The sequence below is a fragment of the Methylobacterium sp. 190mf genome, from assembly GCF_900107945.1.
In the GTDB taxonomy this organism is placed as follows: domain Bacteria; phylum Pseudomonadota; class Alphaproteobacteria; order Rhizobiales; family Beijerinckiaceae; genus Methylobacterium.
Window position 1 is genome coordinate 111263 of sequence record NZ_FNVI01000013.1, and the last position, 55819, is coordinate 167081.

General features: G+C 66.2%; 55 protein-coding genes, 1 tRNA gene and 1 pseudogene (2 of these 57 cut by a window edge). 31 read left to right on the forward strand and 26 right to left on the reverse strand.

Annotated features, from left to right (window positions below; all coding sequences use genetic code 11):
* The 3 genes from glyS to C4T42_RS17055 all read right to left on the reverse strand — a co-directional run.
* Nucleotides 1–1109 carry the 5' portion of a glycine--tRNA ligase subunit beta gene (gene glyS, locus C4T42_RS17045; RefSeq protein WP_103985502.1) on the reverse strand. Its footprint begins 991 nt before the window's first position, so only the first 1109 of its 2100 coding nucleotides appear in the window; its start codon is at nt 1107–1109; its stop codon lies beyond the left edge, outside the window.
* 52 nt (nt 1110–1161) lie between these two features.
* Entirely contained in the window at nt 1162–1605 is a 444-nt protein-coding gene (locus C4T42_RS17050; RefSeq protein WP_042671538.1) for a DUF3828 domain-containing protein, read from the reverse strand.
* A gap of 254 nt (nt 1606–1859) precedes the next feature.
* Nucleotides 1860–2768 carry a glycine--tRNA ligase subunit alpha gene (locus C4T42_RS17055; protein WP_103985503.1) on the reverse strand — a complete coding sequence of 303 codons (909 nt, stop codon included), beginning with the start codon at nt 2766–2768 and terminating at the stop codon, nt 1860–1862.
* Between the two features lie 176 nt (nt 2769–2944).
* Here C4T42_RS17055 and C4T42_RS17060 point away from each other — a divergent pair, with 176 nt between their 5' ends.
* Together C4T42_RS17060 and C4T42_RS17065 are read left to right on the forward strand one after the other, a co-directional pair.
* The gene (locus C4T42_RS17060) at nt 2945–3394 is read left to right on the forward strand and encodes a GNAT family N-acetyltransferase (RefSeq protein ID WP_103985504.1); all 450 of its coding nucleotides are present in this window, start codon (nt 2945–2947) and stop codon (nt 3392–3394) included.
* Between the two features lie 149 nt (nt 3395–3543).
* On the forward strand, nt 3544–3822 hold the full coding sequence (locus tag C4T42_RS17065; protein ID WP_103985505.1) for a hypothetical protein: 279 nt from the start codon (nt 3544–3546) through the stop codon (nt 3820–3822).
* Nucleotides 3823–3837: 15 nt separating this feature from the next.
* Here the strand turns inward: C4T42_RS17065 and C4T42_RS17070 are convergent, their stop codons facing one another.
* The 4 genes from C4T42_RS17070 to C4T42_RS17085 form a co-directional block, all read right to left on the reverse strand.
* A complete protein-coding gene (locus tag C4T42_RS17070) occupies nt 3838–5442 on the reverse strand; it encodes a Na+/H+ antiporter (RefSeq protein ID WP_103985506.1) in 1605 nt (534 codons plus the stop codon).
* 118 nt (nt 5443–5560) lie between these two features.
* Complete coding sequence (locus C4T42_RS17075) at nt 5561–6073, reverse strand: MmcB family DNA repair protein (RefSeq protein ID WP_020092473.1); 513 nt, start codon at nt 6071–6073, stop codon at nt 5561–5563.
* Nucleotides 6074–6188: 115 nt separating this feature from the next.
* Nucleotides 6189–6965: a cobalamin-binding protein gene (locus C4T42_RS17080; protein ID WP_103985507.1), complete on the reverse strand. Its 777-nt coding sequence runs from the start codon at nt 6963–6965 to the stop codon at nt 6189–6191.
* Nucleotides 6966–6981: 16 nt separating this feature from the next.
* A complete protein-coding gene (locus C4T42_RS17085; RefSeq protein WP_103985508.1) occupies nt 6982–7503 on the reverse strand; it encodes a DedA family protein in 522 nt (173 codons plus the stop codon).
* 136 nt (nt 7504–7639) lie between these two features.
* On the opposite strand from C4T42_RS17085, the gene pdxY reads away from it, so the two are divergent.
* From pdxY to C4T42_RS31500, 11 genes are all read left to right on the forward strand, one after another.
* Nucleotides 7640–8488 (forward strand): pyridoxal kinase PdxY, encoded by an 849-nt coding sequence (gene pdxY, locus C4T42_RS17090; protein ID WP_012318146.1) that lies wholly within the window; start codon nt 7640–7642, stop codon nt 8486–8488.
* Nucleotides 8489–8545: 57 nt separating this feature from the next.
* Nucleotides 8546–9430 carry a PhzF family phenazine biosynthesis protein gene (locus C4T42_RS17095; protein ID WP_103985509.1) on the forward strand — a complete coding sequence of 295 codons (885 nt, stop codon included), beginning with the start codon at nt 8546–8548 and terminating at the stop codon, nt 9428–9430.
* Entirely contained in the window at nt 9423–10157 is a 735-nt protein-coding gene (locus C4T42_RS17100; RefSeq protein ID WP_103985510.1) for an NUDIX hydrolase, read from the forward strand. The genes C4T42_RS17095 and C4T42_RS17100 overlap by 8 nt, the downstream gene beginning before the upstream one ends.
* A 179-nt stretch (nt 10158–10336) precedes the next feature.
* Nucleotides 10337–11335, forward strand: a complete 999-nt coding sequence (locus C4T42_RS17105) for an ABC transporter substrate-binding protein (RefSeq protein ID WP_103985511.1) — start codon at nt 10337–10339, stop codon at nt 11333–11335.
* Between the two features lie 124 nt (nt 11336–11459).
* A complete protein-coding gene (gene glgX / locus C4T42_RS17110) occupies nt 11460–13730 on the forward strand; it encodes a glycogen debranching protein GlgX (RefSeq protein ID WP_042671550.1) in 2271 nt (756 codons plus the stop codon).
* A 154-nt stretch (nt 13731–13884) separates the two neighbouring features.
* Nucleotides 13885–13974 (forward strand) — tRNA-Ser (locus tag C4T42_RS17115).
* A gap of 150 nt (nt 13975–14124) precedes the next feature.
* Nucleotides 14125–14298, forward strand: coding sequence for a hypothetical protein (locus C4T42_RS17120; RefSeq protein WP_244435205.1), 174 nt, complete (start codon nt 14125–14127; stop codon nt 14296–14298).
* The gene (locus C4T42_RS17125; protein WP_083916129.1) at nt 14298–14483 is read left to right on the forward strand and encodes a hypothetical protein; all 186 of its coding nucleotides are present in this window, start codon (nt 14298–14300) and stop codon (nt 14481–14483) included. The genes C4T42_RS17120 and C4T42_RS17125 overlap by 1 nt, the downstream gene beginning before the upstream one ends.
* Before the next feature lie 413 nt (nt 14484–14896).
* Nucleotides 14897–15103: a hypothetical protein gene (locus C4T42_RS17135; protein ID WP_042671553.1), complete on the forward strand. Its 207-nt coding sequence runs from the start codon at nt 14897–14899 to the stop codon at nt 15101–15103.
* A gap of 4 nt (nt 15104–15107) precedes the next feature.
* Nucleotides 15108–15242 (forward strand): hypothetical protein, encoded by a 135-nt coding sequence (locus C4T42_RS32745; RefSeq protein WP_272481331.1) that lies wholly within the window; start codon nt 15108–15110, stop codon nt 15240–15242.
* Between the two features lie 229 nt (nt 15243–15471).
* A complete protein-coding gene (locus C4T42_RS31500) occupies nt 15472–15696 on the forward strand; it encodes a hypothetical protein (RefSeq protein WP_146074004.1) in 225 nt (74 codons plus the stop codon).
* Nucleotides 15697–16336: 640 nt separating this feature from the next.
* Here the strand turns inward: C4T42_RS31500 and C4T42_RS17145 are convergent.
* Both C4T42_RS17145 and C4T42_RS17150 read right to left on the reverse strand, forming a co-directional pair.
* Nucleotides 16337–16612, reverse strand: a complete 276-nt coding sequence (locus tag C4T42_RS17145) for a DUF1508 domain-containing protein (protein ID WP_244435207.1) — start codon at nt 16610–16612, stop codon at nt 16337–16339.
* Nucleotides 16613–16990: 378 nt separating this feature from the next.
* Nucleotides 16991–17737, reverse strand: coding sequence for an FkbM family methyltransferase (locus C4T42_RS17150; protein WP_181049180.1), 747 nt, complete (start codon nt 17735–17737; stop codon nt 16991–16993).
* Nucleotides 17738–18153: 416 nt separating this feature from the next.
* Here C4T42_RS17150 and cysC point away from each other — a divergent pair, with 416 nt between their 5' ends.
* From cysC to C4T42_RS17160, 3 genes are all read left to right on the forward strand, one after another.
* A complete protein-coding gene (gene cysC / locus C4T42_RS17155) occupies nt 18154–18921 on the forward strand; it encodes an adenylyl-sulfate kinase (protein WP_145980133.1) in 768 nt (255 codons plus the stop codon).
* A 25-nt stretch (nt 18922–18946) separates the two neighbouring features.
* Nucleotides 18947–19912 (forward strand): hypothetical protein, encoded by a 966-nt coding sequence (locus tag C4T42_RS31505; RefSeq protein WP_128083297.1) that lies wholly within the window; start codon nt 18947–18949, stop codon nt 19910–19912.
* A gap of 798 nt (nt 19913–20710) precedes the next feature.
* The gene (locus C4T42_RS17160) at nt 20711–21037 is read left to right on the forward strand and encodes a hypothetical protein (protein WP_091782875.1); all 327 of its coding nucleotides are present in this window, start codon (nt 20711–20713) and stop codon (nt 21035–21037) included.
* Between the two features lie 612 nt (nt 21038–21649).
* Here the strand turns inward: C4T42_RS17160 and C4T42_RS31510 are convergent.
* Both C4T42_RS31510 and C4T42_RS17165 read right to left on the reverse strand, forming a co-directional pair.
* Nucleotides 21650–21970 carry a hypothetical protein gene (locus tag C4T42_RS31510; protein ID WP_128083298.1) on the reverse strand — a complete coding sequence of 107 codons (321 nt, stop codon included), beginning with the start codon at nt 21968–21970 and terminating at the stop codon, nt 21650–21652.
* A 140-nt stretch (nt 21971–22110) separates the two neighbouring features.
* Nucleotides 22111–22338, reverse strand: a complete 228-nt coding sequence (locus C4T42_RS17165; protein ID WP_103985512.1) for a hypothetical protein — start codon at nt 22336–22338, stop codon at nt 22111–22113.
* A gap of 551 nt (nt 22339–22889) precedes the next feature.
* On the opposite strand from C4T42_RS17165, the gene C4T42_RS17170 reads away from it, so the two are divergent.
* Complete coding sequence (locus tag C4T42_RS17170) at nt 22890–23255, forward strand: cytochrome c family protein (RefSeq protein WP_042671557.1); 366 nt, start codon at nt 22890–22892, stop codon at nt 23253–23255.
* A 257-nt stretch (nt 23256–23512) separates the two neighbouring features.
* Here C4T42_RS17170 and C4T42_RS17175 read toward each other — a convergent pair whose 3' ends face one another.
* The 3 genes from C4T42_RS17175 to C4T42_RS17180 all read right to left on the reverse strand — a co-directional run bounded on the left by C4T42_RS17175 (nt 23513) and on the right by C4T42_RS17180 (nt 24464).
* Nucleotides 23513–23866 carry a hypothetical protein gene (locus tag C4T42_RS17175; protein WP_244435208.1) on the reverse strand — a complete coding sequence of 118 codons (354 nt, stop codon included), beginning with the start codon at nt 23864–23866 and terminating at the stop codon, nt 23513–23515.
* Nucleotides 23867–23993: 127 nt separating this feature from the next.
* Nucleotides 23994–24128 (reverse strand): hypothetical protein, encoded by a 135-nt coding sequence (locus C4T42_RS32750; protein ID WP_272481332.1) that lies wholly within the window; start codon nt 24126–24128, stop codon nt 23994–23996.
* 69 nt (nt 24129–24197) lie between these two features.
* Entirely contained in the window at nt 24198–24464 is a 267-nt protein-coding gene (locus C4T42_RS17180; protein ID WP_042671559.1) for a hypothetical protein, read from the reverse strand.
* A 218-nt stretch (nt 24465–24682) separates the two neighbouring features.
* Between C4T42_RS17180 and C4T42_RS17185 the strand changes: the two genes are divergently transcribed.
* From C4T42_RS17185 to argC, 5 genes are all read left to right on the forward strand, one after another.
* The gene (locus tag C4T42_RS17185; protein WP_244603217.1) at nt 24683–25954 is read left to right on the forward strand and encodes a nucleotide sugar dehydrogenase; all 1272 of its coding nucleotides are present in this window, start codon (nt 24683–24685) and stop codon (nt 25952–25954) included.
* A gap of 115 nt (nt 25955–26069) precedes the next feature.
* Complete coding sequence (locus C4T42_RS17190) at nt 26070–26687, forward strand: CoA-binding protein (RefSeq protein ID WP_042671561.1); 618 nt, start codon at nt 26070–26072, stop codon at nt 26685–26687.
* A gap of 210 nt (nt 26688–26897) precedes the next feature.
* The gene (gene rplM, locus C4T42_RS17195; RefSeq protein ID WP_012318175.1) at nt 26898–27359 is read left to right on the forward strand and encodes a 50S ribosomal protein L13; all 462 of its coding nucleotides are present in this window, start codon (nt 26898–26900) and stop codon (nt 27357–27359) included.
* 2 nt (nt 27360–27361) lie between these two features.
* The gene (gene rpsI / locus C4T42_RS17200; RefSeq protein ID WP_042671562.1) at nt 27362–27847 is read left to right on the forward strand and encodes a 30S ribosomal protein S9; all 486 of its coding nucleotides are present in this window, start codon (nt 27362–27364) and stop codon (nt 27845–27847) included.
* A 169-nt stretch (nt 27848–28016) separates the two neighbouring features.
* Nucleotides 28017–28967 (forward strand): N-acetyl-gamma-glutamyl-phosphate reductase, encoded by a 951-nt coding sequence (gene argC / locus C4T42_RS17205; RefSeq protein ID WP_103985514.1) that lies wholly within the window; start codon nt 28017–28019, stop codon nt 28965–28967.
* A 740-nt stretch (nt 28968–29707) separates the two neighbouring features.
* Here the strand turns inward: argC and C4T42_RS17210 are convergent.
* Nucleotides 29708–30307 carry an acyltransferase gene (locus tag C4T42_RS17210; RefSeq protein ID WP_103985515.1) on the reverse strand — a complete coding sequence of 200 codons (600 nt, stop codon included), beginning with the start codon at nt 30305–30307 and terminating at the stop codon, nt 29708–29710.
* A gap of 355 nt (nt 30308–30662) precedes the next feature.
* Here C4T42_RS17210 and C4T42_RS17215 point away from each other — a divergent pair, with 355 nt between their 5' ends.
* Entirely contained in the window at nt 30663–32048 is a 1386-nt protein-coding gene (locus tag C4T42_RS17215) for a coagulation factor 5 8 type domain-containing protein (protein WP_103985516.1), read from the forward strand.
* 82 nt (nt 32049–32130) lie between these two features.
* On the opposite strand, the gene C4T42_RS17220 is transcribed toward C4T42_RS17215, so the two are convergent.
* Nucleotides 32131–34110: a hypothetical protein gene (locus C4T42_RS17220; RefSeq protein WP_146074005.1), complete on the reverse strand. Its 1980-nt coding sequence runs from the start codon at nt 34108–34110 to the stop codon at nt 32131–32133.
* Between the two features lie 370 nt (nt 34111–34480).
* Here C4T42_RS17220 and C4T42_RS17225 point away from each other — a divergent pair, with 370 nt between their 5' ends.
* The 7 genes from C4T42_RS17225 (at nt 34481) to C4T42_RS17255 (ending at nt 40546) form a co-directional block, all read left to right on the forward strand.
* On the forward strand, nt 34481–35209 hold the full coding sequence (locus C4T42_RS17225; protein ID WP_244603220.1) for a glycosyltransferase family 2 protein: 729 nt from the start codon (nt 34481–34483) through the stop codon (nt 35207–35209).
* The gene (locus C4T42_RS17230; RefSeq protein ID WP_103985519.1) at nt 35206–35814 is read left to right on the forward strand and encodes a phosphodiesterase; all 609 of its coding nucleotides are present in this window, start codon (nt 35206–35208) and stop codon (nt 35812–35814) included. Before C4T42_RS17225 ends, C4T42_RS17230 begins: the two co-directional genes overlap by 4 nt.
* The gene (locus C4T42_RS17235) at nt 35811–36440 is read left to right on the forward strand and encodes an HAD family phosphatase (RefSeq protein ID WP_103985520.1); all 630 of its coding nucleotides are present in this window, start codon (nt 35811–35813) and stop codon (nt 36438–36440) included. Before C4T42_RS17230 ends, C4T42_RS17235 begins: the two co-directional genes overlap by 4 nt.
* Nucleotides 36437–37168 (forward strand): glycosyltransferase family 2 protein, encoded by a 732-nt coding sequence (locus C4T42_RS17240; protein ID WP_103985521.1) that lies wholly within the window; start codon nt 36437–36439, stop codon nt 37166–37168. Before C4T42_RS17235 ends, C4T42_RS17240 begins: the two co-directional genes overlap by 4 nt.
* Nucleotides 37165–37485 carry a hypothetical protein gene (locus C4T42_RS17245; RefSeq protein ID WP_103985522.1) on the forward strand — a complete coding sequence of 107 codons (321 nt, stop codon included), beginning with the start codon at nt 37165–37167 and terminating at the stop codon, nt 37483–37485. Before C4T42_RS17240 ends, C4T42_RS17245 begins: the two co-directional genes overlap by 4 nt.
* Before the next feature lie 145 nt (nt 37486–37630).
* Entirely contained in the window at nt 37631–38881 is a 1251-nt protein-coding gene (locus C4T42_RS17250; protein WP_244603218.1) for a hypothetical protein, read from the forward strand.
* A 12-nt stretch (nt 38882–38893) separates the two neighbouring features.
* Nucleotides 38894–40546, forward strand: coding sequence for a GDSL-type esterase/lipase family protein (locus tag C4T42_RS17255; protein WP_103985523.1), 1653 nt, complete (start codon nt 38894–38896; stop codon nt 40544–40546).
* Between the two features lie 659 nt (nt 40547–41205).
* On the opposite strand, the pseudogene C4T42_RS32430 reads toward C4T42_RS17255, so the two are convergent.
* From C4T42_RS32430 to C4T42_RS17295, 8 genes and pseudogenes are all read right to left on the reverse strand, one after another.
* Nucleotides 41206–41841: pseudogene (locus tag C4T42_RS32430) on the reverse strand (DedA family protein); the annotation flags it as partial.
* 150 nt (nt 41842–41991) lie between these two features.
* The gene (locus C4T42_RS17265) at nt 41992–42996 is read right to left on the reverse strand and encodes an NAD-dependent epimerase/dehydratase family protein (protein ID WP_103985525.1); all 1005 of its coding nucleotides are present in this window, start codon (nt 42994–42996) and stop codon (nt 41992–41994) included.
* Nucleotides 42993–43742: a hypothetical protein gene (locus tag C4T42_RS17270; protein ID WP_103985526.1), complete on the reverse strand. Its 750-nt coding sequence runs from the start codon at nt 43740–43742 to the stop codon at nt 42993–42995. Before C4T42_RS17270 ends, C4T42_RS17265 begins: the two co-directional genes overlap by 4 nt.
* A 227-nt stretch (nt 43743–43969) precedes the next feature.
* On the reverse strand, nt 43970–46366 hold the full coding sequence (locus tag C4T42_RS17275) for a glycosyltransferase (RefSeq protein WP_103985527.1): 2397 nt from the start codon (nt 46364–46366) through the stop codon (nt 43970–43972).
* 94 nt (nt 46367–46460) lie between these two features.
* Entirely contained in the window at nt 46461–46877 is a 417-nt protein-coding gene (locus C4T42_RS17280) for a hypothetical protein (protein WP_103985528.1), read from the reverse strand.
* Between the two features lie 196 nt (nt 46878–47073).
* Nucleotides 47074–49461 (reverse strand): glycosyltransferase, encoded by a 2388-nt coding sequence (locus tag C4T42_RS17285; protein WP_103985529.1) that lies wholly within the window; start codon nt 49459–49461, stop codon nt 47074–47076.
* 177 nt (nt 49462–49638) lie between these two features.
* Nucleotides 49639–51435: a glycosyltransferase family 61 protein gene (locus C4T42_RS17290; RefSeq protein ID WP_103985530.1), complete on the reverse strand. Its 1797-nt coding sequence runs from the start codon at nt 51433–51435 to the stop codon at nt 49639–49641.
* Between the two features lie 56 nt (nt 51436–51491).
* Nucleotides 51492–52601 (reverse strand): DegT/DnrJ/EryC1/StrS family aminotransferase, encoded by a 1110-nt coding sequence (locus C4T42_RS17295; RefSeq protein WP_103985531.1) that lies wholly within the window; start codon nt 52599–52601, stop codon nt 51492–51494.
* Between the two features lie 340 nt (nt 52602–52941).
* Between C4T42_RS17295 and C4T42_RS17300 the strand changes: the two genes are divergently transcribed.
* A complete protein-coding gene (locus C4T42_RS17300; RefSeq protein WP_103985532.1) occupies nt 52942–54720 on the forward strand; it encodes a glycosyltransferase family 61 protein in 1779 nt (592 codons plus the stop codon).
* 179 nt (nt 54721–54899) lie between these two features.
* Here C4T42_RS17300 and C4T42_RS17305 read toward each other — a convergent pair whose 3' ends face one another.
* Nucleotides 54900–55559 carry an acetyltransferase gene (locus C4T42_RS17305; protein WP_103985533.1) on the reverse strand — a complete coding sequence of 220 codons (660 nt, stop codon included), beginning with the start codon at nt 55557–55559 and terminating at the stop codon, nt 54900–54902.
* A protein-coding gene (locus C4T42_RS17310; protein ID WP_103985534.1) for an ATP-grasp domain-containing protein crosses the window boundary here: on the reverse strand, nt 55556–55819 show its final stretch. 1008 nt of this gene lie beyond the right edge of the window; the window shows 264 of its 1272 coding nt (coding positions 1009–1272); its start codon lies beyond the right edge, outside the window — the gene reads right to left on this strand; it ends in the stop codon at nt 55556–55558. The genes C4T42_RS17305 and C4T42_RS17310 overlap by 4 nt, the downstream gene beginning before the upstream one ends.

Here is a 55819-nt window from a genome sequence, read left to right on the forward strand (position 1 = left end):
GCGATGCGCTCGCCCTGCGTCCCGAGCTTCTCGTGGAAGACGATGGCGTCGAGCTTGGTCAGCCGGTCCTCCAGGCGGATCGCCTTGTCGGTCTCCCAGAAGAACTTCGCGTCGGACAGGCGCGCCCGGACCACCCGCTCGTTGCCGGCGGTGATCGCTTGGCCACCGTCGGTGGCGACGAGGTTCGAGACCAGGATGAAGGCCGGCGCCAGGTGCTCGGAGCCGCCCTTGCGCAGCACGAAGCACTTCTGGTTCGCTCGGATGGTCGCGCGGATCGCCTCGGCGGGGATGTCCAGGAAGGACTCGTCGAACGAGCCCATCAGCACGACCGGCCACTCCACGAGGCCCGACACCTCCTCCAGCAGGCCCTCGTCCTCCACGAGGTCGAGGCCGCGGGCGAAGGCGAGGTCGCGGGCGTCGTGCAGGATCACGTCCTTGCGCCGGTCGGCGTCGAGGATGACCTTCGCGCGCTCCAGCGCCTGGATGTAGTCGTCGAACCGGCGCACCTCGATCGCCTCGGGGGCGAGGAAGCGGTGGCCGTAGGTCACGGTGCCGGCCGCGATCCCGGCGACCGAGACGGGGACCACCTCCGGCGTCTCGGTCTCGGGCCCGAAGGTCGCGACGATCGACTGCAGCGGGCGCACCCAGCGCAGCGAGCCCGGCTCGGCCGAGGCCGCGCCCCAGCGCATGGATTTCGGCCAGGGGAAGCTCTTGACGATCTCGGGCAGGAGTTCGGCCAGGACGTCCAGCGTCTCGCGGCCGGGCCGCTCGATCACCGCGAGGTAGAACTCGCCCTTCTTCGGGTCGGTGACGGTCGTGGCCTGATCGAGGCTCGTCAGGCCCGCGCCCTTCAGAAAGCCCTGGACGGCCGCCTCGGGCGCGCCGACCCGCGGGCCGCGGCGCTCCTCGCGCACGGCCTCGCCCCGGGCGGGCAGGCCGGCGATGTGGAGCGCCAAGCGGCGCGGCGTCGAGAACGCCCGGGCGCCCTCGTACAGTAAGCCGCGCGCCACCAGGGCGTCGGTGACGAGCTTCTTCAGATCCTCCGCCGCGCGCCGCTGCATGCGGGCGGGGATCTCTTCCGAGCGGAGTTCGAGCAGGAGGTCGGGCATGGGGCGGCCATATCGCCGCGCCGCACCCCTGTCGAGGGTCGGCGCGCGGGGCTCAGCGCGACTCGCCCTTGAGGATGGTCGAGAGCTGCCACTTCCGGTCGCCGATCGCGTGGGCGTCGGAGACCTTCCAGCCGCCATCCTCGCGCACGAGGTCGTACACGATGACGTTGGCGCCGTTGCCGCCCTTGCGCTCGACCGTGACCTTCGCCTGGTCCTTACCCTCGGTGGCTTCCTTGAAGGTCAGGTTCTTCACCGTGTCGGGCTTCAGGGGCTCGCCGTTCAGGCGGTAGTCGAAATCGAGGTTGCCGGTGGCGCCGTTGGCCTGCTTCGCGTCGGCGTCGAACAGGCCCTGCAGGCGCTTCGAGTACACGGAGGAGTGATTCGGGTGCGGCTCGGCGTAGAGCTTTTTGACCGTGGCCTCGGGCCCGGGATCGGCCGCCAGCGCGGGGGCGAGGCCGAATCCGAGGAGGCTGAGGGCGAGGATCGTCTTCTTCATTGGGCATGTCCCGCGTCTGCGGACGCGCCGAGGCGCGCCGGTTGGCGGGGGTTGCAACGCGCGAGGGCTCAAGGGGCTCCGCGATGGGGCTACCCTCCGTCATCGCGAGCGCAGCGAAGCGACCCAGGGCAGCGGGAGGTCTGGCAGCGAGGCGCGACCCTGGATTGCTTCGCTGCGCTCGCAAGGACGGCGGCGCATCTGGGCACTCCGGACTGCGTCGTCCGCAGCCATCTGGCCGAGCGCCAGCGCCGACCTCACGCCCCCCCGGCCGCCGTCTTCAGCCACGCCGCGCCGCAGGCCTTCGCCAGTTCGCGCACGCGCAGGATGTAGCTCTGGCGCTCCGTCACCGAGATCACGCCGCGCGCGTCGAGCAGGTTGAACACGTGGCTCGCCTTGATGCACTGGTCGTAGGCCGGCTGCGCCATGCGGTGGCGCGCGCCCTCCGCGTCCGGCGCGCCCGCCGCGAGGTAGGACCGGCAGGCGGCCTCCGCGTCGGTGAACTGGCGGAACAGCATCGCGGTGTCGGCCGCCTCGAAGTTGTGGCGGGAGTACTCCTGCTCGGCCTGCAGGAACACGTCCCCGTAGGTGATCCGGTCGGCGCCCTCGGCGCCGTTGAAGTCGAGGTCGTAGACGTTCTCGACGCCCTGGACGTACATGGCGAGCCGCTCCAGCCCGTAGGTCAGCTCGCCCGCCACCGGCGCGCACTCGAAGCCCGCCACCTGCTGGAAATAGGTGAACTGGCTGACCTCCATCCCGTCGCACCAGCACTCCCAGCCGAGGCCCCAGGCGCCCAGAGTCGGGCTCTCCCAGTCGTCCTCGACGAAGCGGATGTCGTGGAGCTTCAGGTCGACGCCGATGGCGGCGAGCGAGGCGAGGTAGAGCTCCTGCAGGTTCGGCGGGTTCGGCTTCAGGATCACCTGGAACTGGTAATAGTGCTGGAGCCGGTTGGGGTTCTCGCCGTAGCGGCCGTCCTTGGGCCGGCGCGAGGGCTGGACGTAGGCTGCCTTCCAGGGCTTCGGGCCGAGCGCCCGCAGGGTCGTGGCCGGATGGAACGTGCCGGCACCGACCTCCATGTCGTAGGGCTGGAGGATCACGCAGCCCTGCGCCGCCCAGAATTCCTGAAGCGTCAGGATCAGACCCTGGAAGGATTTTTTTTCGGACATCGGTCTCGGCGGCTCGGGATCGCGCGGCGGCTGGGGGCGCCGGCGGGCCGGTTTAGGTGCGGGCGGCGAGGGGTGCAAGGCGAAGGGTGTCGACCGAGGGGGCGCGGCGCCGGCAGCCCGGGTTGCCTGTGCGGTCCCGATGATGGTCCGCTGGCTGCGCATCCACGGAGAGAATCATGGATCCTGACCTCGCGATCCGCCCGATCGGCCCCGGCGACCGGGACGCCTGGCTGCCGCTCTGGCGGGGCTACCAGTCCTTCTACAAGGTCGACCTGTCGGACGCCGTCACCGACACGACCTGGCAGCGCCTCAACGATCCGGCCGAGCCGGTGGACGGGGCCCTGGCGTGGCGCGGCGCCGAGGCTGTCGGCCTCGTCCACCACATCCGCCACCGCTCGGCCTGGACGGTCGGCGACTACTGCTACCTGCAGGACCTGTTCGTGGCGGACGGCACCCGCGGGCTCGGGATCGGCCGTCGGCTGATCGAGCACGTCTACGCGGCCGCGCAGGCCGCTGGCTGCTCCCGCGTCCACTGGCTGACGCACGAGACCAACGCGGACGCGATGCAGCTCTACGATCGGATCGCCGAGAAGTCGGGCTTCGTGCAGTACCGCAGGATCTTCTGAGCGCCGGCGCCCCACGTGCGCCGGGACACTCAAGCGTGGCGGTTTTTGGGCAATAAACCGGAACCGCCGAGCTGACGGCCAAGTTATCAGCGCAACAGGGGATCTCGGCACCTCAGCGCTGCCGAATATTAAACGTCGGACGACCCGTCATGTTCAATGCTCGCACCCGCACCAGCTTCGGCCGTAAGAACATCGCCGTCTTCGCCGCGCTCGCCATCTCGTCGCTGGCCGCCACGCCCTTCGTGATGAGCGCCACCCGCGCGCTCGCCACTTCCGAAGACCAGCCGGTGGCCGCGACCCTGCGGGTCGAGCCTGTGGAGGTCGCCCCCGTGACGGCCGCGCCGAAGGCTGAGGGAAGCTGCCTGCGCAAGGTCCGGGTGGTCTACAGCGGCTACGGCCAATCGGCGGACGGCTGCGCGGCCCACTGACGGGCGCGCCCCGGCTCAGCCGTGGGCCTGTCCGGTCCCGGCCAGACGCTTGAGATGGAGCTCCTCCAGGTCGATCTCCGTCTCCAGTTGCCGCAGCACCGAGCTGTGGATCCGGTTCTGCCGGTGCAGGTCGATCAGGGCCGACCGGCCTGAGCGCACGGCGAGCAGGGCGGCGGCGAAGTGCTCGGTCTTCTCGGCCTCCAGCGCCGCCCGCTCGTCGCGGTCCCGCGAGGCCGCCCGCACCCGGCGGCGGTACTCCTCCACGAGGCGCGGGTGCTTCAGCGCCCCGGTCTCGGGGAACACCAGGCCCTGCAGGGCGGCGAGCCCGGCCTCGTTCACGACGACGCGGGCCATCGGCGCGTCGAGGTGGCCCTCGGGGAGGTGCGCCGCGGGGTCGAGGCGGAGGCTGCGGATCAGCGGCCCCAGGGTCGTGCCCTGCACGAGCACGGTGAACAGGATCACCGCGAAGGCCGCGACCAGGATCGCGTCGCGGTCGGGGAAATCCACCGGCAGCGCCAGGGCGGCCGCCAGGGTCACGACCCCGCGCATGCCGGCCCACCCGACGATCAGCGGCACGGCCGGGTTCGGGGCGGGCTCCTGCGCGCGGACCCGCGGCGACAGGAGCCGCCGCAGGTAGACGGCCGGAAACACCCAGAGCAGGCGGGCGACGACGCAGGTCGCCGTGACGGCGAGCGCCAGCGGCAATTCCGCCGCGAGCGTGCCGATCTGGCCGCCGGTCCGGGCGAGCACGCCGCGGAGCGCCAAGCCGATCAGCACGAAGACCAGGGCCTCCAGCACGAACACCACGAATTCCCACACCGCCACGGAATGGCGGCGGGCATGCGCGTCGAAGGTCTCGTGCTCCCGGCCGCCCATCATCAGGCCGCAGGCGACCACGGCCAGGACGCCGGAGGCGTGGATCTCCTCAGCCGCGAGGTAGGCGACGTAGGCGGCGAGGAAGCTCAGCACCGTGATGGCGTTCGCGTCGTGCATCCGGCGCATCACCAGGGTCACCGCCACCCCGCATGCGATCCCGACCGCGACACCCGCCACCGCGAGCCACGCGAAGCTGCCGGCCGCCGCCCAGGCGCTGAAGGTGCCGGTGAGCGCCGCCGCCACCGCGAAGCGGTAGAGCACGAGGCCCGAGGCGTCGTTCACGAGGCTCTCGCCCTCCAGCACCGTGATCATCCGGCGGGGCAGCGCGACGCGGGCCAGCACCGCCTTGGCGGCCACCGCGTCCGGCGGCGAAACGATGGCGCCGAGGGCGAAGCAGGCGGCCCAGGGCAGGGACGGCACCACCGCGTGGGCGACGAGCCCGACCACGAGGGTCGTGAACAGGACCGCGCCGAGGGACAGGGACAGGATCGGGCCGAGGCTCGCCCGGAAGTCGCGCCAGACGGTGAAGTAGGCGGATTCCAGCAGGAGCGGCGGCAGGAACAGGACCATGATCAGGTCCGGGTCGAGATCGAAGGCCGGCAGGCCCGGCACCACCGCCAGCGCCATGCCGCCGACGACGAGGGCGGCGGCCGGCGGGAAGCCCAGGCGCCCGGCCGCCAGCGACAGCAGCAGGGCCGCGCCGAGGAGACCGAGGATCAACTCGAACAGGGCGACGGATGTCATCGGTGGATCGGGCCCGGCGCCGGAGTTCCGGCAAGCGCGGCCGTTCTAGGACGTTTCCCGGTCGGATGAATACCGCGTCGGCTGTGGGTCCGCCGAGGGCCCCGGTACGGTCAGCGACCTACAGCGCCCCTTCCCGCACGGCGCCCGGATCGGCCAGCGCGTGCAGGATGCGCGCGGCGCTGTGGGCGAAGCGCAGCGTCACGGCCTTGCGGCGGGCGCCGCTCAGCGGGTGCTCCGGCGGCTCGCGCAGGATCCCGGCCCCGTAGGCGTCGGCGACGATCAGGCCGCACTCCTCGGGGATCAGCGTCTCGGGCACGTCCTCGGGGATAGCGAAGAAGAACCGGTCGCAGAAATCGCGGTAATCCGGCCATTTCCGGTCGGCGCGGAAATCGGCCACGCTCGACTTGATCTCCACGATGGTGAGCTTGCCGGCGCCGCAGAGCGCGATCACGTCGGCGCGGCGTCCGTTGACGAGGGAGAATTCCGGCAGGGTGACGCAGCCCATCTCAGAGAACAGCCGGCGGACGCCGCGCTGGATGCGCAGGGCCGTGGGCGATTGCCGTCGGTCGGGCGGCAGCAGCGCCTCGACGGCCGGGGGCGCGGAATCGGGAAGGCCGAGAGAAGCGGACATCGAACTCGGGGGATGCGTCTGCGGGTGCGTCTGTACCGAATCGGGACATCCTGCCAAGTCGCGCCCGGTCCGTCACCTGCGGCGCGGCATCGCCCCACGCATCACCCCGGGGCGATCACCCGAGGCAGGCCCGGATCGCGTCGAACCCGTCGGTGAGGGCGGCCGGGCCGGGCTGCAGGATCAGCGGTGACTTGATCTCGTGGATGCGCCCGTTGCGCACCGCCGGGATCGCCGCCCAGCCGGGCCGGGACCGGATGCGCTCGACATTGACCCGCTTGCCGCACCACGAGGCGAGGATGACGTCGGGCGCGGCCGCGATCACCTGCTCGGCGGTGACGATCCGGTCCTTCGCGGCCGGCTGGCGGCTCAGCTCCGGGAAAACGTCCCGGCCGCCGGCGAGGCCGATCAGGTCCGAGACCCAGCCGATGCCGGAGATCATCGGCGCGTCCCACTCCTCGAAGTAGACGCGCGGCGGCGGCCGGTCCCGCACCTCCGCGGCGGCCGCGGCCAGCCGCACCTCGAAGCCCGCCGCCAGGGTCTCGGCCCGCTCCGGCAGGCCCACGAGGGCGCCGAGCGTGCGCACCATCGCGAGGCAGCCCGCCACGTCGCGCTGGTTGAACAGGTGCACCGCCACGCCCGCGCGGGCGAGGTCGGCGACGATGCCGGCCTGGAGGTCCGAGAAAGCCAGGACGAGGTCCGGCGCCAGCGCCAGGATCTTCGGGATGTCCGCGCTGGTGAAGGCGGAGACGCGCGGCTTCTCCCGGCGGACCCGGGGCGGACGCACCGCGTAGCCGGAGACGCCGACGATCCTGTCCTCCGCGCCCAGGAGGTACAGGGTCTCGACCGTCTCCTCGGTGAGGCAGACGATCCGCTCGGGCGGGAAGCGGCGCATCAGCGGTCGAGCCGGATCACCGGTCGAGCCACGTGAGCAGCCCGGCCCCGGGGGCCAGCAGGACGAAGGCCCAGACCAGCGCGGAGGCGACGTTGGCCAGCTGGAACGGCAGCCGCGACAGGCCGAGGATCCCGGCGAAGAGCGGGACCAAAGCGCGGGCCGGCCCGAAGAAGCGCCCCAGGGCCACCGCGGCGATGCCCCACCGGCCGATGAAGGCCTCGGCCTTGGCCATCAGCTCGGGATAGCGCCGCAGGGGCCACTTGGTCTTCGCCCCCGGCCCGAGCCAGCGCCCGGCCTCGTACGAGATCCAGTCGCCCAGGGCGGCCCCGACCGCGGCGGCGATCACCACCGGCCAGAACGGGATGTCGGCGCCGCCGACGAGCGCCCCGATGCCGACCAGGATCACGGTCGCCGGGACGAACAGCGACAGGATCGCGATCGATTCGCAGAAGGCGAGGCCGCCCGCGATGACCGGCGTCCAGGCCTTGTGCGCCTCCACGAAGGCGAGGGTCGAGGTGCGCAGGGCTTCGATGTCCATGGGGCTCCGAACGGGGCTCTGGGGATGGGAGGAGGGTCGGTCCCATCTGAGGCGCGCGGGGGAGGGCGGCAAGGGACAGGGGTGCGGCCGGCGCGGGAACCGGCTAACCGTAGCGGGACAACGAGCGAGTCCCGCGTTGAACGTCCTGTCGATCCAGTCCCACGTCGCCTACGGCCATGTCGGCAACGCCTCGGCGGTGTTCCCGATGCAGCGGCTCGGGGTCGAGGTCTGGCCGGTCCACACCGTGCAGTTCTCCAATCACACCGGCTACGGCGCGTGGCGCGGCCCGGTCTTCGATGCGGCGATGATCCGCGAGGTGGTGCGCGGCATCGGCGAGCGCGGGGTCCTGGGCGGCTGCGACGCGGTCCTGTCGGGCTACATGGGCTCGGCCGAGATCGGCGCCGCGATCCTGGAGGCGGTGGACGCCGTGCGCGCGGCGAACCCGCGGGCGCTCTACTGCTGCGACCCGGTGATCGGCGACGTCGAGGAGGGCGTCTACGTGCGCCCCGGCATCGAGGCGTTCCTGCGCGAGCGCGCGGTCCCGGCCGCCGATATCCTCACGCCCAACCAGTTCGAGCTCGGCCTCCTCACCGGCCTGCCGAGCGGCACCCTGGCGGAGGCCGGGGCCGCGATCGCGGCGCTCCGGGCGCGTGGGCCGCGGGTGGTCCTGGTCACCTCGGCGCTCTGCGCCGACACGCCCGCCGACAGCATCGACCTGCTCGCGGGCGCGGAGGGGCGGGTGTTCCGGGTCCGGACGCCCCGGCTCGCCATCGCGGTGAACGGGGCCGGCGACTGCATCGCGGCGCTGTTCCTGGTGCACTATGCCCGCACCGGCTCGGCCGAGGCGGCGCTCGGCGCCGCGGCGGCCTCGATCTACGGGCTGCTCAAGCGCACCGCCGAGGCGGGGTCGCGGGAGATCCTGACGGTGGCCGCGCAGGAGGAGTACGTGAACCCGAGCGCGCGGTTTCCGGTCGAGGCGGTCTGAGGCGCCCCCGGCAAACCGCTCCGTCCAAATCCGCAGAGAGCAGCAAGGACCGACCCGATGGCGCGCCGCTTCGTCACCCTCGACGTGTTCACCGAGCGGAGGCTCGCCGGCAATCCCCTCGCCGTGGTGCTCGACGCGGAGGGGCTCGACACCGCCGCCATGCAGACCATCGCGCGGGAGTTCAACCTGTCGGAGACGGTCTTCGTCCTCCCGCCCCGGGAGGCCCGGCACCGGGCGTCGCTGCGCATCTTCACCCCCGCCCGGGAGCTGCCCTTCGCCGGGCACCCGACGGTCGGCACCGCCGTGCTGCTGGCGCTGCAGGACCCGACCCGGGGCGACGCCCGGGCCTTCGGCCTGGAGGAGGGGATCGGGATTGTCCCCTGCGTGGTCGAGACCCTGGCGGACGGGACCGGCGGACGGGCCCGGTTCCGGCTCCCGGTCCTGCCGGACTACCTCGGGCTCGGTCCCGATCCCGCGGTGCTGGCGCCGCTGCTGGGCCTTCAGCCCGGCGACATCGGCACCGGCCGGCACGCCCCGAGCCGCCACGGCGTGGGGCCGACCTTCACCTGCGTGCCGGTGGCGTCGGTGGCCGCCCTCGACGCCGCCCGGACGGCCCAGGCGCCCGATCCGGCCGACGGGCTCTACCTCTACACCCCGGATCCCGAGGGGACCGGCCAGCGCTGGCGCGTCCGCATGTTCGCGCCGAATGTCGGCGTGCCGGAGGATCCCGCCACCGGCTCGGCGGCCTCCGCCTTCGCGGGGGTGCTGATGCAGTTCGAGGCGCTGGGCGACGGCACCCACGACGTGGCGATCCGCCAGGGCGAGGCGATGGGGCGGCCGAGCGACATCGCGCTCCAGCTCACGATCGCGGCCGGCGCCCTGCAGGGCGTCGAGATCGGCGGCGCCGCCGTGATCCTGTCGGACGGCAGCCTGCATGTCTGAAGGCTCCTCCGACGGCGTCTCCGACGGCTTCCGGATCACCCGCGTCGCGGAGGTGGCGGCGCGGTTCGTAGACCACGACTGGGCCTTCCCGCGCGTGCACGAAGCCGCCATCGCGGCCCACTGGCAGACCCGGCTGCGCCGCAGCCCCGGCATGTTCGACGGGACCGTCCTGCTGTGCTGCGACCACGCGGTCGCCGACGGGGTCGCCCGGCTCGACCTGTTCGCGACGCGCTACGCGACCTTCACCTATTACCGGGACAGGCCCCACGCAGAGGCCCGCATCGCCAACGCCTTCGCGGCGATCGTACCCTGGACGGCGGACGGCGCCGTCCTGCTCGGCGAGATGGGCGCCCACACGGCCAATGCCGGCCAGCTCTACTTCCCCTGTGGCACCCCGGATCCGGACGACGTGCGCGGCGCGCGGGTCGATCTCACCGGCAGCGCCGCCCGGGAACTCGCCGAGGAGACCGGCCTCGCGCTGCCCGCCGGGGCCGAGACGGAATGGGTTCTGCTGAAGGGGGAGGGCCAGCTCGCCTTCCTGCGGCCGGTGCGCTTCCCCGAACCCGCCGCCCGGCTCGTGGCGCGCATCGCCGACCATCTCGGCGCCGAGGACGAGCCGGAACTCGCCGGGATGCACGTGGTGCGAGGCCGCGAGGACATCGATCCCGCGCGGATGCCGGGCTTCGTGCGGGCCTACCTAGCGGACGCGTTCCCGCCCGCCTGCTGACCGGCGCGGCGCGCGGGGAAAGACATTCGTCTCCCCACGGAGGTCGGCCGGATGTCGTCTCGTTTGCCGACCGCGGGCAATACAGATTTCGTTTCATTGACCGCCCTCGCGGCAAGCATAAACTTGGCCTTCCACCGAACGGGCCCGCACAATGTGGGCAGCGTATCCCGGCAGGCCCCATGTTCATCCGATCTCACTTGCGGCCCGGTGGCCGCCGGCTCGCCGGGGCGCGGCTCGCGACCGCACTGACTCTGGCCACGATGACGCTGGCCACCGTGACGCTGGCCGCGGTGGCCACCCGCGCGGAGGAGGTCGTCCTGCGGGTCGGCGACCAGAAGGGTGGGAACCGGTCGCTCCTCGAGATCGCCGGCTACGCGAAGGATTTGCCCTACCGGATCGCGTGGTCGGAATTCCCCGCCGCCGCGCCGATCCTGGAGGCGCTCAACGCCGGCGCCCTCGATGTCGGCTACACCGGCGACCTCTCCTTCCTCACGGTCGTCGCGGCCGGGGCACCGATCAAGGCGATCGGCGGCACCAAGTCCGATCCCCGGACGCAGGCGATCCTGGTCCGCGCGGATTCGCCGATCCGCTCGGCCGCGGACCTGAAGGGAAAGCGGCTCGCCGGCACCCGCGGCGGCTGGGGCCAGTTCCTGATCAGCGCGACGCTGGAGAAGGCCGGGATCGCGCCGTCCGAGGCCACCTTCGCGCCGCTCAACCCGGTCGACGCGAAGGTCGCGCTGATGGCCGGCTCGGTGGATGCCTGGGCGGTCTGGGAGCCCTACGTCGCGTTCGCGACGCTCAAGGACAAGGCCCGGCCGATCGCGGACGGCGCGGGCCTCACGCCGACCATCACCTTCATCGTCGCCTCAGACAGCGCCATCGCCACCAAGCGGGCGGTGCTGCAGGACTTCCTGAGCCGCCTGAACCGGGCGCGGCTCTGGTCGCTGGACCATCTGGAGGCCTACGCCCGGAACACGGCCGCGCTGACCAAGATGCCGGAGGACGTCCTGCGCGCGGCCTACACGGCGCAGCGGACGCGCCCGATCGCGCTCGACGAGGGCGTCGTGAAGGAGATGCAAGACGCCTCGGACCGGGCGACGCGGTACGGCATCCTGTCGAAGACGCTCGACGTCGGCCGGGCCTTGGACCGGAGCTTCACGGAAGCGGCCTCGAACTGAGCGGGGCACGGTCGTCACGCCCCGCGATTTTTGCGGCACTGCGGGAGCTTCGCTGTTTCCGGCACGTTCACCAGGGGCTCCCCGCAGCGGCACGTGGCCGGGCGGGTCGCGTTCCGGAGTGTCCATGTCCGATTCCCGTCGTCCCGCATCGCAGGCCCGCGCGACCCGCTCGCGCATTCAGGAAGGCCAACCCTATCCCCTCGGCGCCACCTGGGACGGGCTCGGGGTCAATTTCGCGCTGTTCTCGGCTCACGCCACCAAGGTCGAGCTCTGCCTGTTCGACGACCAGGGCGAGCAGGAGATCGAGCGCATCGAGCTGCCCGAGTACACGGACGAGATCTGGCACGGCTACCTGCCCGACGCGCGCCCCGGCACGATCTACGGCTACCGCGTCCACGGCCCCTACGAGCCGAAGGCCGGGCACCGGTTCAACCCCAACAAGCTGCTGATCGACCCCTATGCCAAGGGGCTCGTCGGCTCGATCACCTGGAACCCGGCCCTGTTCGGCTACCAGATGGAGACGGGCGACGATCTGACCTTCGACGAGCGCGACAGTGCCCCCTACACGCGCCGCTCCCGCGTCATCGACCCGGCTTTCACCTGGGGACGGCACCGCAAGCCGCTGATCCCCTGGGAGAAGACCATCGTCTACGAGGCCCACGTCAAGGGCATGACCAAGCTCGACCCGCGGGTGCCGGAGAAGCTGCGCGGCACCTATGCCGGCCTCGGCACCCGGGACGTGCTCGACTATATCAAGAGCCTCGGCGTCACCTCGGTGGAGCTGCTGCCGGTCCACTCTTTCGTGCAGGACGACTACCTGCAGCAGAAGGACCTGGTGAATTACTGGGGCTACAACACGATCTCGTTCTTCACCCCCGCGCGGCGCTACGCGGCGGTGCCGGACTTCGCCTTCTCCGAGTTCAAGGAGATGGTCTCGCGCTTCCACGGCGCCGGCCTCGAGGTGATCCTCGACGTGGTCTACAACCACACCGCCGAGGGCAACGAGAAGGGCCCGACCCTGTCGTTCAAGGGCGTCGACAACGCCTCCTACTACCGGTTGCTGCCGAACGAGCCGCGCTACTACATCAACGACACCGGCACCGGGAACACCTTCAACCTGTCGCACCCGCGGGTGCTGCAGCTCGTGACCGATTCCCTGCGCTACTGGGCGCAGGAGATGCAGGTCGACGGGTTCCGCTTCGACCTCGCGACGATCCTCGGCCGCGAGCCCTACGGCTTCGACGAGGGCGGTGGCTTCCTCGACACCTGCCGGCAGGACCCGGTGCTCAACAACGTCAAGCTGATCGCCGAGCCGTGGGATTGCGGCCCGGGCGGCTACCAGGTCGGCGGCTTCCCGCCGGGCTGGGCCGAGTGGAACGACCGGTTCCGCGACGACGTTCGCGCCTACTGGAAGGGCGACGGCGGGCTGCTGCCGGACCTGGCGGCGCGCGTCTCGGGCTCGGCCGACAAGTTCAACAAGCGCGGGCGCAAGCCCTGGGCTTCGGTGAACTTCCTCACCGCCCATGACGGCTTCACCCTGCACGACACGGTCTCGTACAACGACAAGCACAACGAGGCGAACGGCGAGGGCAACCGCGACGGCCACTCGCACAACCTCTCGTACAATTACGGGGTGGAGGGCCCGACGGACGATCCCGAGATCCGGGCGGTGCGCCTGCGCCAGATGCGCAACATGCTGGCGACCCTGTTCCTGTCCCGCGGCACGCCGATGCTGCTCGCCGGCGACGAGTTCGCCCGGACCCAGAAGGGCAACAACAACGCCTACTGCCAGGACAACGAGGTCTCGTGGCTCGACTGGGGGGCGATCGGCGACGAGGAGAGGGATCTCGCCGAGTTCACCCAGCGCCTGATCATCCTGCGCAACGCCCTGCCGATCCTGAGCCGCGGGCGGTTCCTCACCGGCCAGTACGACGAGGAGTTCGGCGTCAAGGACGTGACGTGGCTGCGGCCGGACGGCAGCGAGATGGCGGGTGAGAACTGGTCGGACGGCGAGGCCCGGGCCTTCGCGGTCCAGCTCGACGGGCGCGCCCAGGCCACCGGCCTGCACCGCCGCGGCGGCGACGCGACCCTGCTGATCATGTTCAACGCCTATCACGACCTCGTGACGTTCACGCTGCCGGAATCGGTCGGCGGCGTGGCCTGGACGCGGCTCCTCGACACCAACCTGCCCGACAGCCAGGACGTGGAGAGCTTCAAGTTCGGCTCCGGCTACGACGTGACCGGGCGCTCGCTCCTGATGTTCGTGCTGAAGCCCGAGGACAGCCCCGGCGTCGAGGACAACGCCATGGAGCGCTCCTACCAGCACGTGATGCAGGCCTTCGAGCGGGCGAACGTGGAGCATGTCCGCTTCCACCTCGACGACGCCGAGGGGTAAGGCGAGGGAGTGAGAAACGCGGCCGGGCGGATTTCGCATCGCCCGGCCGTCTGCGCCTTGCGCCGGACGGCGCACCCAGCTAACAGCACGGCACCGCGCGGCCCTGGCCGCGCCCGGCACGCCGCGTGCGCGTCCGGGTGCCCGGTTCGCGGACGGAGGGGTGGCCGAGTGGTTGAAGGCGCACGCCTGGAAAGTGTGTATACCGGAAACGGTATCGCGGGTTCGAATCCCGCTCCCTCCGCCAAGCTGCTTTGATTCCGTTGCTGAATTTCTGAGGCGGACGCCTCAAACCCATCATCTACCCTTCCACCAAACGGGATATGATGGCCAAGGCCCCCGCGACCGTCTCCGAGCTGCGCAAGGCCCTGAGGTCACCGATCAGGAGGTCGACGCCGTGCTCGCAGATTTGGCGACTGAGGCCTACCTGCTGGCGAAGGGCTGGACCCTCGACCTCGTCGAGACGATCCACACGAACACCCGCGCGGCCGAGGCGCTCACTACCGACACGCCGGCCTGGAAGCACAATATCGTCCGGACCGCGATCCTGCTGGCGCACCCGGTGAAATGATGAGCGAACGCGGCCGCGTCATGGAAGCCGTCGAGGCCCTGATCGCCGCCGGCCATTCGGTCGAGCCTCTGGGCGACGACTTCGCGTTCTGGATCGTGGACGGTAAGGGCTTGAGCGACGGCGAGCTGCTCGACCTCGCCGACAGCCTCGGTCTGATGAGCCCGACGACGGAGAAGCTGTTTTAGGTCGTCGTCATGGCAGCTGAGCCTGGTACACTGCCGCCGATGGACCCGGTCGAAGCGCTCAAGCAAATCCGAGCGCTCGTCGAGGGCTCGTGCGAGATAACCTACGGGACGCTGGCCGAGCCGATCATCCAGATGATCCGCAGTGTCCTTGATAAGGCGCTGCGGCCCGCGTTAAAGCGTCGGCCCAAGAGACGGTAGCGTCACATGACTCCGCAGACGCTCATGGGCTGGATCCTGTTCGCCGTACTATGGGTCTCCGCGCCCATCGTCGGTTATGCAGCGTCGGACCTGATTGTTACCCTGAGGGCGCGTGAACCTGCCAAGAGACACCATGCGCTCGCGTTCGGTGTCTTCGGGATGTTGGCGCTCGCTTCTTTGTCGGTCCTAATCGCCGTGGGAGGCCTTTAGCGATCATGTCGGACGACGCGGAAGCTGCACACAAACAAGCCGCGATCCAGCGCATGATGCGGCGCCTGGACGGGTTCGCGCGCGGGCTCGGCCTGGACGAGGCAGCCACGCGGGAGATTGTCATGAGGATCGCTGCGGACATGCCGGAGCGATCCGATGAGGATCGGTTGGAGAGCGCCCGCAGATGCCTGCTGACTGCAGCGTCGGCGTAGCGGCATGGACGACGGGTCCGACCCGGCCATGGAAGCGGAGACGGCGCTGCGGGCGGCCGATATCGCCGTGTGGCCGATCGGCGATGAGCTCGAACACTGGCAAATTGCCAATCTGGTCTATACCGACGCCGACGTGTAGCGCCTCGCCGCGAGCCGCGGGCTGGTGGAGGGCGACGACTCGCGGAAGCCCGGCGCCGCCATATCAACCGAACCGCCCGCGCCGGGCCGCGGCCGCCAGTTCGCTGCCCTCAGCACCTGCCTGCTCCACCCGCGGACAGTGCAGCAAAGTTGCAGACGAATAATCAATGCCCTTATTTCGAAGAGTTGCCATAATGTTTAATATTTTGGCCAAGTTTAGGAATCAATTAATGCAGATCATGCATTTTGACGGAATTATCTTAATTGAAATTATCGGCAGCCTCCGTGAGGATGTCGCAAAATTACAAAATGAGTCAATTCTATCGCAGCAAAATATCGATGATTTGAAGCAACAAGTGGAAGCCCTAACAGAAGAGCTGAGTGCGTTGCGCGCAGAATATCGTAAGACTGCGACAGAAAGAGCGATAGGGCTTCGTTCAGCCACTGATTTATGAGTGCATCCGGCCTCGCGGTCAGCGAGCTGCGCCGAAACGTCACCTGGTAGCGCACCGCGGAGGCAGTTCCGGCTTCCGCACGATCCGGGCAGGATCTCGAAGGGTAACCTCGTTAGTCGGCCATTCCACGCAAGCAGCCTCCAACGCAGCGATCGCCACGGCCAGCGGGTAGATCTTGGCGAGGTGAAGCTCCAGCTTGCCGCCGTTCGTGTCGCAGACCTCGATCGTGTAGAAGATTCCCGGCGGCACCGTTGGGATCTTCTTGGCGGGCAGCGGCAGCGTGATCGCAGCGAGACAGAGGTGCTCGTACTTTCGTGCGGGGGGGGGCGATCCAGCAGACCTTGCTGTTATCGGACTTGCTGAAGACGATGGTGGTGGGGCCGATGGCGCAGCCCTTCATCGTCACCTCGCCGCCGCAGCTGCGGTTCTTGGCCGTGGAGAAGTTGCCGGTCTAGCCGCCGCCCACGGCCTTCACCGTGACGCCCTGCTCGTATCCGTTTTCCTAATGTTTGAAGGTCCCCACGACCTGCGAGCCCGGTTCGGCCGCCTGGGCCGCGGTGGAGACGAGCAGCGCCAGCATCGCCATGAATGATGAAGGCAGCGGACGGCTTATCCCGACGCGGTGACGGCAGCGCATGCCTCATGCCTTCGGCGGCGAGAAGCCAAACGGGGTCGTGGGCGGAACGGGAGGACTGGGTCTCTCTCGGACGCCGGAGTGGCTCGCTTGCTTCACGACCTCGATGCCCTGGAGGCAGTCGTCCTTATCCTGGTATCCCTCGCCGCTGTCAGCGATCTTCCGACCGTTCGACGCGTACAGCGTCCAGCGCCACTCGTCCTTGTGGTCGCGATAGATCTCGAAGTGCATGGGAACTCCGGGGACGACGCGTTCTACGACTACCTGTTCGAGTACCAGCATGATGGCGGCACGTGGTGCCTCAAGGTCAAGCCCCGAAGATGCGAACGAGCGGCTGAAGGCACGCGCCTGGAGACGCTACAAGGGCAAGGTTGGCGCCATGATCCTCGTGCCGTCGTTCCTCGAACGGCTCGCCGCCCTGCTGTTCGGTCGCCGCCACCCTCGACGCAACGGGCGAGACGCCCGAAACCACAACCGTCGCGAGCGCTGTACGCCCGACCCTGAGAAGGCCCGCCATCGCGCGGGCCTTACGCGTTTCAGGACGCTCCCGAAAATGCCGATGCCTACCATGCGCCGGCTCATATCGCGGTTGCTCGCGATATCCTCGCCGTCCACGGAGGGAAGCAGAAGCCGCAGGGACAGGAAGCGGAGTTCAGTGCTTCATCCCCAAAGGTGTCGGTTCCGCAATAGGACATCCCTCTGAAAAACTTCAACAATATCGAAATTTGGCAGCAGGTCCAAGATACCTTGCAACCCTATGGAATTTTCGTAAATCTCTCGGTCAGAAAATTCAGTATAAAAATACCGTGTCGTTCCCAAAGCCTGCAATCCGCCCCTTATCAAGTCCTCTTCGGCCCCCTGAACATCAGCCCATATGAAATCGATGTACTTGATATTCTGATCTGCGCACCACGCATCAAGCGTTGTTACTTCGACCTCAATCTTATTCTCGAACGATATCCAGGGAAACAATTCGAGGTGGTCCTTCGGCGCCCTCAACGACCCAGACTGATCCCATTCTTCAATAAGCCCAGTCTCCCTATCTATTACTCCAGCACCGAGATCTCTCCCGGCACTCTGGTGGAAGGTCGCCGTCCCAACGCTCTGCCCTAGAGCTTTCTCGAATAGATGTATTCGGGTGCTCAGATTCCGGGCCCGCATTTTTTTGATCGCGCGAGGATCTGGTTCGAAAGAAAAAATCTGAGCGTAGGGAAACCATTTTGAAAAATTGTCGCTCATATCTCCATTATTTGTTCCAATATCAAGAATTGTCGCATTCGAACGCTCAACAAGCCGCTTGATGTCGACTTCTTCCAATCCTTCACGTGGCATGTACGCACACCCTATTCTGCGCTGCCGCGCCTGACGCACGGCGAGATCAATACGAAGACCCTTGTTGAGCATCATTCGCTTGAATGCACAATGGTACGAAGGATGTTCCTGTTCTCGCAGCTGCCTAATTACCGAGCATACTGAAGGCCTCGCGTGCCAATCAATTGATCGATCGAGCTGAATCAGCTCAGAGAGCGCGAGCTCCCGATAGGGCCTCTCCAGGTCTGCCCAGGCTTCATCCGATAGCCAAAGCATCGGTCGAACATGATTCGACCCGGCTCCGCACCGACGACCCGACCGTCGGTGACCATCAGCGCGCCGGCACACCCTCAAGGTAAATGACTGCCCGGAGCCGGATCTACGAGCCAGACTGATGTGGCTTGAACGGGAGCTATGACAGTCCAACCTTCATCGTGCCTTATCGAGTTCGGCGGGCCTGATTTGTGCTGCGTCCCAGTCGGTCGCGACAGCCATCGGGTCGCCGACGAGGTATGCGGCCGCTCAACGTGACGTTGCAGCAACACAACCAATCACGATTTCGTGTCATCGTACGTCCGCACATGACCGGAGGGCGAGACTTGAGACGACAAGCGAACCAAGTCGCAGATCGCAATCTGACTTGGCAGCAGCTACAACCGCGCGAGCATCGTTGGCGGGTACTTGGCCAACGGCCCGTCATCGCGTGGCTGACTGGCCTATCCGGAGCGGGAAAATCCACCATCGCGAGCCAAGTCGACCGTGCGTTGACGCGGGCCGGCCGCGCTACGATGGTGTTGGACGGGGACAACCTGCGCCACGGCCTCAACAGCGATCTACATTTCACCGAGAGTGACAGAGCCGAGAATGTCCGCCGTGCTGCTGAAACCGGCAAGCTCATGGCAGACGCCGGTCTTATTACGATCGTATCTTTAATCTCACCATCCCGTGCGGAGCGGGAAGCGGCTCGAATCATCGCAGGTGACATCGCATTTCTTGAGGTCTTCGTGGACACTCCTCTTAGGATCTGTGAGGCGCGCGATCCCAAAGGCCTTTACGGTCGCGCGCGGTCAGGCGCCATCCCAAATTTTACCGGCATCTCGGCTCCATACGAAGCCCCGCTCAAGCCGGATCTGACACTCGCGACCGCCGGAGAAACGATCGCGACCTCAGCACAGCCCCTGATCGACATGCTGATGCGCCTCAGCGTCCCGAGCTCTCGACGGGCCGGGTCGTCATCCCCCAAGCCGCTCAGGAGTGCAATATCTGACCTGCATTGCTAAAGCTATTTGAGATTAATATATTATCATGGCAATGATTGACAGACTAGTGATTCACATTGGCCCGCACAAAACTGGAACAACATCCATTCAGAAGATGTTGTACAATGCGTCGAGGTCTGAAAATGCCAAATTTATTTATCCATTCACAAATTCGATTGAAATCGGGCAACATACGTTTGCGCAAAGGGCAGGCGAACCGCATAATCCCATCTTCAAAGAAATGCTCTTGGAGCTGAAAAAGGCGAATAAGACGTGCGTACTGTCGAGCGAGGAGCTTTGTTATCTGAGTGATGAGGCGCTGGCGAGCATTCGAGAGGCTTTCCCCCAAGCCGACGTCTCAATTGTTTTTTACCAAAGAAATATCCTGACGTTGATGCATCCGTGGTGGCAGGAGAAGCTAAAACATGGAAGCGTGCAGCCCTTTTTGGAATTCGCTCTCGACTGCTTGATAATGCCGCATCACTTACATTTACTGGTTCCGAATGTGCTTCTTGAAGGCTGGTCTAAACACTTTGGGCGAGATGCAATCCAGATTTTTTTATTTGATCAGATCCCCGACGTGGCGTCGCAATTTGCATCTGATGTATTAGCGCTGGATTTCTCTCAAGATGGCGCAAGCGTTAGCAATCAATCCTATGGATATGCGGATTGCGAGCTGATAAGATTCTGGAATCTTCACGGGTTTTGGGGTGCTGGCGCTATTCAATCGCCAGAAGTTCATCAAATACGCTCGGAGTTCACCGAAATATCGACCCATTTCCTAGGTGAGTTTCAACTCAGCTTTGATATTCCGGCATTCGCTCATATCGAGCAGCATTTGCTCTCTTGTTGGAGAGATCGCATCAAAGGTGTCAACGGAGACCACCTGTTTACGTTGAGGCATAAATTTTTTCCTTACATTAAAACCGATATTTGGGTTGCCCACCAAGAATTCGCAGAGCGCGTCCGCATGTTTGCCGACCAAAGGCCGGAATACAGCTCTTGGAGATAACATCTCTAAGCTTCTATGAGTTCGATCGGCTGACTAGTGGCTGGCTAAGATAATGCAATCAACGCTGAGAGAGCTTGCTAAGCGAATGGCGCGTGGCAGCGGACTGTGGCTACAAACCTCCGGATCAGGTTGACCGGTTCTTGACCTTATCGGTTTAGGTAGTCGAGGGCTCCGCTGAACATCACGAGTATGCTATGCTTGCGTTATAGGCCACAGATCAGCTCCTCGGCGCCGCCCCGATCTGCTCACAGGACGTGGGAGCGTCTGATCTCACCAGCGAGCGAGCCGAGCCGATACGCGACGCTGCTTCGGGAAGGAAGGGAAGCGGTCGCCGGCGCAGGTCGGCTGCGGCTCAGACAGTGAGCATAAGTACAAAGACGGATTGTCACCGAGGTCGCGTGAGCCATCTTTGTCGTCAGGCACCCACGTGGAGGCACGCTGTGTCGCTCAGACATTATGTGTTCGCGAACGAAGCCGAAGCCATGAAATGCGCTGCGGAGTATGCCGGAAAGGCTAAGGTCGTCTATCGTGGCGACTACCGCCGGGACTGGCTCGTTTCAGTCGAAGAATAGCCCAAACTGCAACGTTGAGCCGCAGCCTCATGATGCGTCGGTCAGTCGAAAAAGCCCCACGCGGCGGTCCCAGCGGGGCTGATTGAGCCCTGGGGAGAAGTGTCGGACCGTCGCAGGCCGCGGGCCAGCGCGAGCGCAGAAGAACCCACGCAAGCGGAGCGGTCAGCGCTTGCAACACGGCTCAGAATGATGGATCGAGCGGGCGTCTCAGGCTCGGGGATCTATCATGAAGTTGCGTATGCTGAGGCCGTTCAGGCGCCCTCCATCGTTCGTCAAGGTCCGGTTGCCGGGCTTCGATCCGGTCTACTATCTGAACGCCTACCCGGACGTGCAGGTGGCTGGGCTAAACCCGCTCGACCACTATTTGCGACATGGTTGGAAGGAAGGCCGGGATCCGAGCGCGGGCTTCAGCACGGACGGCTATCTGGCGGCTAACCCCGATGTGGCTGCCTCCGGTCACAATCCGCTGGTGCACTTCGTGAACACCGGGTTGGCTGAGGGTCGGAGCGGCTTCTTCAAGGACCCGAAGTCGCCGGCTCCGAAGCCGCGCTGACGGACGGGCACGAAAAAGCCTGCACTGGCGGGCCGGGCGGGCTTCTCAGGCTCAGCACCCCGGGGGAGAAAACCGAGCTTGATCCCAGGGACATCCTGGCAGTTGCGAAAGAGAAGCCCCGCGCGTCGATGCCGGCGGAGCTGAAGTCGCGGCGGCCGGCCAAACTGCCGATGTCAGGATAATAGTCGATCAACGCAAACGAGAACACCTGCGTCCGCGGGCCGGGAGAAAGCGTCTGATCTCACCCGCGTGTGAGCTGTGCCTAAACGGAGTTGGCGTGGCACTCACTCGAATCAAATGTGGGCCGCGCATGGGTCGGACCATCAATTTGCTCCGGCGTGAGTGCGAATTCTCCGGTTTTGCGAGATCCTGACGCTGTACCGCGCTCGTCTTCTGACCTCGCCGCATGTCCGAGTCCACTAGTCCTGGCTGATCCTCTCAATTGGCCCGGTCTAAAGCCAGCCAGTCAGGTCAGCTCCGTGTGAACGCTCAGTGGCCAAGCTCGGAATTACGGACAATTCTTGGATTGTCGCATGAGAAAAGTCCCAGCGCTCCGAAGCCCTTCCGACGAAGAGGGGGTTGAAAGCTCAGTTCTCCCTTAAAGCGACGCGATCAGCCCGCCCGTCGACCCGTCTCATCGCGCTGATCGCGCCCACCCGTGAACGCGCCCAACCGTTCGCCGGTAATGCGGGCGGAGTTCGCTCGCGCCCATCGACCGCCATCCGGCTCGGCACTGCCCATGGCGGCCGCTCCAGGTGAAATGAGGGACCTCCCATAGTTCGGGCTTTTGCCCGACACGACTTCCTCTAGGCGCTCGGCATCCTCGGTGGACAGCGAAAGGCCCTGCGTGCTCACCAGTGCGTCCTCTGGCTCCGCGCGGGCACGTGCAAGCCACCCAGACAGATCGCTTCTGATTTCGTCGATGAAGGACATCGGCTGTTCCCGAGATAATCAACATCAACGCCGAAGTCAGCCACGGGTTCTATCACGAGCGGTCCTGAGCGGCGAACGAACGCGGCGTGCGCAGTCCTTCACGGCCATGCATCACCGCTCCGCCTCATCGACTGGAGATCTCAGCCGGCATCTGACTCGTCCGAACCAGCCGTGCTCGCCGGGATCGCCTCGTCAGCCTGCTCGCGCAGCGCCTTCACGATGCCTTCAAAAAGGACATATGCCGCGTCCGGCCTGAAGCTGAACGCGAGTGACCGACCCATGGTGACGAGGCTGACCACGAGTTCGTCCCCGTCCCGGCGCACCCAGTTCACATGCTCAATCGGTACCTTCTGCGGGTCATTAGACATTTGGCTCGCCGGGGTCCTATTTCGACATCAGAGTCGTCATCGGCCATGCTGCCCTGGAAGCCAAGCCTAGCGCGACTTCGACGTCTGCGCGCATCGCCGCAGACCCACAGCCGAACGAAGCAGCATTACTGCGCGCGCCGATCCTGCGCGGTCCCCAGCAGCACCACCTCAGGCCTTCCCTAGCACCGAGTACGGCGCACTGCGGCGGGGTCTTTTCCATGCGCATCGACCCCGGCTTCGATAGCGTGACGGATTTTCCAGCACGGAATGGATTAACGCGCCTCGGCGCACGTCAACATCCCGACATGCGAAATTTGGAAGAATTCTCAGGTTCGCCGGCTCCGACTGCTCCGCGCCCCTCCGTGGACGCGACGGGCCGTACGCGGGCGTCGACTCGCCACCGGAGATCTACCATCGCGGCCGGCATGGGCTACGAGATGATATAAGCTAGCGCACAATATAATCTGCACGCGCACTCAGATTTTTTCGCTTGCATCGCGCGTTTTTTCTGCCAGAAACGCGAAGCTTATCTTCTGGATTGGGGTTAATACATGCGTATGCTCGCAATCGGCGCAGTTCTCGCCGTTGTCATGCCTTTCGCCGCGCAGGCCCAGGACGCCGGCGATGCCGCGGCCGGCGAGAAGGCGTTCGCCCCCTGCAAGGCGTGCCACAACTTCCAGAAGAACGGCGTGGGTCCCGACCTGAAGGGCGTCGTCGGCCGCAAGGCGGGCACCTACGAGGGCTACAACTACTCCGCCGCCCTCAAGAACTCCGGCATCACCTGGGACGAGGCCAACCTGCACGAGTGGCTGAAGAACCCGAAGACGAAGGTGCCCGGCAACAAGATGATCTTCCAGGGCATCGCTGACGACAAGAAGATCAACGACCTCATCGCCTATCTGAAGACCCAGTCTTAAGTCGGACGGGTCCCGGGCCAAGGATCCGCGCGGCCTCTCGCCATGCATCCGTTGCGATCGACCCCGCCCGGCCTAGCCGAGCGGGGGATTTCTCGTTGTTTTGAGGGAAATCGGCAAAAATAGTCTTGGTTTCTCTTCGCGAGAACTTCCCATCGCGCAGAATGATGCTACTCTAGGCGCAGTCGCTCGGCGTAACGCACCGGGCGTCCTCAACCTTCAGCCCCGCCGGCACCCGCCGCGCGGGGCTTTTTCGTGACTCAGCGCCCGCTACCGGAGGACAGGCTCGACCCGACGCTCCCGGAGAGCTGGCTTGGCGTTCCGAGCTGAGTGCCGTTCGGGTTGGTGTCCAGGCTGAGATCAGGGGACACGAGGCCGCCCGGCGCGGGGTTGGTCGACTGGGCTGGCTCGAAGGCCTGCCGGCCGCCGGCCAGCGGCGTGATGACCCGGTCCTGCCGGATCGTGGTCTCGCATAGACCCTGGCAGATCGGGACCGTGAGGTCGGTCTCCTGGCAGATCGCCTTCATCTCGCCCCGGATGCAGGTGCAGCGGCACAGCGCCGAGGCGGGAGCGGGCAGCGCCAGCAGGGCGGCGGCGAGCATGAACAGGCGCATGATGATCGACCTCATTGCCCGCGACTGGGCGATCGGGGTTCGGCGGACCTCATAGCACGGCGCGCCCCGGAGCCCGAACGCGCCGGCGCTCCGCGAGGCCGCCCCGCGGGTTGAAAAGGCCCGTTGCTCAGCCGGCCGTGACGCGGCGGTAGCTCGCCGCGAAGGCCTCGGCGGCCTCGCGCGTCAGATCGGTCACCACCAGCCCGGCGGTGTAGACGGTCCACCATCCGTTCTGGTCTTCCGTGATGCAGATTTCGGCCATCGGGCGCCTCCACTCCACGCCACAACAAAGCCGAGCGAACCTGACGAGTTCCTGAACCGCGCCGGACGATCAGGCCTCCGGCGCGCCGTCCTCCCGGAGGATGCGGATGGGCTGGAAGGCGCGCGCGGACACGGCGGCCTCGACCCAGGCGCGGGCCGCCGAGGCCGCGGGGTGATCGGCGAAGGCGGCCGGGCGCGGCGGCCATTCCGACCCGGATTGGACGACGTAGCCCCGCGTGCCCGCGGCGCAGGGGCCGACGTAGCCGAAGACCTTTCCGGTCCTGTCGACGAGGTCGGTGCAGTGGACCGGCCCCTCGGTCCAGCGGAGATCGGGCATCCTCACCCCCACGGTCTCGCCCCGTGCTCACCCCGTCAGCGGTCCGGGGACGTGCTCCGCGCAGGACGGGGCGAGTCGACGCCGGCGCGGACCGCCCCTATACGCGCCCGGCGGCCGGATCGTCATCGGCGCCTTCCGAGCCCGCAGAGGGATCCGGCGTGGCTGACGGGGCGGCAGATAGCTCAGCGGGCAAATTGCGGGACCGCCAGGCGGACAGCGTGGCGATCGTCGGTCTGGGCTATGTCGGGCTCCCGCTCGCCCTGGCGTTCGGCCGGGGGCGGGTCACGATCGGCTACGAGCGCGCCGCCGACAAGGTGGCGGTCTACCGGGCCGGGCACGACCCGGCCGGGGAGATCGACGCGGAGGCGTTCCGGGCCGCCGCGCAGCTCACGATCACCGACGACCCGACCACGCTGGGCGCGGCGGACGTGATCGTCGTTACGGTCCCGACCCCGGTGGACGCGGCCCAGTGCCCCGATTTCGACCTGCTGGTCCGGGCCTCGGACCTCGTCGGCCGGCATATGCGGCCGGGCGCGACCGTGGTCTTCGAGTCGACCGTCTATCCCGGCGCCACCGAGGAGATCTGCATCCCGGTCCTGGAGCGGGCCTCGGGCCTGCGCTGGAAGACGGGTTTCTTCGTCGGCTACTCACCCGAGCGGATCAACCCGGGCGACCGGGAGCACAGCCTCACCCAGGTGGTGAAGATCGTCGCCGGCGACACCCCCGAGACCCTGGAGCGGCTCAAGGCCCTCTACGGGTCGATCATCGAGGCGGGGCTCCACGCCGCCTCGTCCATCCGGGTGGCCGAGGCCGCCAAGGTCATCGAGAACACCCAGCGCGACCTGAACATCGCGCTCATGAACGAGCTGTCGCTGATCTTCGACAAGCTCGATCTCGACACGCAGGAGGTCCTCGCGGCGGCGGGGACCAAGTGGAACTTCCTGCCGTTCCGCCCCGGGCTGGTCGGCGGCCACTGCATCGGCGTCGACCCCTATTACCTGACCCACAAGGCCGCGATGATCGGCTATCACCCGCAGGTGATCCTGGCCGGGCGGCGGATCAACGACAGCATGGCGGCCCACGTCGCCCGCGGCACGGTGAAGCGGATCGTCCGGCGCGGCGGGACCGGGCGGGCGCGGGTCATCGTCCTCGGCCTGACCTTCAAGGAAAACTGCGCGGACCTGCGCAACTCGAAGGTCGCCGACCTCGTGCGGGAACTCGAGGAATTCGGCTGCGCCGTGTCGGTCCACGATCCCCGCGCCTCCGAGGCGGAGGCCCAGGCCGAGTACGGCATCGACCTCGTCGACTGGGCCGACCTGCCCGCCAGCGCGGACGCCGCCGTGCTTGCGGTCCCGCACCGCGAGTACGCCAGGCTCGGCCCGGAGGCGATCGCCGCCCGGGTGAAGCCCGGCGGCCTGATCGTGGACGTGAAGGCGCTCTTCGAGAAGGCGCCGTTCGCGCGGCTGGGCTACGAAGTCTGGCGGCTGTGACGGCGGCCGCGCCGAGGCCGCGACAGCGGCGCGACACGCGGCCAGATACGCGGCAAAGAACGCGGCGAGAAGCGCGACACGACCCGCGATCATCCGGACGACGAGGGAAAACGCCATGGACGAAACGGGCCACGAGAACCGCCCGCCCGCGCCCAGCGACGCGGCGGCACCCGCGGAGCGGCACGCCCGCTACCCGGACGCGCAGATCCGCACCATCCTGAACGGCACGCGCACGATCGCACTGGTGGGTGCCTCGGCGAACCCGGCGCGCCCGAGCTGGATCGTCCTGAAATACCTGCTCGACCGGGGCTACGCGGTGACGCCGGTCAATCCCGGCCTCGCCGGCCAGGACCTGCTCGGGCGCCGGGTGGCCGCTTCTCTCGCCGAGGTCCAGGCCGGGCTGGGCGACCAGCCGATCGATATGGTCGAGATCTTCCGCAATTCCGCCGCCGCCGGGCCGCTGGTCGACGAGGCGCTGGCGCTGACGCCGCTGCCGAAGATGATCTGGATGCAGCTCGGCGTGCGCGACGACGCGGCCGCCGCCCGGGCCGAGGCGCGCGGCCTGACGGTGATCATGAACCGCTGCCCCAAGATCGAGTACGGCCGGCTCTCCGGCGAGATCGGTTGGACCGGCGTGAATTCCCGGATCCTCAGTGCCCGGAAACCGGTGCTGGCGGCCAAGGGCGTCCAGAAGCTGACCATCGCGGAGCGTGGCCGGCGCTCCGATGGCTAGCGGTATTCTGATACCTCAACCATCAAACCACTGATCGGAATAGATTTTTCGGGATCGCGCACTTCTCTGTTGACCCGGCATCCGGGGCGGTCTATGCACCCGGCACCGCCGCCGCGTGTGCTCCACGCGGCGGCTCGTTTTTCGGCACCCCGATGTCCGCGGATCCCGACGCGTCGGGGTCCGGTCCGTCGGAACCCCTGGGATTTGGCTATGAAGACCACCTCGCTGAAGCCCGCCGAGGTCGACAAGAAGTGGATCGTGATCGACGCGGAGGGCCTCGTCGTCGGCCGCCTCGCGTCGATCGTGGCGATGCGCCTGCGCGGCAAGCACAAGGCCGCCTACACGCCCCACGTCGATTGCGGCGACAACGTCATCGTCATCAACGCCGAGAAGGTGAAGTTCACCGGGCGTAAGTACAATCAGAAGAGCTATTTCTACCACACCGGCTATCCGGGCGGCATCAAGGAGCGGACTGCCAAGTTCATCCTCGAGGGCCGGTTCCCCGAGCGTGTGGTGGAGAAGGCCGTGGAGCGCATGCTGCCGCGCGGCCCGCTCTTCCGCCAGATCCTCGGCAATCTCCGCGTCTACAAGGGCACCGAGCACCCGCATGAGGCCCAGCAGCCGCAGGCGCTCGACGTCGGCGCCCTCAACCGCAAGAACGTGAGCGCTTGATCATGGCGACCCTGCAGTCCCTCGCCGACCTCAACCGGTCGAACACCGGCGCGGTCGACCCCGCCAACGAGGCCCCCGTCCACGTCCAGAAGCTGGACGCGCAGGGCCGCGCCTACGCCACCGGCAAGCGCAAGGACGCGGTCGCCCGCGTCTGGATCAAGCCCGGCAGCGGCACGGTGACGATCAACAAGCGCCCGGTGGAGACCTACTTTGCCCGCCCGGTGCTGCGCATGATCCTGCGCCAGCCGCTGGAGATCGCCGGACGCGTCGACCAGTACGACATCACCGTCACGGTGGCGGGCGGCGGCCTCTCCGGCCAGGCCGGCGCGGTGCGCCACGGCCTGTCGAAGGCCCTGACCTACTACGAGCCGGAGCTGCGCGCCCCGCTGAAGCGAGAGGGCTTCCTCACCCGCGACGCCCGCGTGGTCGAGCGCAAGAAGTACGGCCGCAAGAAGGCCCGCCGCAGCTTCCAGTTCTCGAAGCGCTGATACCCGGTCACACCGGTGTCACGGAGAGGGCGGTTCCTGCGGGAGCCGCCCTTTCGCGTTTTCAGGCCGCGGCACGGCCGTTGACAGGCTGTCGCACCGCGCGCACCTGATCCCCGGCCGCGGTGCCCGACTCGGGCGGCGAGGCACATTCGAGAGAGCGAGACGAGCGATGTCTGGCGCAGGCGCGACGAAGCCCACCGTGTTCATCGACGGCGAGGCCGGCACCACCGGTCTCGGCATCCGCGAGCGCCTGGAGCGCGACGGGCGGGTCGCCCTGCGCAGCATCGCGCCGGAGCACCGCAAGGATCCGGCGGCGAAGCGCGCGCTGCTCGCCGAGGTCGACCTCGTTGTGCTTTGCCTGCCGGACGAGGCCGCCAAGGAGACCGTGGCGCTGGCCGACAGCCTGACCGGCGGCGGCCCCCGCGTCCTCGACGCCAGCACGGCCCACCGGGTCGCGGAGGGCTGGACCTACGGCTTCCCGGAGCTGACCCAGGAGCAGGGGGCGGCGGTGGCGCGCGCCCGGCGGGTCGCCAATCCCGGCTGCTACCCGACCGGCGGCGTCGCGCTCCTGCGGCCGCTGGTGGAGGGCGGCCTGATCCCGGCCGACCACCCGATCAGCGTCAACGCGGTCAGCGGCTACAGCGGCGGCGGCAAGAGCATGATCGAGGCCTACGAGCAGGGCACGGCCCCGCCGTTCCAGCTCTACGGTCTCGGCTTCGCCCACAAGCACCTGCCGGAATTGCAGCGCTACAGCGGCCTCACCCGGCGGCCGATCTTCGTGCCGTCGGTGGGCAACTTCCGGCAGGGCATGCTGGTGAGCGTGCCGCTCCACCTCGAGACGCTGCCGGGCCGGCCCACGGCCTCCGACCTCGAGGCGGCCCTGCGCGACTGGTACGCCGGGCAGAGGCTGGTGGAGGTGGTGCCGGGCGCCGGAACCGGTGCGCACCGCGAGAAGATCGAGCCGGAGGATCTCAACGACACCGACCGGCTGGAGCTGCGCGTGTTCGGCTCGTCCGAGCACGGGCAGGCAGTGCTGGTCGCGCGCCTCGATAATCTCGGCAAGGGCGCCTCAGGGGCGGCCGTGCAGAATCTGGGGCTGATGCTCGGGCTCGACGGCTGAACTGTAGCACGCAAAGCCGTTCTCGGGCCTGCAATATGGTTGGCTTCATTGATCTCAAAATCGGTGCAGGCTTCGAGCCTGCACCATAGGCGTCTCACGCGCCGTCGGAATAAAAGTAGCGGACCGGCGGCCGAAACAATGAGCAGTCGGACACGACCGCCTGACACAGGACGAGTTCATTAAGCGCCCATTATCGCAATAAGATTTTTCATCCGACGCAAGTATTTTGAACGCGTTTTTCATAAAGCCTGACATCCTCGTCATGAGGTGAAGCGATCGCGCTGCGCTATAATACCTTAAAGTGCGCTTCTTGGCGCCTTTGCATGACAAGGCAAGCCTCGTGTTTAAGGTTGCCTTGTTCCTAACGCCCTAAGATGCGGCTAAACCCGGCGCTGAACTTCGAATCCATTTGCCAGACGATCCCAGAGCTCGTCTGGTATGGAGTCTGCCTTCCAATGTGCCAATTGGCCTTTAGCGTCTAGATAATAAATCGTCCGATCCGCGACGTTTACCGCGAGTCCCCGAGGACGCATCTTACCTGGGTCGGGCGCAGATCCAGGTTCAGTTCCGCGAAAAAGACGAATGAGCGTCATGACGGCTTCCAAGAGCTCTCTATTCACATTCGACTACTGAGCAGATCTATCGTTTCCATATAGATCTGATCACACGGCGGGAACGCTTGCCATTATCCGCCATAATTACTACAAACAGCACCATCTACATCTCATGCTCCCAGATCCTTAAATCAGATCAGTGCGCCACGTGACACCGGTACGGATAATTTTAGCCGGCACGCCACCAGCCATTACATTGGGCGGGAAGCTGCCGCGCACCAGCGAATGCGCGCCGATGAAGGATCCATCGCCAATTGTCGTGCCCTTCAGCACAGTCGAGCGAGCGCCGATCCAGACACGGTGACCAATCATGATTGGCCGCGCAGGATTGATTCGCGCGCCAGTTTCTAGATCGATGACCGAATGCATGTCACTTACCGAGACGGTCACTTCATCGGCAATGAGGCAATTGTGCCCGAAAGTGATCTCAGCCGCCTCGTGCGCCGAAATCTGCGCGTTCCCGACAAACGATGTGAATTCTGCCACGATCAGCTTGGTGGGCGCCACGATGTGCATCCTGGCCTTGGCCAGCCGTACGTGATCTCCGACATGGACCGTCGCGTCGGACCCGCAGTGAAGATAAATATCGTCACTGTTCGAATTTTTTCCGATGATGATGTGATTGTTGCTGCGCTCGAAGAAGATGGTTCCATTCTGCGTCTCGAGGAACCCGTCCGCCGCATCGATCTGATTGTTCTGGCCGAAGTCGACGATCTTGATGGGCATGCCTGTTCGATCTCAGCTTCCTGGGCTGGCTGTAAGCCGCATTGACGACGATCGCGCATATACGGACGACGGTGAAACGGCGTTACATATCGCATCGACAGACGCAGCCTGTCCATGCGGAGCGATCGGATGCGCAACGCAGGTTCCCACTGAAGCTAGCCCTCGACCTCCACGCCGGCCTCTATTAGAGACGGCGCGCGGGTGCGGGAAACGTCGGCGTGCGCGGCGTGGACTTGTCACCCTCCATCGACCCGCACGATCAGAGGCTGCCGGACGGCAGGCGATGTAGCGGGTCGGGACTCGGTCTCGGTCAGCCCGACGAGGGATGTCAGGCGGGACATACGGAACGGGGTCGATGGCAAACGAACAAGCTTCTCATCGCGATCTTGTCGCGCTCACTCCGAACGGTGTGTGGACGGTCGTCGATCCGCACATCGCCCCGCCATCGTTAGCCGCCGAGGCCGGCGCTTGGCGGCAGATCGACCTGGGCCTCCGCTTCCCCGTCCACTCTATCGAGATCGCGCAGCCCGCTGTAGCGGACACACCCGAGGTTCGGATCGCCTTCTCGGACGATGGCGAGACCTGGGCGTCCCCCGAAATCGTCCCGCGGGCCGACGATGCGGCCGCGACCGCACCGATTTTGATCGCTCCAGCGGAGACGAGCTGGACCCGCTATATCCGCGTCTCCACCACCGCCTTAGCTGCCGATGACGCCGGCAATCCGCGCGTGTGGACCGAGCGAGCCGCCTTCGATTTGATCGTTTGGCGCAATCTCATGAACGCGGATTTTGACTTGGTGTCCGAGCGGCCGGGCATCGATCTCTACCGGGGGTATCGCTTGCTCGGCCATCCGGAGCAGCGGAGCTTGTCGATCGTCGGCATCGACCTCTACGAGAACGGTGCCTTCGGAAATTTCATCATCCAATGTCTGCTAGCGATCGGCATCTGCGTCGCGCTAAAGCTGAAATACATCAAGCTTCCAGCCCGAGACAGAAGCGAAGTCCTCAATTACGCCGAACCGCGCGAGATCGGCGGCATTACTTTCATCCCGGCCTCACATTCGCTCCCGACCGATGGATATTTTTTGTCGGGAATGTTCTTCGACGTCCAAATTCAGAAGCTGGCCGGGGATCTGGAGCAAGAGCGCTCGCGCCATATCATCACGAACTACATCCGCCCCCTATTCAACCGGCTTCCGACTCGGTTTCCTACGAAGCCCGACGATCAGCTCCTGATCCACATCCGGTCGGGCGACATCTTCAGCACGTGGGTCGCGCCGCATTATCCGCAGCCGCCGTTGGCGTTCTACAAGCTCGTGATCGAGCGCCTGATTGCGGAGAAGGGCATCGCCTCCATCAAACTGGTGTTCGAGAATCGGCTCAACCCCGTGATCTCCGAACTCGAGGCGTATATCGTAGGGCTCGGCATTCCGCTGGAGACGCAAAGCGGGACGCTGGCTGACGACGTCGCCGCTCTGGTGAACGGCCGCTACTTGGTGTTCGGCCTCGGCACGTTCGGGCCCGGGGTCTGCCATCTCTCCGAACGCGTCGAGGAGGTGTACTACTTCGCGTCCGGATGGCCTCAGCACTTCAGGGGCATCCCCACTATAGGCAAAATCGTCGAAGTCGTGGACCGTGCGGGCGCGTACACCAAAGTCGGGGAGTGGGACAACTCGCCGGAGCGCCGCCAGATGATGATCGACTACCCGATCGAGCAGCTCGCTTTCGACGATCGGATGTGATTGCCACTTGACTGAGGACCGGAGCCGGCCCGCGGTCATACGGCGCAGGCGCTGCACCTTAGGCCGCGCTCGGACGGCGGGACTACAGACGCGCCGTGAACGCCTCCTTGAGGGTGCCATCGGCCATATGGGCTACGTCGACCCGCAGCTCCGCCAGGACGGTATCAGGGTTGACGGCGCCGCGAAACAGGTTCCAGCCGACGGTTCGGCGTGACACCGTCCGGATGTCGATGCTAGCCTCGAACATCAGCGACCGCAGCATCTGGTGCGGCTCCAGGCGCTTCCGGCGCAGGGCACTTTCAGGGTCTACGCCATCGAAGATCCGCTGCGTATACGACCCGATCCCGACGATCTCATCCGCGGCCAACCTGTCCGCCAAGATGAAGCGGTCTCCGACGCCCTCTACGACCTGCGCGTAGGCATCCTCGTCCACCACGGCCCAGTTCGACCGACCCCGCATCTGCTGGAAGACGGAGGCGAGCGAGCCGGAGAGGTCGCACAGGTCAGGCCGGATGAACAGGACATGGGTTGGCGCCGGGCGCGACCGGTCGATGGTGGCTAGGATCTGCGTCACCGCGCTGATCCGCGAGATCATCCGCCCCTGATTCATCAGCATCTTGTTGCCGTCGACCGCCTCCGCAATGGTCTGACCCAGCGCGCGCATGTAGCCGGCTTCACTGTCGACATCGAAATACGTCTCTCCCGGGAAGTCGCGGGCGATCCGGCTCTCATCGATCTCCGTGCTGACGTGCGCCTGATCGAGGATCTTGCTCACGACGCGCGGGCAATGCGGACGGATATCCGAGATCGTGCAGCAGCCGAGGTCCTTTAGGAGCGCGATGATCGGCGGCGAGAGGAACCCGCCGATAGTATCGATGTGATCATCCGGCAAGAACACCTTGCCGCCGGTCTCGCGCCAAGTGCAGATCGCGAAGGTCAGGTTGACCTCCGCGGCATGGGCGGCGAAGTCGTTCAAAATCCAGTCGCGCACGCCCGGCAGAGTGGCCTCGGGAAACCGCATCTGCCCGAAGAAGGCGACCAGCAGGCGGGGCTCCGCCGGAGCGTCCGGAGCCCGCGGCGACGCCGCGCGCGGCTTGCGAGCCAAACGAGTCCTGATCTCCACCTTCTGAAGCTCGGCATCGCGCCAAGCCCAGGTCAGGGCCGCGTAGCCCGGATCGATCTGGTCATCCGCCGCCCCGTCGTCCGAGGCGGCTGAGACAGGCCGCGGCGCCAGCCGGCCCTTGATAGACATGGGATGGAGTTGGGCGTTCGGGAGACCGCGGTTCGACTCCTTTAGCGCCTCCGCTTGCGCCTCGAAACCGAACGACACCAGGAAGAAATACGCGATCGCGAGGCCCTCGGCAGAATTCTTGAACTGCGCCACCGCGACGACTGCTGCCAGAGCATCGAGATCGTTGAGTCGATTAAATTTGTCGAACAATAAGTATAATATCGAATATAAAATATTCGGATCGCTCTCTATCTCGATATAGTGCTGGACAATTGATTTATCAAATCGGCCGGCGTCCATTTTCTCCATCACCAATTTGATGAAGAGAACTCGCCAGATGTCGACCAGAATGCCATCATGCTGAATGGCGTCGAACGTAATCCGCTGAAACTGCTGCGGATCGAACCCTGCCGGGGATGTCTTGTGGATGTAGAAGAGGCGCATGACGTTCAGGTCGTCACGCTCGTCCATGTCGGGGGTCACGCGGGCGAGAAGATGCTCGATCGCGCGCGCGTTGGTGTCGGGATACACGTTCACGCGGAACGTCAACGCGATGAAATTTGGATCCTGCGGAAACACGCCGTACAGGAAGGCCAACCGCCGAAGTTCGCTCTGTGACGGCTGCGTCCCGGCGCGGCTGGCGAATTCGCGACACAGGGTCTGCGCGATCGTCTTAGCGACGGGCGCCGGCAGGAGGGCCATGCCCTTGCGCACGGTCGCGTGGCCGACGGCGCGCCGCGTCCGGCCGGCATACGCGTAGATCGCCCGCGCGATCCGATCCGCCACAAGGCTTCGATCCGATCCTGTCTTCAAACCGATACGGTCGGTCATAGCATCCCGTCTCTGCACTTCGGCTCCGACAGTAGCGCCGGGCTCGCGCTGGCATTCGCGCTACGAAACCCGCGTGCTCGCTGTTTCGTCAAACGCGGCCTGACCGCAGCACAAGGCACGTCCGCATCTCCCGCTCGGACCGGGGTGTTGATCCCGCCGTATATCCAATCTGCCAATCAGGCGAGAGGCGGCCATGGACCGGATCCACGCCCACGTCGTTCGACATCCCATCGGCTATGACGTCGGAGACTGCGGAGCCGGGCGCGTGATCCGGTCACCTTGAGCCTCGCGGACAGATCGCTTATGGCGTCCCGACCTCTTCGAATGCCCTCGACTTCGCCGGCCCATCATGCTCGATATCGTCATACCGATGGCTGGACGGGGAAGCCGGTTCGCGTCCGTCGGATATGCTCAGCCCAAGCCGCTGATCCCAATCCACGAAATCCCGATGATCAAGGTGGTCATCGACAACCTGCGCCCAACGCGTCCGCACCGCTTCATCTTCATCTGCCAGCGCGAGCATGTAGAAGCCTACGGCTTGCGGCAGAAGCTCACCGAGTGGGCGCCCAATGCCGAGCTCGTCGAGATCGACGTCATCACCGAGGGCGCGGCCTGCACCGTGCTCCTCGCCGAGCGGCACATCTCCGACAACCCCCTGATGATCGCGAACAGCGATCAGTTCATCGACTGCTCGATCGACGCGTATCTGAGCCGGATCGATGATCCCGAAGTCGATGGCCTCATCATGACCATGACCGCACATGATCCAAAGTGGTCGTTCGTCGGCTTGGATCAGACGGGCCGGGTGACGCGCGTGGTCGAGAAGCAGCCGATCTCCGACGAGGCCACCGTCGGCATCTACAACTTCAAGCGCGGCCGCGACTTCGTTGACGCGGCCAAACGGATGATCGCAGCCGACAAGCGCGTCAACGGCGAATTCTACGTCGCCCCGGTCTACGAGGAGCTGATCGAGGCCGGCGCCCGAATCGACTACATGAATATTGGCCGGGAGGCGGACGGGATGTACGGGCTGGGCACACCGGGGGACCTGGACCTATTCCTGAGCCTGCCGATCTCGCGGGACGCCGCGGCCGCATGAGGATCATCAGCCATCGCGGCTGGTGGCATCAGCCGGACGAGAAGAACACCGTCCCGGCCTTCGAGCGCACGATCGCTGCCGGCTACGGCACCGAGACCGACGTCCGAGACAGCGCAGGCCGGCTCGTTGTCTCGCACGATCCCCCGGAGGATGAGTCACTGCCCTGGGAGGCCCTGCTCGACCTGTTCTCCGGGACCGGGCTGCCGCTCGCCGTCAACGTCAAGGCTGATGGAATCGGGCCTGCGCTCGCACGATCATTCGACGGACGCGATATCTCTTGGTTTGCCTTCGACATGTCGGGCCCGGAGACGGTCCGGTACGCGGGCGCCGGCCTGCCGTTCTACACTCGCCACAGCGACGTCGAGCCCGAGCCAATTCTCTACGGCGCGGCGCAGGGGGTGTGGCTCGACGGCTTCCGCGGCGACTGGTTCGACCGGCCGGTGATCGAACGGCATCTGGCGGCCGGCAAGGCCGTCTGCGTGGTCTCGCCGGAACTGCACGGGCGCGATCCGCGCCACGTCTGGGACTGGCTCCTAACGATGCCCGGCGATATCACCCTGTGCACCGATTTCCCCGATCGGGCTCACCGTATGATTAGTCCATGATCAAGGCCGTCATCTTCGACATGGACGGCGTTCTGATCGATGCCAAGGATTGGCATTACGAGGCGCTGAACCGCGCACTTGGTCTGTTCGGCATGGAGATCAGCCGGACCGATCACCTGACGACTTTTGACGGTCTGCCGACCCGGAGGAAGCTCGAACTCCTGACGGCCACCGAAAACCTGCCGAGCGGTCTTCACGGTTTCCTCAACCGGCTGAAGCAGACCTACACGCTGGAGATCGTCAGCACCCGGTGTCGGCCGACCTTCGCCCACGAGTTCGCCCTGGCGCGTCTCAAGGCGCGCGGCGTCAAGCTCGCGGTGGCTTCGAACTCCGTCCGGGACTCGGTCACCATGATGATGGAGCGCGCCAACCTCAGCACGCACTTGGACCTGATGCTGTCGAACGAGGATGTCTCCCGGGCCAAGCCCGACCCGGAAATCTACCTGACCGCCATGGAGCGCCTTGGCGTCTCACCGGAGGAGACCCTGATCCTCGAGGACAACGAACACGGCATCAAGGCGGCGCGGCTTTCAGGGGCGCACCTGCTCGTCGTCCGGACACCGGCTGAAGTCACACTTTCGAACGTGGATCGACGGATCGCCGAGATCGAGGCGGCGGCGCCATGAACATCCTCATCTTGGCCGCGGGCGCGAGTGCGCCGACCGAGGACGACCCCTATCCGGTCTGGTTGTCGGAGGTCGACGGCCACCTCATGCTGGAGCGGCAGATCACGGCACTCGAGTCGTTGGATCCCAATCGCTACATCGTCTGCGTCCGCGCCATCGACAACGCGCGGCACCATGTCCGGGATATCGTCCGCCTGATCTCGCCGAAGGCCGACACCGTCGAGATCAAGCGTCCGACTGCCGGGGCGGCCTGCACCGCCCTGATGGCGATCGATCAGATTCAGGCCGACGAAGAACTGATCATCCTGAACGCGACCGACCAGATCAGCGTCGACTTCGCCGAAATCGTCGAACGGTTTCGCGCTAGCGCCGCCGATGGCGGGATACTCACCTTCGACTCGCTGCACCCGCGCTACTCCTTCGTGCGCACCGACGCCGACGGGCAGGTGATCGAGGTTGCCGAGAAGCGGCCGATCAGCCGACAGGCCAATGCCGGCTTCTACTGGTTGCGCCGGGCTGGCGACTTCTTCGACGCCCTGCAGACGATGGTGCTGAAGGATGCGCACGTGAACGGCCTGTTCTACGTGGCCCCGGCACTGAACGAGCTCATCCTCCGGCAGAAGATCATTCAGACGTTCGCACTCTCGAAGGATTCTTACATGCCGATCAAGTCACCGCGGCAACTAAGCAACTACGAGCACCTGACCGAAAGCGGACCTACGTCATGAAACATCACCGTCTCGACGATATGACCGGTGGCTGGTTTTTGGGGGATTTCGATCCCTGCGCGGCGCGCAGCGCGGACGCTGAGGTAGGGTTGAAGCGCTACGCCGCCGGCACTCGCGAGGCGAAGCATTTCCACAAGGTCGCCACCGAACTCACACTCGTGGTGTCCGGCACGGTCCGCATGTTCGATCAGGTCTGGCAGGCGGGGGACATTATCACCGCTGAGCCGGGCGAGGCGACGGCGTTCGAGGCGCTGACAGACGCCGTCACCGTTGTCGTGAAAACGCCGTCCGTTCCGTCGGATAAATACTTGTCCTAAATGGTGCGGCCTCAATGCCTCGCGATTTCGCCGGACCAGCTCGTGCCTGTCAAGTTTTCATTCCGGCGCTAACAAGCTAATAACCGTCGAAAACTTGCCGAAGACACAAGCATCGGCGACAAGCCTTCAGCCGATTTCCAGGAGGATGGTGTTGGCCAGCGAGAACGAGACGCACGTGGCGCTTCGCGTCAGTGCGTACGCGATGCACCGCGCCGAGGTGCTGATGATCCAGCGCCGGAAACTGCGCGGACGTCATACGACGCTGGTCAGCTTCGCAGCAAAATATCATTATATCGAAAGCCAACGCCGGCTGGTGGCTTCAGCAGCGGCTACAGGCGACTTCGATACGATCGAGAGTTGGTCCCCGGACCGCATCCGCCAGACACCGTTCTATCGAGCCAATCGGGAGATCCTCGACCGGTCCCGAGGGGCAGGAAATTGGGCGTGGAAACCCTACATTATCGCTGAAGCGCTGGAGAAGCGGCGCGATGGGGACTTCATCGTCTTTAGCGATACCGGTATGCAGGCGGTCGGCGACGATCCCCTGCCTCCGGTAGCGCCACTGCTAGCTTGGCTCGACGAGTCAGAGCGACGGGTCGCTGTCGGCGTGCTTCATGGAAAGCCGCAGCGGACTTGGACGAAGCGCGACTGCTTCCTACTTATGGACTGCGACTCAGAGCGCTTCTGGGAGGCCGATCAGATCCAGGCCTCATGGATCGCCTTCAAGGTTAGTCCCGCCACCCGCCAGCTCATCGCCGAGTGGCTGCGCTACGCGAGCGACGCGCGTGTCGTCACCGACATGCCCAATGAGCTGGGCCTGCCCGATCTCGACGGGTTCATCGACCACCGGTTCGATCAGAGCATCCTTTCGAACTTGATCTACAAGCTCGACTTAGAGATCCCGACACTCCGCGAGCCGTCGAAGCAGATCAGGACGCTGATCGATGAGCTTGAGCGCGACGCGCTGGTCTGGTCACGCCCGTCCGAGAACATCGCCCTGGGCAAGACTTGGCTGGCTAGCTCCGCCTCGCCTTGGTCGGGTACGACCGGGACTTACGGCGAGCGTACGACCGGCGACCCTTCGTTCTTCTTCCACACGGCGCTTGAGAGGAACCCGTGGTTCGTGCTCGACCTCGGCGCGATCGAGCGGGTGTCGGAGATCCGGATCTACAACCGCTGGGGCCAACCCAGCGAGCGGGCGCAGCTGATGCGGGTCTGGCTGGGCGAGACCGAGAACGATTACCGCCTCGTTTTCGATGCAGTGGACGCTCACTGTCATCCCGGCCTTCCCCTGCATCTGCGGTTCGACAACGCTCGGTTCCGCTACCTGAAGGTTGATCTCGACGAGGAGCAGCATCTGCATCTCGATGGGGTCGAGATCTTCGCGGCACGTTGAGGCAGCCGAGCGATGTCAGAGGCGAAAAAGCCACTGTTCCCGTTCGGCCCGATCTTGTTCTTCGGCGACTCTTTGACGTTGGGACTGACGGCCGAGACGCCGGCCCTGTTTTCCGGACCGCAGACGGTACCCCGTGGGATCGCCGGGCAGTCTACCCGGGATATGGCGCAACGGCTGCGCTCCGACATCTCCGCCTATGGAGCGAAGGGGCTTCATCTGATCGGCGGACGTGACGACATCCTCGGCCATGGTCGCTCCGCGTCTCATGAGGCCATCGTGGCCGACATCACGGCGATGCTGCAGGACGCGCGCGACCTCTACGTGCGGACCTGGGTCGGCTCGATCCCACCGGTGGATCCCACTTCGCCGGGTGCAGCTGGCTTGCCAGTCTCGCTCATCGGGCACGTCAACGCGTGGTTGCGCGATCACGTGCATTTATTCGGGGCGCAGTTCATCGATTATGACGCCGTTCTCGCCACCGAGACGGGTGCACTCCGGCCAGCACTCAGCGACGACGGCGTGCGGCTCAATGCAGCTGGCTACGCGGCAATTCGGGACACCATGATGGCGGCTCTGACCGCCCCGGGCGTCGATCAGCTCTGGCCGCCCCCGGAGAGCGAGGATGCTGCGCGGCGGCGCAAGTTCCTGCACCATTTCAGCTATCTCGACTCGAACACGCGTTTCCCGAGCCCGTTCATCCAGTTTGCCGGCAAGCCGGGAGCGAGTCATTACGGCGTCCCATTCGACGCTCACGGATTTTTGAACGCGGCGCCAATCGTCGAGCGCAAGCCAGCAGGCGAGACGCGAATCCTCGTAGTCGGCGATTCGACCACGATCGACGGTGGCGACATCGCCAACACGCTCCCCGGCCGCCTCGAGCGGATCCTGCGGGCCGACGGACTGACCAGTGCGAAGGTCTACAATTTCGGGGTGATGTCGAGCTGCCTCACGCAGATGACTCACCTGATTTGGTCGCGTCTTGTGACCTGCAATCCCGACGCGATCCTCGTGCTCAGCGGCAGCACCGATCTATTCCAACCCTGGACGTACGATCCCCGACCGGGACATCCGTATAACGCCTTCATCACCCAGAAGCTCTACGATCACTTCTTCGACACGCACGATCCCCGAGCCCGGGAGGATGGCCTGTCCTATGATGCGCTGATTACGCTGATCTACGAGGAGTTGAAGCGGCTGCGAGCGGAGGTGGCTTGGCAGAGCCCCGGCTGGGAGGACTCCATCGTCCACCATTACGAACTCGCGGCCCATCGGCTGACCAAGCTGTCCCATGATTACCGAGTGCCTGTCGTGAGCGTTCTGCAGCCGACGATCCTGCGCAAGCGTCACCTTACGGAGGCCGAGCGTGGCGTCGCTTCTGGGACATTCCTCGCCTACCTCGACCGCCAATATGCCAAGCTGGAGGCGTTCACCGCGCAACTCGCCGAGCGGCGGCCGTACCGACGCACCTTCACGGCCCTCGACCTCAGTGGCATCTTCCGCGACCGGGAGGAGGAGACCTTCTACGACATCGTCCATTATGACGATCCCGCCCGCGAGATCGTCGCGGTGCAGCTCGCCGCCGAGATCCGCGCCGCTTTGGACCGCGCTCACGTCCTGACGCCGTTCGCGCGGGCGAGGCGGTTCTTCAAGGGCCACAAGGGCTAGTGATTTCCAGCTTCGAGCGCCGGCTCCTCCCGTCGGCGCCAGCGTCCCTGGTTACACGCTGCCCGAGCTCACTCCGCTCAGGGACCGACGAAGGAGATTACCGTCGTGCAGCCGGAACGGCCGGAGCGCACCTGTCGCGTGAGGCGGATAGCACGACCGGTGACCCCTATGTTCCCATCGCGCGAGCACCGGGAACGTCCGCCAGGTCAGCTAACTGGACGCGGTCACGCCGCCAGTCCGATCGCCTCCTCCTCGCCCTCAGAGACGATCCGATCTTTCGGACGCCGTAGCCTCAGACCGAGCACCGTCAGGAGAGCGGTGGGCACGAGAAGGATCAGCGCGATACCAAGAATCCCGACGTACCCGACGAGGCGACCGTAAGCGCCTCCGGTCACGCCATCGTGCCACGAGACCAGCGTCATGCCGACGGCCGCCGCGACGAGGATCACAACGAACCTGAACCACAAGGGCCAAGGCTCGCGTGGGCTCGGTTCGGCAGCCGGCGGAGCGGTCTGGATCGACGCGCGCTCCCGCTGCGCTAGGAGCGCTTCGACCTGGCTCTGGAAGTTCGCCTGAAGCGAGGGGCTCGGTTCTAGAGTCCCATGGGTCACCGCTGGCGCGCCCTGCGGCAGTGCGGTTTCATCATCCATGCCTTCGGCAAGCGGCCCCGGGATCGCAGCCTCTGCGGCGAGCATCAGGCGCGCCTCGTGCCGGCGCATAAACATCCACAGCGCAACGGCGCCCAGCAAAACGAAAGCCAGCAGCCCGAGGCCGACCGGTCCCATGACGTTCTCGATCGATCGGCCGCACAGGTAGGCGCCGAAGCCCATGATCGAAGCCCAGGCCACGCCGCCCAGCGCGTTGAAGGCCATGAAACGGCGGGCATCGAGCTTGTTCACGCCGGCGAGCACGGCCGCATAGGCTCGCAGCATCGCGGTGAAACGGCCGAAGAACACGATCTTCCCGCCGTGCCGGCGGAACAGGTACTGGCCGAGCTTGAGCCGACCGTGATCGAGCCCGATCAGATGCCCCTTGCGCAGGAGCAGGGGCAGCCCCCAGCGGCGGCCGACCCAGTAGCCGGCATTGTCGCCCAGGATGGCGGCGGTCGCGGCGATCGCCACGACGATGGCGATGTTGATGTTCCCGGTGCTGCCCGCGTAAGCCGCCGAGGTCAACAAGACCGTCTCGCCGGGCAGCGGCAGTCCGGCGCTCTCCAGCGTGATGATGACGAAGATCGCTACGTAGCCATAATGCGCGATCAGGTCGGCGATCGGCAGATCGTGTAGGAAGGACATGCGGTCTCCTCGCGACTCGCGTCGCGCTGTCGCCGACAATCGTGGCCCCTCCGGGGCGAAGTGAAGGTCAGACCTGCCAAACAGGCTCTCTCGCGCCGTGAGTCACGATGGGGATCGCGCGCACGTCACATTGTCCCTCGCCGGCGGGGTTCAGTGCCGCTCCGCCCGCGTCTCCGCCAGATGCGCACGCATCCACGCGATCGTACTGATGAGCCCTTCGCGCAGGCCGACGCGCGGCTGCCAGCCGAACTCGGAACGGATCAGCGCGGTGTCGAGCACGTTGGCGGGCACGTCGGCAGCGCGGGCCGACTTATGCACGCAGGGGAGGTGGTCACGCCCGAATGCCTCCTTCAATTCGGCAATGATCTGGTTGATGCTCAACCCCAGGCCGCTGCCGACGTTCATAACCTTGTGAGGCCCATCGTAGGTGACCGCGGCCAGGAACGCGTCGCTGACGTCGTCGATGTGCAGGAAGTCGCGCACTACCTCACCGGTCCCCCAAACCTCCAGCGGCAGGTCAGAGAGCACCCGCAAGATGTAGTTCCCGATCAGGCCCTGGTGCTTGGTGCCGAGCTGAAACCGGCCGTACGGATTGGCGATGCGCAGGATCTGGTAATCGATTCCGTGGAGATGACGATACAGGTATAGCGCCTTCTCGATCATCAGCTTGCTGATGCCGTAAGCCGAGATCGGGTCGGTCGGCGCCTGTTCCGAGATCGGGATCGCGTGCGGGACGCCGTAGATCGCACCGCCAGAGGACGAGAACACGAGCTTCTTGATCCGGGCCGAACGGCAGATCTCGAGCAGATGCAAGGTGGCGATCGGCGTCGCCCCGAGCTCCGCGGATGGATCTCGATTTGAACTTTCGGGGATCGACCCGGCGATCAGGTGGAAGACGACGTCCTGACGCTCGAGCGCCGTGGCGATCGCGAGGCGATCCCCGAACTGGCCGGTCACCCGGGTGACGCGGCGGTCGAGCACCTCGGCCTGAGGGTGGCTGCGGCTGAAGCAGGTGACCTCGGCGCCCGCCTCCGCCAGACGGTTGCACAGGTTCAGCCCGAGGAAGCCGCCGCCGCCGAGCACGAGACAGCGCGCCCCCGCCAGAACCGAACCGGCTCGGCCGACCGCGTGGTCCGTGGGCTGCCCGCCGCTCATGGCGCCGGATCGGTCCCGGGGGAGGGCGGCTCCGGCATGACGATCAGATCCTCGACCAGAGCGAGCGCCGTCTCCTGCAGGGCGCGCCGCGTCGGCTCCAGAGGCGCCTTTCCGTAGGCTCGGGCCGCCGCGTAGGCAGACGCATAGGCGGCATCCCATCCGGCGGCGAGGATCCGCAGGCCGGCGGCTTCGAGTGGGTCGCGAACAGTCACCCAGGCGGCGCGATGGGCCGCGTCCCAGGCCGCGCCCCGGACCTCGGGGCCCGTCTGCCGCAGCGTCAGGTTCGCGACAGCCGCGCGTTTGCGGGCGCGCTTTAGGTGGTCACACAACGACGCGAGATCAGCCAAATCTTGGAGCGCGGGGAGATCGGCCAGCTCGTCCCCCTCGACGATCAGCTTGGCGAGGTGAAACCAAGCGGGCACGTGGGTCCGGACGAGCCAGTCGGCCACCCGGGCAACGCGTCGGCGCTCCAGCGCCTTGGAGCCGCGCGTCCCGACGAGGCGCGGGAGGAGGGGGCGGATCAGGGCATCGCGCTCGGTCTGCGACAGGCCATCGCTCCAGCTGCGGATAAACGCCGCGATGCTCGGTGACGCGCAGGCGGGTTGATCCGAGACCGGCTCGCCGGCGATGAAGGCCACGGCTTCCATCGCGCACAAGGCGCCGCCATGGGGATGTGCACCTGCGGCAAGAGTGGTGACCTGGGCCAATCGATCGGGATCGATCACCGGCTTCTCGATCCGGACCATGGCCGGCTTCCCTATCCCCGATGTCGGACTCGCGACGACCGAACCTGTCCAAAGGATCCCGGTGATCGGCCTTTCCGGCTTTCAACTAAGTTGTGCGGTCCGGCGCAATCGAACAGCGCCGTGTCCGCACCGGCTGCCGCCGCAGGCCCGTCTCGGCGCGCGCCGCGACATCTGTCATCGCGGCTGACCGGGTCGCTCCGCTGGCGAAATCCCCGGAGAGCCGACGCCTAGGCCGCCTGCCGATCCGTCTTCTTCACGCGATGCGTGAGGATGATCGACAGCCACGGCATCACCTCGTGCGCCACCTCGATCCGTAGCAGCACTTCGAGGTGCAGCGCGTAGGGAAGCACGAACTGGAAGCCGCAGCGCGCCTCCTCCATCGTCGTCGGCATGTCTCCCGTGACCGCCGCGATGACGTCGGGCCGGTGGACGTCGACGGGAATGCGCTGCACCACGCCGTCGATCTCTGCGACGAGCGTAGCCTTCTCGCGGTTCGCCGCGACGATCCAGCCGGTGAAGACGACCTGCCCATCCTGAATCTCGGCCCAGACCCGATCCTGCGGCGCCTCGAGATGGGCCCGCGCGAAGGCGTCCGGCAGTTCCGCGTCGAGTTCGGCGATGGTGCAGCCGACCTCGAACTTCTCGAAGCCGCGCCCCTCACCGAAGATCGTCGCGAACCGCTTCTGGTATTGCCCGATCAGAAGGTTCTTGATGGTCTCGTCGAGACCCGACCACTGCCCCTTGGTCTGGATCGTGTAGACCGACAGGATCTCGCGCAGGAACGCGATGCGGCCCTTGTCGGCGATGTAGAGGTTCATCAGCCAGTCGGCGGCGCCCTTCTCGTCGTAGAATGCCTCGGGCACGCGGCGCAGTGCCTCGGCCCGGTAGAAGCAGGCCGAGAAGTTCGCGGTGAGCGGGGCCCGGGCGAGCACCGGGAAGCTGATCGGTCCGGTCTGATACCGGCCCTGCTCCTCATGCGGAATGTACGATCCGTTCGCCACGTGGTGCAGCAGGACCCAGTTGAAGCACATGTCGAGCGCCGGATCCGTCCGCAGCATGCGCAGCTGCAGGCCGATTTTCCGGTTGGAGATCCAGTAATCGTCCCCCTCGCAGAAGGCGACGAACCGGCCGGTGCAGGCAGCGACGCAGTCGCGCATGTTCTGCAGCATGCCGAGATTGCGCTCTCGCGATCGAACGGTGATGCGGTCGGGATGGCGGAGGCGGTACTCTTCGATGATCTCCGCGGTGCCGTCGGTGGACCGGTCGTCGCCGATCACCACCTGCATCCGGAACAGGCCGCGCTGGCCGAGCACACCGTCGAGGCAGCGCCGGATGGTGCCGACGTGATTGTAGGATGTGACGACGACGCTGACGGTGAGCTGATCCTCGATCCAGGTCCGCAGGGCGGCCGGATCCTGCCGCGGCCGGTCGGCAGCGGTCAGACCCAACTCGTTCAGGGCCGCCTCGGCGATGTCGGGGTGGTCCTCGATCAGCTGCGCCAGCCGGGCCGGATCCTCCTCATCGAGATAGGCCTCGGCCAAGCGCCGGAAAATGCGCTTCTGCGTGGCTTCGTATTCCGCGGCGTAGCGGCCGCCGAAATGGCCGCGCAATTGCCGGTAGAACTCGATCTCCGACTTGCCGAGCCGCTTGTGCCGCGCCAGCACGGTGTCGAAGGCGGCCCACATGCCGCCCGCGTGCTTGCGGTACACGCCCATGACCTGGGGCAGGAACCCGATCCGGCCGACCTCGGCGTGCATCAGGTGGATGTACCAGTCGGCCGGGATGATGCCGCGGCCGATCTCGAGCCTCTCGCCGCCACGATACCGCCAGCGGTAGAACACGCTGTTCGTCTGGATGAAGTTGTGCGCGACGAGATCCGATAGGGACGGCTGCGGATTGGGATGCTCCGGGTATTGCTCCTCCACCGCCGGCATGTCTTCGTAGACGACCTTTACCGGATGGTAGCACAGGGTGTATTCCGGCCGCTGCTGCATGTAGTCGAACTGGCGCTGCAGCTTGTCGGGATCCGTCCAGTAATCGTCGCCCTCGCAGATGGCGACATACTCGCCCGAGACCCGCCCCGCGATGTCGTCCAGGTTCTTGACGACGCCGACATTCTCCGGCCGCAGGATCGCGACGAGGTTCGGGTGCCGCGTCGCGTACTCGGCGATGATCTCGGCCGTGCCGTCGCTCGATCTGTCGTCCCCGACGATCAGCTCGAACGGGAAGTCGGTCCGCTGGCTCAGGATGCTGTCGAGCGTCTGGCGGATGAACGCTTCCTGATTGTAGGTGATGCACAGGACCGAGACGACCGGCCGGTTCCAGGCCGGCGCGGGCTCGGTCTCAGCGCGTGCCCGGATCCAGGCCGCGAACGGATTGACGTAGCTCCCGTCCACCGCCTCGTCCGGCGTGCCCGGAAAGTCCGGCCGCGGCTGCCGTCCGAGCCGGGCGCCGTACTTCACGTAGTGCTCGAGCGGAGAGAGATCGGTCAGGCCGACGTCAGGATAGCGCGCCGCGTACCAGAGATGGTCGAACCGCCCGCTGCGGTAGATCGTCGAGAAGTCGTCCTGCCACGGCTCCAGCTGAGGCGGAGCCGGCACGGCGGTCTCAGCGGCGGTCTGCATCGATCGTGTCCTCGCACAGGTCTCGGCCGCTGGCTGCCGTCACGCGCAGCGGCGATGCGGTCACCGCAGCATCGGAAAGCGGTCCGGGCCGGCGTCAGAGGGGGCTTGGCGGCCGCGCCTCGGCGTAGCCGTGGTTGAAGTAGTGCTGCGTCGGATCGGCTCCGGCGCTCGCCACGTCGCCGTTGCACTTGAGATAGAAGTCACGGTCGAACAGACCCGAGGTCTCAAGCCACCGGAGCATCGTGTCCTCGCCGACCACCGGTGCGCCGTTGGGGGAAGCGGCCGAAGCCTCGCGATAGAGTTCCACGAGGCGCGCGATGCGGGCGGCCACGTCCTTTGCGGCGGGCCGGCGCACGGAGGCGGCGACGACGCTCGACTGCTCGCCTGGGCGTCGACGCTGGAGGTCGGCCTCGGCCAAGCGGACCAAGCGCGCGAGTTCGCCCTGCGCTTCCTTCAGCCGGGCCTGCGTCTCGGCCAGCTCTGTCCGCAGCGTCTCGACGTCCTCGCCCAAGAACCGCTCCGTTCTTATCCTCGCACCCATGGCGCTCAAGCTTGCGCCGTGCGGCGCGCGCCGCAAACCGGCCACCGCAGCGGCCAGGCCGCGCGTTGCCCGGGTGATACGATTGCCTCGCGCACGCGGTCAACCCTGCCCGGGCGCTGGGCCGCACCGAGGGGGAGGGGCCTCATCCGGGCTGGAACGATGTGCGTCAGCCGGATGCCTCGCTCTCGGATCGCGGGGTGACGGAGACCGACAGCCAAGTCAGGACAGTGTCCTCGGTCTCGATCAGGAGGTGGACCGCTAAGTGCTGATCGAACGGCAGCGTGAAGCGAAATCCGCAGAGCTCCGCGTCCAGCGGGGCGGGCGCGTCGCCGAACAGGGCCGCGACCACATCTGACCGCGGCTGGTCCACGGGAAATCGATGCGTCTCACCCTCGAGTTCGGCGACCAGCGTCGCCCGGGATCCGTAAGTCGGAACGATCCAGCCGGCGAAGACCACGTGCCCATCCTGGATCTCGGTCCCAGCGCCGGGGGCAGGCGCCTCCAGATGGGCACGGGCGAAATCGGGGGACAGCGCCGCGCCGCCGCCCGTGACCGTGCAGACGAGCGCGTAGGGCTCGAAGCCGCGCCCACGACCGAAAAGGGCGGAGAAACGTCGGCGCTGGGACGCGACCTGGGCCGTCTGGATCGGGTCGGGGGAGTTGGACCCCGGTCTGCCAGCCCGGAGGTCCCAGACCGACAGGATTTCCCGCAGGAACGCGATGCGGCTCCGATCGGCGACGTAGAGATCCATCAGCCAGTCGCCGGCGCCGGGCTCCTCGAAAAACGCCTGCGGCAGGGTCCGCAGCGCGTCCGCGCGGTAGAGACCGCACGAGCGGTGCGCGGTGACCGGTTCGGTGGCGAGATCCGAGAAACGGAGGTTCCCGGCCGCGAGACGCCCCTGCGCCTCGTGCGGTAATAGGGATCCCTCCGCCGTGCGATGCACGAGCACCCAGTTGAAGCACAGGCCGAGCTTGGGATCGCTCCGCAGGATCCGGAGCTGCTTGGCGATCTTGCGGTCCGAGATCCAGCGGGCATCCGCGTCGCAGAAGGCGATGTAGCGGCCATCGCAAGCCGCGATGCAATCCTGCAGGTTCCGGAGCGGGCCGAGATCCTGCGGGCGCGGGCGCACGTCGATGCGGTCCGGATCGGCCGCCCGAAGGGCAGCGATGCTCTCCGCGGCAGCCTGGGTCGAGCGTTCGAAGCCGACGACGACACGCAGCCGGAACAGCCCGCGCTGGGCCAGAATGCCCGCGAGCGCGGGATTGAGATCGGTGCCGGGATCGGAAGCGGTCACGATGACGCTGACGGTCAGCTGCTCCTCGAGCCACACGCGAAGGGCATCGACATCGCCGACCGGCAGGCAGGCGATGTCGAATCCCATCTCGTAGAGGGTGTCGTGGGCGATGTCGGGATGGTCCTCGATCAGGCGGCGCAAGCCCGGCACATCCGCCTCGTCCAGGAACGCCTCTGCGAGGCGGGCGAAGATCAGCCGCTGCGATGCAGCGAAACTCTGTGCGAAGCGGCCGCCGAAATGGCCGCGCAATTGCCGGTAGAACTCGATCTCCGACTTGCCGAGCCGCTTGTGCCGCGCGAGCTGGGATGCGTGAGCCCATATCCCGCCCGCGTGCTTGCGATACACCGCCATGATCTGGGGCAGGAACCCGATCCGGCCGACCTCGGCGTGCATCAGGTGGATGTACCAGTCGGCCGGAATGATGCCGCGGCCAATCTCGAGCCTCTCGCCGCCGCGATACCGCCAGCGGTAGAACACGCTGTTCGTCTGGATGAAGTTGCGCACGGCCAGATCGGAGAGAGTTGGCTGCGCCGCGCAATGCTCCGGATATATCGTCGCGACACCCGGCATGTCCTCGTAGACGACCTTCACCGGATGGTAGCACAGCGTGTACTCCGGCCGCTGCTGCATGTAGTCGAACTGGCGCTGAAGCTTGTCGGGATCCGTCCAGTAATCGTCGCCCTCGCAGATCGCGACGTACTCGCCCGAGACCCGGCCCGCGATGTCGTCCAGGTTCTTGACGACGCCGACATTCTCCGGCCGCAGGATCGCGACGAGGTTCGGGTGCCGCGTCGCGTACTCGGCGATGATCTCGGCCGTGCCGTCGCTCGATTTGTCGTCCCCGACGATCAGCTCAAACGGGAAGTCGGTCCGCTGGCTCAGGATGCTGTCGAGCGTCTGGCGGATGAACGATTCCTGATTGTAGGTGATGCACAGGACCGAGACGACCGGCCGGTTCCAGGCCGGCGCGGGCTCGGTCTCAGCGCGTGCCCGGATCCAGGCCGCGAACGGATTGACGTAGCTCCCGTCCAACGCCTCGTCCGGCGTGCCCGGAAAGTCCGGCCGCGGCTGCCGGCCGAGCCGGGCGCCGTACTTCACGTAGTGCTCGAGCGGAGAGAGGTCGGTCAGGCCGACGTCGGGATAGCGCGCCGCGTACCAGAGGTGGTCGAACCGCCCGCTGCGGTAGATCGTCGAGAAGTCGTCCTGCCACGGCTCCAGCTGAGGCGGAGCCGGCTCGGCGGTCTCAGCGGCGGTCTGCATCGATCGTGTCCTCGCACAGGTCTCGGCCGATCGCCGGCTACGGTCGTTGAAAATGTGATGCCGCAGGCTCCGTGACGCGGCACCCGCGGCACTCGGATTTCAGATAAACCTCAGGCGCTGCGCTGAGCTGTCATCCGGATGCGAATCGGGCTCACGGGATAGCCGTCGCGCCATCTGTCACGTGACGATGCGGCCGGAGATGGCAGGTGATCGTGTCGCCAACTGAGCGACCGCGTCGGCGACCTGTTTCGGATCCACGCGATAGTTGGCGTGAAAGGCGTGCACATTGCTTCGCCGCTCGCTCGACTTGCCACGTAGGAACGTGATCTGCGCGCCCCCCGACTCCACATAACTGGTGTAGCCTCGGAAATTGAAGTTCAGGTCCTCGTGTATGAGGCCAAGAATCTGACATCCGACCTGGGAGAAGAGCGTGTTGTTGAGGGAAGAATTCGATGATCCGACGACCAGAGCCGCGGAATGGAATAGGGCGACCTGCTCAAGGAACGAGAGGGTTTCCGGGTAGATCACCTCGAAGCCGAGCGGGCGCAGGCGATCGGCGACCTCCTGCTCGTTTTCGAGCACGCGCTGCGTGAAGGCCTTGCGCGAGATGAACAGGCGACGATCTCGGCGCTCGGACAGCAGGCCGCGGTCGCGTGCCTGCTGCAGGATCCGATCCCGGATCGTCCTGAAGACGTCGCTAGGCCAGATCGTATCGTAGAACGGCTGTCCGGGTTTCATGTCGAATGGAAAGAAGGCCGGCACCGGTGCCATCCCGAGCTTCCCAAACGAGACGGGCTTGGCGGGCAGCTTGATCACCGGCCGGTTGCGGGTGTCGAGCAGAGCCAGGATCTCCTCGTGGGTACCCGGCATGTGGTCGTCGATGCAGAGCGGGATCCCGCCCGGGCAACGCGGATCGTTGTAGCAGATCATGCGCGGCACGAATTCGCTGAACCAGTGCCCGTAGTTGCGGCTCTGGAGGCCGAACATCACCAACCCGGCCTCGATCCGCTCGGCGTTCTCAGGCAGTTCGATCAGGGCGTGGGTCTGACCGAAGGCCGCCATCATGATCTGGTCGAGATTGACCCCGTCCTGGATCAGGACGTCTTTCCGGCGCGGATGGGCCGCCACATCGTAGACGACCCGATCAGCCGTCACGACGACGTTGCTGCGCGGGAACGCGTGGGCCTCCTCCAGGAAGGCGAGGTAGAGCGGCGGCATGTCGAGGTCACCCGCCTCGGATCGCAGGGGCGGCGGCGGCTCCCAGAATTTGAGGGCCGGGGCTGCGATCCGACGCGCAGGCAGGACCTCGACGTAGGAGGCGAGACCCGCCTCGGAGAGAGCCTTCGCGCTGACGATCTGGTACTTCGCGAGCGGTGCCGAGCCGTGGACACGGCCGGTTCGCTTGTGCAGTTCGATCGCCTCGTCGAACCGTCCCTCGGGGAGCAAGGCATCGAATTGCAGGCGCCGCAGGTTCTTGATCTTCACCTCGAACGTGTCGCCGTCATGCGTCAGAGCTGCGCCGCCGAATTTGTCACGGACGATCCGTGCCAGCAGGTAGAAGCGCACCGCGCGCTCGGCCTCCCCGTGCATCTCGCAGGCCCAACCGAGATCCGTGAAGGCGGGATCGGCGTGGCCCCGATCCTGCGCGGCGTCCTTGGCCTGCTGCAGATCATCGAGCAGCGGCTCGATGCAGTCGAAGTCATCGTTCTGGCACAGGTCGAGGATCCGGGCACGGATCGCGGCGAGCCGGTAGCCGGGGGCCCGCGCCCGGCCCATCCGCGCGGCGAGCGCGTAGGCCTTGGCGGCGAGTCCCACCCTGGCCTCGGATTCGAATCGAAACCCGAGCGTCGCCAAGTGCTGGGCGAGGACGTCGCTCGGCTCTACCGCGCGCAGGGACCGCTCCAGAACGTCCAATCCGTCCTGCGTGCCGGACTGTGCAGCCTGGATCAAGGTCTGCCGAAATGACTCGCTCATCGTCAACGACCGTTCGCGTGGCAGCGGAACTGGAGACCGATCTCTCGGGTGCTCACTCAGCGAGACGCCAGAACCCGCTCGGCGCACTCACAGACCTGTGCGATCTGCTCCGACGCGATCGTCGGGAAGAACGGCACGCCGATCGCGGTCTCGGCGACGCCGCGCGTCGCCGGGAGGCCGTCGTGCGGGCAGGCGGCGAAGGTCGGATGCGTGTGGCAGCCGCCACCGTACCAGCGCCGCCACTGGATCCCCGACTCGTCGAAGGCCGCGGTCACGTCCGCGACAGCGCGGGCGTCGAAGATCGCGTTGGCGGTCATCGTCAGCCACTCCCGGCCAAAGCCCGCCTGCATCGACACACCGATCCGCTCAAACCCCGCGACGTAGGCCAGCGAGACCTCCCGCAGCCGGGCGATGCGCGCGTCGAGGTCGTCGAGGACGGCAAGGCCGACGGCGGCTGCGTATTCGGAGATGCGGTAGTTACCGCCGCGCATCTCTGAGACGCGCCGGCCGGCCGTGAACCCGAACCCCGTCATCGCGGTGATCGCCGCGACCGTCGCGGCATCGCTGCTGATGATCGCGCCGCCCTCGCCGATGCCGAGCGCCTTGGTGGCGTGCAGGCTGATGCACAGGGGCTGAGCGCCGACGTGCCGGAGGTTCAGGCCCGCCGCGGCGGCATCGAAGATCACGGGCACGCCGTGCTCCGCCTCGAACGCTTCCCAGGCCCCGATCTCGATCGGAGCTCCGCACGGGCTCACAACGATGACGGCGGCGACATCGCCAGGATTGGCCGATAGGGCGCGGGCCGCAATCTCCGGCGTGAGCGCCAGGGTTATCGGATCGACATCGGTGAAGTACGGCGTCAGTCCGACATTGGCCGCCGCGTGCGCCGTGGCGATGAAGGTCCAGGATGGCATGACGCAGATCCGGCCGGTCCGGCCAGCGCTGCGGTAGCGCAGGGCGAGTTCGATCGCCGTCGTGCCGTTGCTGGTCAGGGCCGCGTCGACTTGGCCCCCGCCGCTCTGGGCGCTGATGAACCGGCACAGCCGGTCCGTGAACGCCTTGGTGAGCGGTCCGTAGTTGCTGTAGATGTGGGCCTCGTCGATCCGGCGCAGGTAGGGGACGATCGCGTCCGTCTCCGGGAGGCTCGGGATCAGTACCGGGATCATCGCTCGAACACGCCTTCGCTCTCGATCGCCGTCATCATGGTACGATAGCGACGAGGCTCGCTATACATCCCTGGACCTGGGCGCGGAAGGCGCGCGTCACAGGGCGGCCTGACTGGGCGGCCTGAGGCGACAGGTGGGGATCGCGACCGATATGGCGTCGGCCGCGTTCGACCGCAGCGGTCATCGTGCGGTCTATCAGCCTAGCCGCCTCCTTGCGCGCGTCGCGGCCTGAGAGCGGGGCTGCGGGTGCCCGACGCGCGCTCGTCAGGGATAGCGACATCCGGTACCGGTCAGATCGCGATCCACGCGCCGTCGAGGCGCGACGGGGCAGGAGGGCAACATGCGGCCGACCGCGGCGTTCATGGACCTGATCAAGCGGGTCGACGGCGGCAACGTCACTCGGATCCTCGAAGAGCTTGCCGCGGTGGTGACCGGGGATGGGCTGCCCGGCGCGCGTCGCAAGGCGATCGTGCAGCACCTCGAGACCCTCGCCTTCCGCCTGGAGGGCAGCGACCGCTTCGCGCAGGCCTCTGAGGTCTACAGGTTGATCGCTGCCGTCGAAGTAGACGGCCGGGAGCGCTGGCGAACGGCCGCCGTCACTGTGAGCCTTGAGGGCCTGTGCGAGCGGGGGCGCTTCGGCGAGGCCGCCGCCTTCGTCGAGGCCCTGCGAGACGGTGACGACCCCGGCGCGGCGATCAGCGCGGGGGTCGATATCCTGATGCGCCTGGCGTGGCAGTACGAGTGCCGTTACGCGACAGAGGCCTCGGTGCAATGCTACCGGCTGGCTCACGCCCTGAGCAGTGGCGGCCACGGGATCGCGACGGTCGATGGTCACACGCTCGAGCGCAAGATCCGCGATATCCGGATCCTCCAGATGCGGGCGCTCGCGGAGGAAGGCCGGCACGCGGAGGCCGCCCCCCTACATGAACAGACGCGCGACCTGCTCGGCCTCGGTCCGGTACACGTCTACGACATCGTGTCGGCCCACCGAGCCGCCGCCGATGGTCGGGGTGTCTACCGGGAGGTGCGGCCCGGGCGCCGGATCCGCGAACCCGAACTCAGGTTCCTCGACGGTCCGGTGGCGCTCACGTCCCAAGCCGGCTCACGCGATGCGCCGCCCCAATACGTCGCTCTGTTCCGGGATTGCCTCGCCTTTCCGCGCAGCAACATCGTGCTCCAGGACGACCGCCTGATCTACGACCTGGCCGCCCACCCGCTGAGCGGCACGTTCGATATCCGCGACGGGGTCAATCCCGATCAGATCATGGTCGCGGCCTACGGCAGCGGGCGCGCTCTGGTCGCGGCGCCCACGGATCGGCGCGAGATCGAGGCCGGCTTGATGCTGTTCGGTCTCCAGAGCCGGAATTACGGCCACTGGCTGCTGGAATTCGTCGGGCGCATGCTGTGCTTCAACGACCGCGCTTGCCCAGAGGGCTTCCCGATCTGCATCGACGACGATATGCCGGCGACACACCGGCAGATCATCGAGCTGATCGACGAGCGAGCCCGGCCGATCCTCCCGCTGTCGGCGGTGCCGACACGCTTCCGGGAACTCGGCCTCGCGCCGGCTCCGACGCTCCTGCCGTTCGACATGCGGCCCGGGCACGCGGTCTACGATTCGATCTGGCCGGGCGACGTCTTCGCCGATCTGCGTTCCCAGGTGCTGGGGCGGCTGGCCGAGCGCGGCGTGGATCTGCGACGGACCGGTCGGCGGATCGTGCTCTCGCGGCGCGGCTTCGCCCAGCGGCAGCTGCTGAACGAGGCAGAGATCGTCGCCACCCTCGCGCAGCACGGGTTCGAGGTCGTTCACCCCGAGACCCTCACCTTCGCCGAGCAGATCGCGACCTACCATGCGGCGGACGTCATCGTCGGCTCCGCGAGCTCCGCGCTGACGAACTGTATCTTCTGTCATCCCGGAGCGAAGGTCGTGGCCCTGATCCACGAAGGGCTCTCGTTCAACTTTCGCGGGTACACGAGCATGATCGAATCAAGCGGCGCGGACCTGCTGTTCGTGCGGGGCACCACGGAACGCAGCGAAACCGGTCACCCGTTCCACGCCAACTACACTGTGTCGCCGGATCGAGTGCTGCGCGCCATCGAGGCGGTGGGTCGCGCGTAAGACATGGTGATCCGAATGGGGGCGGAGAGAGCGCGCTCGTCTGGCTCCCGCGACGGTCTGTAGTTCGCGCTCTCGATCCAGGAATGCAGGCGCTCGGAAATTGGACCGCGCGCCTGCCTGCTGTGCTGGGGACTGCGCGCTCGCCAGTCCCTCGCCAGTCCGAGGCCCCTCGAACAGGTTCACTCGCGATCGAGGATGCGGGCGGGATTGCCGACGACCGTACATCCAGGGAGTACGTCACGGATCACGACCGCGCCGGCGCCGACCAGGGCATGGGCGCCGATGCGGACCCCCGGGATGACGGAGGCTCCAGTGCCCAGAAAGGCACCTTCGTCGACGGTGACGTGCCCGGCTAGATGAACGCCCGGGCTGAGCGTCGCAAAATCCGCGATCCGATTATCGTGCGCGATGGTCGTCCCCGGATTCACGAGGACATGGGCGCCGAGAAGCGCATCCGCCGTGATCGACGCGTGGCCGAGGATGATCGATCCTTCACAGACCCTGCTGCTGGCGCCGATCAGCACAGCCGGATCGATGATCGAAGCGAAGCGCGCGCCGATGGACCTCAGGCGCTCGACCGCCCGGGCCCGTGCCTGGGGTTCCCCCAATGCCACGACGAAGCGGAGCGTGTCGTCGCCCGCGAAATCGTCGATCTTCCGCGAGATCGGTCGATCGTGGAGTCTGTCGGCGGCCGCGACGTCAGGGTCGACCAAGCAGCCGACGAACTCGATGTCACGACCGATCGTATGCAGCCGTGGGAGAACGACCAGGATCTCGCGCGCCAGCGCGCCGGCTCCGAAGAGGACGAGCCGCTCGGTTTGTGATTTCGTCTGGATCATAAGATGCCTTCGACGAGATCAAGGGATTCCGGACCTATCGCGATCGCGCCGCACGTCTCGGCGACATCGGCTCGCTCACGGTACGAGTCATCGATGAAAATCGCATGCGGTCCTGCGATGGAGTCCGATTTTCTCTCACCTTTTTTGAGGTGGATGATCTCATCGAACAGCGCGCTCAGACCGAAAGCCGATAATTTTTCTTCGACGATGCCGTCATGTCGTGTGAGAAGGATGAGCTTCTTCTGTTTATTATACTTTGC

Bases quoted from the DNA above. Each gene is read 5' to 3' on its own strand.
- C4T42_RS17050 (WP_042671538.1), bottom strand. From the start codon at position 1,605: ATGAAGAAGACGATCCTCGCCCTCAGCCTCCTCGGATTCGGCCTCGCC.
- C4T42_RS17055 (WP_103985503.1), bottom strand. From the start codon at position 2,768: ATGTCCGAAAAAAAATCCTTCCAGGGTCTGATCCTGACGCTTCAGGAA.
- C4T42_RS17060 (WP_103985504.1), top strand. From the start codon at position 2,945: ATGGATCCTGACCTCGCGATCCGCCCGATCGGCCCCGGCGACCGGGAC.
- C4T42_RS17065 (WP_103985505.1), top strand. From the start codon at position 3,544: ATGTTCAATGCTCGCACCCGCACCAGCTTCGGCCGTAAGAACATCGCC.
- C4T42_RS17070 (WP_103985506.1), bottom strand. From the start codon at position 5,442: ATGACATCCGTCGCCCTGTTCGAGTTGATCCTCGGTCTCCTCGGCGCG.
- C4T42_RS17075 (WP_020092473.1), bottom strand. From the start codon at position 6,073: ATGTCCGCTTCTCTCGGCCTTCCCGATTCCGCGCCCCCGGCCGTCGAG.
- C4T42_RS17080 (WP_103985507.1), bottom strand. From the start codon at position 6,965: ATGCGCCGCTTCCCGCCCGAGCGGATCGTCTGCCTCACCGAGGAGACG.
- C4T42_RS17085 (WP_103985508.1), bottom strand. From the start codon at position 7,503: ATGGACATCGAAGCCCTGCGCACCTCGACCCTCGCCTTCGTGGAGGCG.
- C4T42_RS17095 (WP_103985509.1), top strand. From the start codon at position 8,546: ATGGCGCGCCGCTTCGTCACCCTCGACGTGTTCACCGAGCGGAGGCTC.
- C4T42_RS17100 (WP_103985510.1), top strand. From the start codon at position 9,423: ATGTCTGAAGGCTCCTCCGACGGCGTCTCCGACGGCTTCCGGATCACC.
- C4T42_RS17105 (WP_103985511.1), top strand. From the start codon at position 10,337: ATGTTCATCCGATCTCACTTGCGGCCCGGTGGCCGCCGGCTCGCCGGG.
- glgX (WP_042671550.1), top strand. From the start codon at position 11,460: ATGTCCGATTCCCGTCGTCCCGCATCGCAGGCCCGCGCGACCCGCTCG.
- C4T42_RS17125 (WP_083916129.1), top strand. From the start codon at position 14,298: ATGAGCGAACGCGGCCGCGTCATGGAAGCCGTCGAGGCCCTGATCGCC.
- C4T42_RS17135 (WP_042671553.1), top strand. From the start codon at position 14,897: ATGTCGGACGACGCGGAAGCTGCACACAAACAAGCCGCGATCCAGCGC.
- C4T42_RS32745 (WP_272481331.1), top strand. From the start codon at position 15,108: ATGGACGACGGGTCCGACCCGGCCATGGAAGCGGAGACGGCGCTGCGG.
- C4T42_RS31500 (WP_146074004.1), top strand. From the start codon at position 15,472: ATGCAGATCATGCATTTTGACGGAATTATCTTAATTGAAATTATCGGC.
- C4T42_RS17145 (WP_244435207.1), bottom strand. From the start codon at position 16,612: ATGCTGGTACTCGAACAGGTAGTCGTAGAACGCGTCGTCCCCGGAGTT.
- C4T42_RS17150 (WP_181049180.1), bottom strand. From the start codon at position 17,737: ATGATGCTCAACAAGGGTCTTCGTATTGATCTCGCCGTGCGTCAGGCG.
- cysC (WP_145980133.1), top strand. From the start codon at position 18,154: ATGCGGCCGCTCAACGTGACGTTGCAGCAACACAACCAATCACGATTT.
- C4T42_RS31505 (WP_128083297.1), top strand. From the start codon at position 18,947: ATGGCAATGATTGACAGACTAGTGATTCACATTGGCCCGCACAAAACT.
- C4T42_RS17160 (WP_091782875.1), top strand. From the start codon at position 20,711: ATGAAGTTGCGTATGCTGAGGCCGTTCAGGCGCCCTCCATCGTTCGTC.
- C4T42_RS31510 (WP_128083298.1), bottom strand. From the start codon at position 21,970: ATGTCCTTCATCGACGAAATCAGAAGCGATCTGTCTGGGTGGCTTGCA.
- C4T42_RS17165 (WP_103985512.1), bottom strand. From the start codon at position 22,338: ATGTCTAATGACCCGCAGAAGGTACCGATTGAGCATGTGAACTGGGTG.
- C4T42_RS17170 (WP_042671557.1), top strand. From the start codon at position 22,890: ATGCGTATGCTCGCAATCGGCGCAGTTCTCGCCGTTGTCATGCCTTTC.
- C4T42_RS17175 (WP_244435208.1), bottom strand. From the start codon at position 23,866: ATGCGCCTGTTCATGCTCGCCGCCGCCCTGCTGGCGCTGCCCGCTCCC.
- C4T42_RS32750 (WP_272481332.1), bottom strand. From the start codon at position 24,128: ATGGCCGAAATCTGCATCACGGAAGACCAGAACGGATGGTGGACCGTC.
- C4T42_RS17180 (WP_042671559.1), bottom strand. From the start codon at position 24,464: ATGCCCGATCTCCGCTGGACCGAGGGGCCGGTCCACTGCACCGACCTC.
- C4T42_RS17190 (WP_042671561.1), top strand. From the start codon at position 26,070: ATGGACGAAACGGGCCACGAGAACCGCCCGCCCGCGCCCAGCGACGCG.
- rplM (WP_012318175.1), top strand. From the start codon at position 26,898: ATGAAGACCACCTCGCTGAAGCCCGCCGAGGTCGACAAGAAGTGGATC.
- rpsI (WP_042671562.1), top strand. From the start codon at position 27,362: ATGGCGACCCTGCAGTCCCTCGCCGACCTCAACCGGTCGAACACCGGC.
- argC (WP_103985514.1), top strand. From the start codon at position 28,017: ATGTCTGGCGCAGGCGCGACGAAGCCCACCGTGTTCATCGACGGCGAG.
- C4T42_RS17210 (WP_103985515.1), bottom strand. From the start codon at position 30,307: ATGCCCATCAAGATCGTCGACTTCGGCCAGAACAATCAGATCGATGCG.
- C4T42_RS17215 (WP_103985516.1), top strand. From the start codon at position 30,663: ATGGCAAACGAACAAGCTTCTCATCGCGATCTTGTCGCGCTCACTCCG.
- C4T42_RS17220 (WP_146074005.1), bottom strand. From the start codon at position 34,110: ATGACCGACCGTATCGGTTTGAAGACAGGATCGGATCGAAGCCTTGTG.
- C4T42_RS17225 (WP_244603220.1), top strand. From the start codon at position 34,481: ATGGCTGGACGGGGAAGCCGGTTCGCGTCCGTCGGATATGCTCAGCCC.
- C4T42_RS17230 (WP_103985519.1), top strand. From the start codon at position 35,206: ATGAGGATCATCAGCCATCGCGGCTGGTGGCATCAGCCGGACGAGAAG.
- C4T42_RS17235 (WP_103985520.1), top strand. From the start codon at position 35,811: ATGATCAAGGCCGTCATCTTCGACATGGACGGCGTTCTGATCGATGCC.
- C4T42_RS17240 (WP_103985521.1), top strand. From the start codon at position 36,437: ATGAACATCCTCATCTTGGCCGCGGGCGCGAGTGCGCCGACCGAGGAC.
- C4T42_RS17245 (WP_103985522.1), top strand. From the start codon at position 37,165: ATGAAACATCACCGTCTCGACGATATGACCGGTGGCTGGTTTTTGGGG.
- C4T42_RS17250 (WP_244603218.1), top strand. From the start codon at position 37,631: ATGGTGTTGGCCAGCGAGAACGAGACGCACGTGGCGCTTCGCGTCAGT.
- C4T42_RS17255 (WP_103985523.1), top strand. From the start codon at position 38,894: ATGTCAGAGGCGAAAAAGCCACTGTTCCCGTTCGGCCCGATCTTGTTC.
- C4T42_RS17265 (WP_103985525.1), bottom strand. From the start codon at position 42,996: ATGAGCGGCGGGCAGCCCACGGACCACGCGGTCGGCCGAGCCGGTTCG.
- C4T42_RS17270 (WP_103985526.1), bottom strand. From the start codon at position 43,742: ATGGTCCGGATCGAGAAGCCGGTGATCGATCCCGATCGATTGGCCCAG.
- C4T42_RS17275 (WP_103985527.1), bottom strand. From the start codon at position 46,366: ATGCAGACCGCCGCTGAGACCGCCGTGCCGGCTCCGCCTCAGCTGGAG.
- C4T42_RS17285 (WP_103985529.1), bottom strand. From the start codon at position 49,461: ATGCAGACCGCCGCTGAGACCGCCGAGCCGGCTCCGCCTCAGCTGGAG.
- C4T42_RS17290 (WP_103985530.1), bottom strand. From the start codon at position 51,435: ATGAGCGAGTCATTTCGGCAGACCTTGATCCAGGCTGCACAGTCCGGC.
- C4T42_RS17295 (WP_103985531.1), bottom strand. From the start codon at position 52,601: ATGATCCCGGTACTGATCCCGAGCCTCCCGGAGACGGACGCGATCGTC.
- C4T42_RS17300 (WP_103985532.1), top strand. From the start codon at position 52,942: ATGCGGCCGACCGCGGCGTTCATGGACCTGATCAAGCGGGTCGACGGC.
- C4T42_RS17305 (WP_103985533.1), bottom strand. From the start codon at position 55,559: ATGATCCAGACGAAATCACAAACCGAGCGGCTCGTCCTCTTCGGAGCC.